Origin of the sequence: Streptomyces sp. T39 (assembly GCF_008042045.1) — a bacterium.
In the GTDB taxonomy this organism is placed as follows: Bacteria; Actinomycetota; Actinomycetes; order Streptomycetales; family Streptomycetaceae; genus Streptomyces.
Window position 1 is genome coordinate 1,679,959 of sequence record NZ_RDBP01000012.1, and the last position, 56,713, is coordinate 1,736,671.

Genomic DNA, 56,713 nt, shown 5'->3' on the forward strand with positions numbered 1-56,713 from the left:
CCTGATTCCCCCCTGATTCCCCTCGCCGCCCTCGCCGCGCTCGTCGCCGTCGTCGGTGTCCAGATGGTCAACATCACGCGTGTGCGCACCATCCGGCGGAACCGCGAGATGCTCGTCTACGCCGTGACCGTGACGGCCGTCGTCCTCACCGGAGTCCTCGAAGGGGTGCTCATCGGGATCGCGGTCGCGGAATGTGGGGGTCGCGGCCGTGGGGCACGGCGTGGCATGGCGGGATGCTCGAATCGCACGAGCGCTCAACGTTAAGTAAATGGATCGTAATGCAGAGTAAAGACTCAGGCATGATTTTCAGGGCAAATGGGGCAGGCAATCACTCGATGTAGTGATTAGTCATTTCATATCGGCCCGTCGCTCTCCCTCTTTCCCCGCCGCGGTGCGACCGTGTCGGCTCTCCATTCCGCAGTCGGAAAGTCGTATCGGCATATGAAAGAGGGTGGACGGATGCTCGCCGCCACACGAAGGACCGTTGCCGTGGGCGCGGTCGCCACGGCCCTGGTCGCGGGACTTGCCGGGTGCACCGCCTCGGGCGACGCGCGCTCCGGCGGCGCCGGAGCCGGCAAGGAAGGTGTCGCGGCCCCCAAGAGTGCCGTCCGCCTCATCGGCGACGGCTCCACCGCTTTCACCGGGGCACAGCCCAATCTGCTGAAGCCCCAGCGGCTGAAGCCCGGCGAGAAGCCTCCGCAGTTCGTCGTCTTCTCGTGGGACGGCGCGGGCGAGGACAGCCAGAAGCTCTTCTCGCACTTCCGTGACGTCGGCAGGAAATACGACGCGACGATGACCTACTTCCTCAGCGGCGTCTATCTGCTGCCCGAGGAGAAGCGCGATCTGTACCAGCCGCCCCAGCACGACGCCGGCCGCTCCGACATCGGTTTCAACGATGTCCAGGGAATCAAGGACACCGTGCGGGAACTGCGCGGCGCCTGGCTCGACGGCAACGAGGTCGGCACCCACTTCAACGGCCACTTCTGCGGCAAGGACCGCGGGGTGGGCAACTGGTCGGTCGAGGAGTGGAAGAGCGAGATCCGCCAGGCCAAGTCCTTCGTGAAGAACTGGAAGACGAACGCCGGGCTCTCCTCCGCGGAACCGCTGCCCTTCGACTACGACAAGGAACTCATCGGCGCCCGTACGCCGTGCCTGGAGGGCCAGGAGAACTTCATGCGCGCGGCGAGCACGCTCGGCTTCCGCTACGACACCAGCGGGGTCAACGAGCAGGTCTGGCCCAAGAAGAAGCACGGCCTGTGGGACCTGTCCCTCCAGATGGTGCCCGTCCCCGGCCGCGCCTTCGAGACGCTGTCCATGGACTACAACTTCATGGTCAACCAGTCGGTCACCTCGCAGGGCGATCCGTCCATGCACGCCTTCTGGGGCAACCAGATGCGTGACGGGCTGTTGAAGGCCTTCGACCGCGCCTACAAGGGCAATCGCGCCCCCCTCGTCATCGGCAACCACTTCGAGTCCTGGAACGGCGGGACGTACATGGAGGCCATCGAGGAGACCATTGCCACGGTCTGTGTGAAGAGCGACGTGAAGTGTGTGTCGTTCCGTCAGCTCGTGGACTGGCTGGACGCGCAGGACCCGCTGGTCCTCCAGAAGATGCGCGAACTCGGCGTGGGCCAGGCGCCCGCGGGTGGCTGGAGCGGCTTCCTCGGAACGCCGCCCGTCGCGCCCGCGGCGCCCCCCGCGCCGAAGAACGGGCGCTGAGCCGGTTCGGTCCGGCGGACGTCCCGGTGCGGGCGGTCCCGGTTCGCCGGGGCCGCCCGTCGTGGAGTCAGCTCGGCTGGGGCACGGGGGTGCGCTCGCCGAGCACGAAGGAGGGGTCGACCTGGGCGGCGAGGTCCGCACCCGTCCGTTCGTTGCCCCAGCTCTCGGCGTTCCTCAGATGGAAGTGGACCATCTGGCTGGTGTAACGCTCCCAGTCACGATCGGCGTACGAGTCCTCGGCCGCGTCCTGGAGGGCCTGGAGGGCCATGCGGTTGCCGGCCTCCAGTTGATCGAAGCGAGCGGGCCTGCCCTTCTCCATCGTGCGCACCCAGTCGGAGTGGCCCACGGTGACGAGAAGGTCGTCCCCCACCTCCTCCCGGAGGAAATCGACATCGTCCGGCCCCTGCACCTTGTTGCCGACCACCTTCAGCGCCACGCCGAAGTCACGGGCGTACTCCTTGTACTGGCGGTAGACGGAGACCCCCTTGAGCGTGGGTTCGGCGACCAGGAACGTCAGGTCGAACCGGGTGAACATCCCCGAGGCGAACGAGTCCGATCCCGCGGTCATGTCGACGACGACGTACTCCTCGGGGCCGTCGACCAGGTGGTTCAGGCAGAGTTCGACCGCGCCGACCTTGGAGTGGTAGCAGGCGACCCCGAGATCGGACTCGGTGAACGGGCCGGTCGCCATCAGGCGGATCTCGCCGTCGTCGAGGCGGACCGTCCGCGCGCACGCCTCGTACACCGGGTTGTCCTCCTGCACGCGCAGCAGACGGGACCCCTCGCCGGGCGGGGTGGTCTTGATCATGGTGGCGGCCGAGGTGATCCGCGGGTTCGTGCCGCGGAGGTACTCCTTGATCAGCGGCAGATGGGCCCCGAGCGCGGGCAGCCCGGCCGCCGCCGCTTCGTCGAGACCCAGAGCGGCCCCCAGATGCTGATTGATGTCGGCGTCCACCGCGACGACGGGGGCTTCGTTGGCGGCCAGGTGACGGATGAAGAGCGAGGACAGCGTCGTCTTCCCGCTGCCGCCCTTCCCTACGAAAGCGATCTTCATGTTCACCTAGGGTAGCCGCATGGGTGCGTACCGTTGTCAAGGTGAGTGAAGAAGACCACTCCAAGGTGGGGTGCGGGCGCGGTGCGCGTAGCCTCGCTGGTTATGAGTACGAACGCCTCGCCGGCCGATCCGCTCGCCACCCTCGGTGCGCTGCCCGGGGTCGCCGAATCCGTGGACTCCGTGCGCAAGGCCGTGGACCGTGTCTACGGACACCGGGTCATGCGCCGGCGCAGCGGCGAGATCACCTCCGAAGCCGCCCTGCGCGGCGCCCGCGGCTCCGCTGCTCTGTCCGGAGCGGACTGGGCCCTCGAAGAGGTGCGCCGTCGCACCGACTTCAGCGGTGAGCCCGAGGCGCGCACGGTGGGTTCGGCCCTGAGGCTCGCCGCGGAGGCCGGTCAGCTGCTCTCGATCTGGCGCCAGTCACCGCTGCGGGTGCTCGCGCGCCTGCACCTCGTCGCGGCCGGTGGCGCCGCGGACGACGCGTCGGTGGGCCGCCCGCGGCTGACCGGGGAGAAGGTCGACGAGCCGCTGATCGAGGCTCCGCTCCCGGACGCGGACGAGGTCGCGGGAAGACTGGACGGCCTGGCCGGGCTGATCATCGAGGGCAGTTCGGCGCCGGCTCTGGTGTCGGCCGCTGTGGTGCACGGCGAACTGCTGGCGCTGCGGCCCTTCGTGTCGTGCAACGGTCTCATCGCGAGGACGGCCGAGCGGATCGTGCTCATCGGCAGCGGTCTCGACCCGAAGGCCATCTGCCCCGCCGAGGTCGGCCATGCCGAGCAGGGTCGCGCCGCCTATGCGGCGGCGTTCGAGGGGTACCTCTCGGGAACGCCGGAGGGAATGACGGCCTGGATCGCGCATTGCGGCCGGTCCGTCGAGCTCGGTGTCAGGGAGTCGACCGCGGTGTGCGAGGCGCTCCAGCGGGGCGCCGCCTGACCGGTGCCTCAAGTCCGTGAAACGGGTTGCGGCGGTACCTTTCGGTACCGCCGCTGGCATGTCCGCCCAGTTACCAAGCGTCCTCGTTGGTTGCCCATCAGGTCGGGGTCTTTGCCCGTCACCTGGTGCGGCTGGCCCGTAATCGACGGGTCGACGTCGCGTGGGTGCTCGGCTTCCATGCATCGGTCCGTGGGGCCTTCATGCGTGTTAAAGGCGATCCTTTCGGATGTCCTCGGTCTCGCGGGCCGTTGAGTCCTTTGTACTCCTGCGGCAAGGGAAGGGAAACCCCTGCCCGGGGTTCTTTACTTTCAGGTTCAAACGCGGGCGAAGCGGACCGAAGGCGTGGCCGCTGGTGCGGCCGCCGCGAGGCGTGCGGCCCGCGTGGCGCCACGTCGGCGGCTCGCGTACCAGACGAGCCCTGCCGTCGCCGCCGCGGCGCCGAATGCCGCGGCGGCCACCAGGGCAGGCCGAGGCGGCATGGAGAACGCGGGGAGCCGCTGCTTGAGTCGCACCGGTCGGTTGAAGACGAGAACCGGCCAGTCCCGCAGTGCCGCCTCGCGGCGCAGAGCCCGGTCCGGATTGACCGCATGGGGGTGGCCCACCGACGAGAGCATCGGGATGTCCGTCGCCGAGTCGCTGTAGGCGTAGCAGCGGGCGAGGTCGTAGCCCTCGGACTCGGCCAGTTCCCTGACGGCCTCCGCCTTGGTCGGACCGTAGGCGTAGTAAGCGATCTCGCCGGTGAAGCAGCCGTCGTCGCCGACGACCATCCGGGTGGCCACCACGCGGTCCGCCCCGAGCATCTCTCCGATGGGCTCCACCACCTCGGCGCCCGACGTGGAGACGATGACCACGTCCCGGCCGGCCGTGTGGTGCTTCTCGATGAGGGAGGCCGCCTCGTCGTAGATGATCGGGTCGATCAGGTCGTGCAGGGTCTCGGCGACGATCTCCCGCACCTGCTGCACGTTCCAGCCCTTGCAGAGCGTCGACAGGTACTCGCGCATCCGCTCCATCTGGTCGTGATCGGCGCCGCCCGCCAGAAAGACGAACTGGGTATAGGCGGTGCGCAGCGCGGCACGTCGGCTGATCAGCCCGCCCTGGTAGAAGGACTTGCTGAAGGTCAGCGTCGAAGACTTCGCAATGACCGTCTTGTCCAGGTCAAAGAAGGCGGCCGTGCGCGGCAAGGAGTGGTTTTCCACGGGCAGAGCATATGCGCCGCCATTCGGCGTACGCTCGGGCGCGTGGGTTTGCCTGAGAAGGCTCTCGGGTACACCATGGAAGTCACGGATCGTTCGCGACCGTGCTAACCCGGCCCGGCTCCTCCCCCCCCGAGTCGGCCGGAAAGACGACCCCCGCTCTCCCCCCCGGCGGGGGTCGTCGCATGTCCGGAGGGGTTTTCCGCGCCCTGGCAGGCTTCAGACCGCCGGGAGCATCCACCGCGAGACGTTCCGTGCCGCGGAGGGCTCACCCTCAATTTCGTCACTCTCGGTAGTTGTCCTGCTGCTCTCCGGGAGTCGTTCAACGCTCACCGGTTTGGGCTACGGAGATATTCACAGCTGGCTGGTTATCCACAGTTTTTCAGCAAGATCCACACGATTTTCCAGTGCACTCCACCGTGATTCCAGCCGCGAAGTCCGCGGGACGGAGGAATCGCGCACACGCAGTCGTGCGGTGCGCACGGAGAGGGTGGGAGACCGTGGCCGGATCCATCACACCGCAGCGAGGGCAGTCGACCGGGGGGCGTCGTGACGGGCCCCTGATCGTGACCGAGGACGTGGCCCTCCTGGACGACCTGCTGCGCCTGTGCGCGGCGGCCGGCGCGGAGCCGGAGGTGCACCATGCGGTGCCCGAGAGGCGGGACGCCTGGGAGGGCGCGCCACTTATCCTGGTGGGCGACGACGCGGCCCACCGCTGCCGGGGCGTCAGCCGCCGCCGCGGCGTGCTGCTCGTGGGCCGGGACCAGGACGACCCCGATGTCTGGCGGCGCGCCGTGGAGATCGGGGCCGACAGCGTCCTGTGCCTGCCCGACGCCGAGACCTGGCTCGTCGACCGGATCGCCGACGTGGTCGAGGGCGTCGACCGTCCGGCGCTGACCGTCGGCGTGATCGGCGGCAGGGGCGGCGCCGGAGCCTCGACGCTCGCCTGCGCGCTCGCCGTGACCGCGGCCCGGAGCGGCCGGCGCACCATGCTCGTCGACGGGGACCCGTTGGGCGGGGGCCTGGACGTGCTGCTCGGCGGCGAGCACACCGAAGGGCGTCGATGGCCGGATTTCGCCGCCTCCAAGGGTCGGGTCGCCGGTGGAGCGCTGGAGGAGTCACTGCCGCAGCTGCACTCCCTGCGGGTGCTCAGCTGGGACAGGGGCGACGCGGTCGTCGTGCCGCCCGAGGCCATGCGCTCCGTGCTGGCCGCCGCCCGGCGCCGGGGCGGTGTGGTCGTCGTCGACCTGCCGCGCCGCGTCGACGACGGCGTCGCCGAGGCCCTCGCCCAGCTGGACCTGGGGCTGCTCGTGGTCCCCGGGGAACTGCGCGCGGTCGCGGCCGCCAACAGGGTCGCCTCGGCCGTGGGCATGATCCTCACCGATCTGCGCGCGGTGGTGCGCGGGCCGTACGCACCGGGCCTGGACGAGCGCTGGGTCGCCGGCGCGCTCGGACTGCCGCTCGCGGGTGAACTGCCCGTGGAGACAGGGCTGCTCGCGGCCCAGGGAGCGGGGTCGCCACCCGGTGCCGCGGGCCGCAGCCCGCTGGCCCGCTTCTGCGCCGCGTTCTGGGAGAAGGCCTTCGCGGGGGAGGCACGGGCATGAGTGCGGGTCTGCTGGAAGCCGTACGGCAGAAGCTGGCGGAGAGCGGCGCGGAACCGACGCCCGCCCGGGTGGCCGCCGCTCTGCGGGCCCAGGGAAGACTCCTGGGCGACGCCGAAGTGCTGGGCGGCACCGAGGAGTTGCGGGGCGAGCTGGTGGGGGCCGGGCCACTGGAGCCGTTGCTCGCCGACGCCTCCGTCACCGATGTGCTGGTGTCCGCGCCGGACCGGGTGTGGGTGGACCGGGGCGGAGGTCTCGAACTGACCGCCGTGACCTTCCCGGACGCCGCCTCCGTGCGCCGCCTGGCACAGCGGCTCGCGGCGGTCGCCGAGCGCAGGCTCGACGACGCCAGGCCATGGGTCGACGCCAGGCTTCCCGATGGCACGAGGATGCACGCCGTCATCCCGCCGGTGGCGGTCGGCTCCACCTGCCTCTCCCTGCGGGTCGTCAGGCCCCGCGCCTTCTCGCTCGGCGAGCTGGTCCGGGCCGGGACCGTTCCGCCCGGCGGCGACCGGGTCCTGCGTGCCCTGATGAGGGCGAGGCTGTCGTTCCTGATCAGCGGCGGCACGGGGTCGGGCAAGACCACCTTGCTGAGCTGCCTGCTGGGACTCGTGGGGGAACGGGAACGGATCGTCCTGGCCGAGGACTCCGCCGAACTGCGGCCCGACCACCCCCATGTGGTGAGGCTCGAGTCCCGCTCGCCCAACCAGGAGGGCTCGGGGCGGGTGACCCTGCGGGACCTGGTCAGGCAGGCGCTGCGGATGCGCCCCGACCGGCTGGTCGTCGGCGAGGTGCGCGGCGGCGAGGTGACGGACCTCCTCGCGGCGCTGAACACCGGACACGAGGGCGGCTGCGGAACCGTGCACGCCAACACCGCGGCCGACGTCCCCGCCCGGCTGGAAGCCCTGGGAACCGCCGCTGGTCTCGACCGGGCCGCCCTGCACAGCCAGCTCGCCGCCGCGCTGGACGTCGTCGTCCATGTCGCGCGCGACGCCGCCGGGCGGCGCCGGATCGCCGAGATGCACGTGCTGGAGCGGGACGGGAACGGGCTGGTGGTGACGGTGCCCGCCCTTCGGTGGGGCGCCGAGACGTTCATGCCCGGGCCGGGATGGCAGCACCTGCGGGCATTGATGGGGGACGCGCTGTGAAGCCCGGTGAGACGCTGTGCGCCGCCGCGATCTGCGCCGGTGCGGCGGCCTGGCTGCTGACGGCCGGTGGACCGTCGCGCCGTCGGGCCGGGCTCCTCCTCGCCGGCCCCTCGGCGCTGCCCCCGCCGAGACCACTGAGGGAGCGGGCACTCGGCCTGTCGATGCGTCACAAGGAGTGGCTCTGCCTGATTCCCGCCGTGCTCCTCGCCCTGCTGGCGGGCTCGGTGGTGCCCGCCGTCCTCGGAGTGCCGGCGGTACCGCTGGTGCGACGGCGACTGCGTACGCGCAGCCGGGAGCGGGAGCGCAGACGCAGGGCGGACGCGGTGGTGGCCCTGTGCGGTGCGGTCGCGGGAGAACTGCGGGCCGGACTGCAGCCCGGAGCGGCGCTGCGGCTCGGTGCCCGGGCCGCGGACGCCCTCGGCGACGGTGAGGCCGCCGTGCTGGCGGCGGCCAGGTTCGGAGGCGATGTGCCCGAGGCGCTGCGTGCGGCGTCCCGCCAGCCGGGTGCCGAGGGCCTGGCGGGAATGGCCGCCTGCTGGCAGGTGGCCGTCGGCAGCGGAGCCGGGCTCGCCGACGGGCTGGACAGACTGGAGGCGGCACTGCGGTCGCTCGTGGACCAGCAGGAGGAGCTGCGGGCCCAGCTGGCGGGCGCATGGTCGACGGTCGCCCTGCTCGCACTGCTGCCGCTCGCCGGCCTCGGCCTGGGGGCGGCGCTCGGGGCGGACCCGCTGCGGGTCCTGTTCCACACCCCCGCGGGGCTGGCCTGCCTGGCGGTGGGAGGACTGCTGGAGGCCGCGGGCCTGCTGTGGTCCGGACGAATCGTCCGAGCGGGGGAGACGGCATGACCACGGATCTCCTTCAGCGGCTGGCGGCCGTGCTCGCGGGCCTGACGGCGGTGGGCTGCCTCGGCTCGCTGACGGCGCACCGGCGCGCCCGTGCGGTGCGCAAGAGGGTCGGGACGCTTCTGTCCGTCGAACCTGAACAGCGGCGTCGCAGACCCGAGGTGAGCCGCCGGGTCAGGTCATGGGGAGCGCCGTTCGGTGCGGCGCTGATCTGCTGTGTCCTTTTCGGCGGAGTACCGGGGGCGGCCGCTGGCGTGGTGGCGGGTGCGGGAGTCCGGCAGTGGCTCCGCCGGAAGGAGCGGGCGGCCGGCGCCGGGCCCGGGGGCGCGGACGACAGCAACGGTGCCGAGGCGCTCCGCCAACTCCCTCTGGCAGCAGACCTCCTGGCCGCCTGCATCTCCGCGGGCGCGGGACCCCGGGAAGCCGCCGAAGCCGTCGGCGCGTCTCTGGGCGGCCCCGTCGGGGCGCGCCTGACGGGCATGGCCGCGCATCTGCGTCTCGGGCGCGAGCCGGCGGAGGCCTGGGAGTGGTTCGGCAGAACTCCTGGCGCGGCGCCGCTGGCCCGGTGCCTGGAGCGCGCCGACACGACCGGCGCTCCCGCGGCGGAGCCGATGGCACGGCTCGCCGAGAGATACCGGGCGGACCGCGCCCGGAGGGTCACCGCCCGGGGCCGCCGGGCGCAGGTGCTGATCACGGCCCCCGTGGGTCTCTGCTTCCTGCCCGCCTTCCTCGCCGTGGGGGTGGCACCGGTCGTGATCGGTCTCGCCGGAGGCCTGCTCACCGCCGAGTGATCCGCTCCGGCGGGTGCCTCTTCCCACCCTTGCGTGCACCGCTTCCGGTGCACGTGATCGACCACTTCACCCATCAGGAGAACACCATGTGGACAGCGATCCGTCACACCCTGCGCCGTGTGCCCTGCCCCCGCCTCGCGGACGGGCCGCGCGCACGCCTGCTGCCCGCCGCGCTGCGGCAGGACAGGGGCATGACCACGTCCGAGTACGCGATGGGCACCATCGCCGCCTGCGCGTTCGCCGCGGTGCTCTACAAGGTGATCACCAGCGGCGCGGTCTCCACAGCGCTCGAATCGGTGATCGGCAAGGCGCTCGATGCCCAGTTCTGAGGAAGCACCCGAAGGCCCGGCGCGCGGCGGTGACCGCGGCTCGGTCACCGCCGAGGCGGCCGTGGCCCTGCCCGCCCTGGTCGTGTTCGCCCTCGCCCTGGTGTGGGCGCTGATGGCGGCCGCGGCGCAGATCCAGTGCGTGGACGCGGCACGAGCGGGAGCGCGTGCCGCCGCCAGGTCGGAGCCGGAGCAGGCGGCCGTGGCCGCCGCGCGGTCGGCCGCGCCGGCCGGGGCCAGGGTCACCCTGGCCCGGGACGGCGACCTGTGGCGGGTGGACGTCGAGGCGGAGGCGCCCGGGCCGGGGGCGCTCACGCTGACGCTCGGCGCCCGGGCGGCTGCCCTCGCCGAGGACAGCGTCGGACAGGCGGTCGCAGGTGTCGCCGAGCGCGCGGCAGCCGGCCCGCACGAGGAAGGAAGGGCGCCGTGACACGGGACAGGGGCGCTGCCACCGTCTGGGTGGCGTGTGCGAGCAGCGTCCTGTGCGTGGTCTTCGCGGCCGTGCTCGCCATGGGCCAGGCGGTCGTCGCCCGGCACCGGGCGGGCGCCGCGGCCGACCTCGCCGCCCTGGCGGCGGCCGACCGCTCGCTGTGGGGCAGCACCGTCGCCTGCGACACCGCGGGCCGGGTGGCCCGAGCGCAGGGTGCCGAGGTGGTGCGGTGCGCGGTGACGGGCGAGGTCGCCGACGTCACGGCCCGGGTCCGCGTGGGCCCGTACGCGCCCCGGAGCAGGTCGAGAGCGGGCCCGCCCGCTGCCTCCGGTCTCCCCGGGGCCCCGCCCGGGGCGCCCGGCTCGGGGGTGCCGTCACCGGCAGCGTGGTCCGAGCCCGGCCCGTCGGCCTTTGCCGGTCTCCCCAGGTTCCCGCCTGCGCCGCCCGGCTCGAAGGTCCGCCACCGGGGGACGGCCCCCGCTCCCGGCCCGCCGGACGGGGCACGGTGTGCCGCGGGGGCGGACGCGCCCGCAGGGGTGCGAGGGCGTCGCCTGATGTGCCCGGAAGCGCACCCAGGAGGTCCCACAGCGCACCGGGCGGACGGCCCGACCGTCAGGCACGGCGCGCGCCCCCGCCACCGGGAGGCGAACCCCGTGCCATCCCGCCGGCGGGCCGCGCCGTTGCTGCCCTTGTGCGCGCACCGGCTGGCCGCAGGGGCCCGGCAGGCCCGCCGGAGCCGGTCAGGCGGAGGGGGCGCCGTCAGGTGCCCCCGGCGGGGCCGGGGGGCGGGGGGCCCCGCGCAGCAGCTCCGTGAGGAGCCGTACCGCGCCGCGCTTGTGCAGCGGGTCGTTGCCGTTGCCGCACTTGGGGGACTGGATGCAGGAAGGACAGCCCGCGTCGCACTCGCAGGACGCGATGGCCTGGCGGGTGGCGGTGAGCCACTCCTCGGCGGTGTGGAACGCGCGCTCGGCGAAGCCGGCGCCACCCGGATGGCCGTCGTACACGAACACCGTCGGAAGCAGCGTGTCCGGATGCAGGGGGACGGAGACCCCGCCGATGTCCCAGCGGTCGCACGTGGCGAACAGCGGCAGCATGCCGATGGACGCGTGCTCGGCCGCGTGCAGGGCCCCGCCGAGCTGCTCGGGACCCACCCGGGCGGCGTCGAGCTGGTCCTCGGTGACCGTCCACCACACCGCCCGGGTGCGCAGGGTGCGCGGCGGGAGGTCGAGCTTGGTCTCGCCGAGGACCTCGCCCGTGACGACCCTGCGGCGCAGGAAGGAGACGACCTGGTTGGTGACCTCGACGGAGCCGTAGCAGAGCCGCCCCTCCCCCCAGGGGATCTCGGTGTCGGTCTCCAGGACGGAGATGGCGGTGGTGTCCCGCGCCGTGGTCGAGTACGGCGGGGCGGCCTCCTCGACCAGGGCCACGGAGTCCTCCAGGTCGAGCTTCCTCACCAGGTACGTACGGCCCTGATGGAGATGGACCGCGCCGTCGTGCACGGCCGTGTGGGCCGCGCCCTCGTCCACCGTGCCGAGCAGCCGCCCGGTGGCCGCCTCGACGATCTGCACCGGGCGGCCGCCCCCGCCGCGGATGTCGGTCAGATCGGCGGCCCGCTCGCGCCGGGTCCAGTGCCAGCCGGCCGTACGCCGCCGCAGCAGTCCCGCCGTCTCCAGCTGGGGCATGAGCCCGGCGGCCGCGGGGCCGAAGAGTTCGAGGTCGGCCTCGGTGAGGGGCAGTTCGGCGGCCGCCGCGCACAGATGCGGCGCGAGGACGTACGGGTTGTCCGGGTCCAGCACGGTCGACTCCACCGGCCGCTCGAACAGCGCCTCCGGGTGGTGAACGAGGAAGGTGTCCAGCGGGTCGTCCCTGGCGACGAGCACGGCCAGCGCGCCCTGGCCCGAACGGCCCGCGCGTCCTGCCTGCTGCCACAGCGAGGCACGGGTGCCCGGATAACCGGCGATGAGCACGGCGTCCAGCCCGGCGACGTCGACGCCCAGTTCGAGTGCGGTCGTGGCGGCGAGGCCGAGGAGCTCGCCGGAGTGGAGGGCGCGTTCGAGCGCGCGGCGCTCCTCGGGCAGATAGCCGCCCCGGTAGGCCGCGACACGCCGGGGCAGTGAGCGGTCCACCTCGGCGAGGCGCTCCTTGGCGATGAGGGAGATGAGCTCGGCGCCCCTGCGGGAGCGGACGAAGGCGACGCTGCGCACCCCCTGCACGGTCAGATCGGTCAGCAGGTCGGCCGTCTCGGCGGTCGCGGTACGCCGGACGGGTGCGCCCTTCTCCCCGTGGAGCTCGGTCAGCGGCGGCTCCCACAGCGCGAAGACCAGCTCGCCGCGCGGTGAGGCGTCGTCGGACACCTCCTGGACGGGCAGGCCGGTGAGGCGGTGGGCGGAGACCGCGGGGTCGGCCGAGGTGGCGGACGCGAGCAGGAAGACGGGATCCGCCCCGTACCGGGCGCACAGGCGGCGGAGCCGGCGCAGGACCTGGGCGACGTGCGAGCCGAAGACGCCCCGGTAGGTGTGGCATTCGTCGATCACCACGTAGCGCAGCGAGCGGAGGAAGGAGGACCAGCGGGGGTGGGAGGGGAGTATCCCGCGATGGAGCATGTCGGGGTTGGTCAGCACGTAGTTGGCGTACTGCCGCACCCACTCGCGTTCCTCGACGGGGGTGTCCCCGTCGTAGACGGCGGGCCGGACGCGGTTGCCGAGCGGCGCGGCGAGCTCCCGGACGGCGCGCCGCTGGTCGGCGGCCAGGGCCTTGGTGGGGGCCAGGTAGAGGGCCGTGGTGCCGCGGCCGTTCGGGGCCTCGGCGCCGTCGAGGAGGGTGCTGAGGACGGGCACGAGGTAGGACAGGGACTTCCCCGACGCGGTGCCGGTCGCGATCACCACGGATTCGCCGTCCAGAGCGTGCTCCGCGGCGGCCGCCTGGTGGGCCCAGGGGTGGTCGATCCCCGCCGCCTGGACGGCGGCGATCACTTCGGCGCGGATGCGGTCGGGCCAGACGGCATGCCGGCCCGGTCGCGGGGGCAAGTGCTCCGTATGAGTGATGCGCGCAGCCCGGTTCGCCCCTGCGGTGAGCCGGTCGAGGACCGCACCGGGGGAGGGGCGGGTTTCCCTGTTCTGGGGAGGTCGACTGGGACGGAGATTCTTGGCCATCGGCACCGAGTGTGTCACTGGCGTGACGGACAATGGTCCCAAGGCGTCGTGCATGGCTGCTGGTAAGTGATTGAATGCCATCGCGGCTGGCGACCGTCCTCCGGCTCCGTCGGGGAGACCTCAGGGGGCGGCCGCTCGATAGCAAGGTGCTGGAGGATCCGTGGACCTGTCCCTGTCGACTCGCAATGTGTCCGGACCTGGTGGCGACCGTACGGTCGTCGAGGTCGGTGGCGAGATTGATGTCTATACCGCGCCCAAGCTGCGCGAGCAGTTGGTCGAGTTGGTGAACGACGGCAGCTACCACCTTGTCGTCGACATGGAGGGCGTGGACTTCCTCGACTCCACCGGTCTCGGCGTGCTCGTCGGCGGTCTCAAGAGGGTGCGCGCCCATGAGGGCTCGCTGCGCCTGGTCTGCAACCAGGAGCGCATTCTCAAGATCTTCCGGATCACGGGCCTGACCAAGGTGTTCCCCATCCACACCACGGTCGACGAGGCTGTCGCGGCGACCGACTGACGGTCGTCCGGGACAACCGGAAGCAGGAGGGGCACCGGGCATCCAGCCCGGGCCTCCACATAAGCACGCTCGCATGTTCGAGGGGGATCACGCATGGCCACCGTTGAGCTCCGCTTCAGCGCTCAGCCGGAGCACGTCAGGACGGCACGGCTCGTCGCCGCCGCCGTGGCGCGCCGGGCCGGGGTCGACGAGGCGGTGCTGGACGAGGTGCGCCTCGCCGTGGGCGAGGCGTGCAGCCGCGCGGTGGGCCTGCACCGCAGCCACGGCGTCACCGCGCCGGTGCGCGTCAAGCTCTCCGACGAGGAGAAGTCGTTCTCGATCGAGGTCGGCGACGAGGTGACGACGGTCGGTTCCGGGGACGTCGCGGGACGCTCCGCCGGCCCCGACGACGAGGGTGACGGCGAGGACGAGATGGGCCTCGCGGTCATCAGCGGACTCGTCGACGACATGGAGGTCTCCTCGAACGACGGCGGCGGGGTCATCCGGATGAGCTGGCCCCTCTCGGCACCCCCGGTCGCCGCCCCGTAGACCCCGCGGGCGCCCCCGGGCCACACCGTCACCTCTTCGGCCCAAGCGTCTCCGGACAATCCGCGCGACCGGCGTCCCGGTGCCCCTCCCCGGCACATGCGGTGTCCGCGTCGGGGTGGCGGACCGGACAGTTTCCGGAGCGGCCGCTCCGGCCCGACTCGCCCGGCTGACCGGTGACCGAACGGAATTCCACCGGCTGATCCACGGTCGGTCTCCGCTTGATCCCCTGGGAAAGGCCCTGCTGAGCAGGGCCTTTTTCGTGTCTCCGGAGATCGCCGATCAAGTCCGAATGCCCCAGTCTCATTACTGCTTTCGTGGGCATTTCCGTGTCCTGATCATTTCTCGCGCGACACATCAAGGTCAATGGAATTCGTCGCGCTCTGTTTTGATCGGGTTCTGCTCCCTACAATCCGTCCACATCTTGAGCTCTGACGTCAAGGAGGACGAATGGCGGGGCTCTTCACTCAAATGGCCGATCATCCCACTTCCCACGCTGCCGCAGTGCTCACCGACGACAACCGCGTGATCGTCGTCGTGATCGCGGTCGTCGCCCTGGCCGCCCTGGTCGTCGCCCAGCTGCTGGTACGCCAGGTGCTCGCCGCGGGTGAGGGCACCGAATCCATGAAGAAGATCGCGGCTGCTGTGCAGGAGGGCGCGAATGCCTATCTCGCGCGGCAGCTCCGCACACTCGGGATCTTCGCCGTCGTGGTGTTCTTCCTTCTGCTGCTCCTCCCGGCCGACGACTGGTCGCAGAGAGCGGGCCGGTCCGTGTTCTTCCTGGTGGGTGCGCTCTTCTCGGCGGCCACCGGATACATCGGAATGCGACTCGCCGTGCGGGCGAATGTGCGCGTCGCCGCTGCGGCCCGGGAAGCCACACCCCAGGAAGGCGAACCGGAAAAGGATCTGACGCTCGTCGCCCACAAGGCGATGAAGATCGCCTTTCGCACGGGCGGCGTGGTGGGCATGTTCACCGTCGGGCTCGGACTGCTCGGCGCGTCCTGCGTCGTGCTCGTCTACGCGGCCGACGCGCCCAAGGTGCTCGAAGGCTTCGGCCTGGGCGCCGCGTTGATCGCCATGTTCATGCGTGTCGGCGGCGGCATCTTCACCAAGGCCGCCGACGTGGGCGCGGACCTGGTCGGCAAGGTCGAGCAGGGCATCCCCGAGGACGACCCCCGCAACGCGGCGACCATCGCCGACAACGTGGGCGACAACGTCGGGGACTGCGCCGGGATGGCGGCCGACCTCTTCGAGTCGTACGCCGTGACCCTGGTCGCGGCACTCATCCTGGGCAAGGCCGCCTTCGGCGACGCCGGGCTCGCCTTCCCGCTGATCGTCCCGGCGATCGGCGTGGTCACCGCGATGATCGGCATCTTCGCTGTCGCCCCGCGGCGCTCCGACCGCAGCGGGATGACGGCCATCAACCGCGGCTTCTTCGTCTCCGCGGTGATCTCGCTCGTGCTCGTCGCCGTGGCGGTCTTCGCCTATCTGCCCGCCACCTACGCGGAACTGGACGGAGTGGGCGACGCGGCCGTCGCCGCGCACGACGGGGACCCGCGCATCCTCGCGCTCGTCGCCGTCGCCATCGGCATCGTGCTCGCGGCGCTCATCCAGCAGCTGACGGGCTACTTCACCGAGACCAGCCGCCGCCCCGTCCGGGACATCGGCAAGTCGTCGCTGACCGGCCCCGCCACGGTCGTGCTGGCCGGAATCGCGATCGGCCTCGAATCGGCGGTCTACACGGCGCTGCTGATCGGGCTCGGGGTGTACGGGGCGTTCCTGCTCGGCGGCACCTCGATCATGCTGGCCCTGTTCGCCGTGGCGCTGGCCGGCACCGGTCTGCTCACCACGGTCGGCGTCATCGTCGCCATGGACACCTTCGGTCCGGTCTCCGACAACGCCCAGGGCATCGCGGAGATGTCCGGTGACGTCACCGGGGCGGGCGCGCAGGTCCTCACCGACCTGGACGCCGTCGGCAACACCACCAAGGCCATCACCAAGGGCATCGCCATCGCCACGGCCGTCCTCGCGGCGGCCGCGCTCTTCGGCTCGTACCGCGACGCCATCGCCACAGCGGCCCGGGACGTCGGGGAGACACTCGGCGACGGGGCCCCGATGAACCTGGTGATGGACATCTCCCAGCCCAACAACCTGGTCGGTCTGGTGCTCGGCGCGGCGGTCGTCTTCCTCTTCTCCGGACTGGCGATCAACGCGGTGTCCCGCTCCGCCGGCGCGGTGGTCTACGAGGTGCGGCGGCAGTTCCGCGAGCACCCCGGGATCATGAACTACACGGAGACGCCGGAGTACGGCCGGGTGGTCGACATCTGCACCAAGGACGCGCTCCGCGAGCTCGCCACGCCGGGACTGCTGGCGGTGCTGACCCCGATCGCGGTCGGTTTCTCCCTGGGCGTCGGCGCCCTGGGCGCCTTCCTCGCCGGCGCCATCGGCACCGGGACCCTGATGGCGGTCTTCCTCGCCAATTCCGGAGGCGCCTGGGACAACGCCAAGAAGCTGGTGGAGGACGGTCACCACGGGGGCAAGGGAAGCGAGGCCCACGCGGCGACGGTGATCGGCGACACGGTCGGCGACCCGTTCAAGGACACCGCGGGCCCGGCCATCAACCCGCTGCTGAAGGTGATGAACCTGGTCGCCCTGCTCATCGCGCCGGCGATCGTCCAGTTCAGCTACGGGGACGACTCCAGCGCGGGCGTGCGGGCGGTGGTGGCGGTGCTCTCGATCCTGATCATCGTGGGCGCCGTGTACCTCTCCAAGCGGCGCGGCATCGCGGCGGACGACGACGACGGCAGCACCGCCGAGCGCAACGCGCAGTCGCCTGATCCGGCGGTGGTTTCCTGACGCGCAGCCAACGGGCGGGTGGGCGCCGCACATTGATGCGGCGTCCGCCCGTTCGTGCGTCCGGGTGAGCCTTCTCTCTCTGATGCAAATGGCTTCAATAGCGTACGAATCGGACTTTCGGCGTGCGGTTGTCGCCCACTTGGCGTGTATGTTCCGGGGCCGAGAGCCTTGGAAGGGACCGATCCGGTGAACAAGAAGTTTGCGGCCGCGCTGTCCGGCGGTGCGGTACTGGTACTGGTGCTGTCGGGATGCGGCGACGACGGCGAGGAAAAGGTCAACGACTGGGCCAAGAAGGTCTGTGACCAGGCGAAGCCGCAGATCCAGAAGCGGGCCGACGCCCAGCAGGCCATTATCTCGACGGCGGCGGACGGCAAGCCCGCCGACATCCAGGCCGCCGACTCCAAGGCGTTCGCCGACATCGCCGCCGCGGACAAGGCGCTTGCGAAGGCCGTACGGGACGCGGGCGTTCCGCCGGTCGACGACGGCGAGAAGCTCCAGAACGACGCGGTGAAGGAACTCGACGCCACGGCGGCCGAGTACCTGAAGCTGAAGAAGCAGATCGACGGCCTCAACCCGGAGGATCAGCAGAAATTCGCCGACGGCCTCCAGGAGGTCGCGGACGGGCTGAAGAAGATCGAGCGGATGGACCAGGCCGCGCTGGCCAAGCTCCAGTCCGGCGAGTTGGGCACGGCCATGGCGAAGCAGCCGGGCTGCCAGCGGGCCGACGCCTCGAACTCCGCCGAAGGGGCCTCCGCCTCCTGACCCCGCGCCACCTGGCACGGCCCGGACCGCTCGTGCGGCCGGGCCGTGCGCGTCGGCCGTCCCGCGCTGGGCCGTCATGGCGTGTTCCGGCCCGGCGCCCTCGCCCGGGCCGTGCGCGTCGGCTGTCCCGCGCGCGCCGGCCGTGACCGGTCGGCGCGCCCGGCGTCCTCGTGTCGCCGGCCGCCGGCCGGGGTGCGCCGCGGCACCGGCCGGGTGGTGTGCGGCGGCCGCCGTCGTCGGCGGCCACAATGGGTCCGTGAGTACGACCGGTCTTCCCTCGCCCGCACACGCCCCGCGGCTTCGTGACGCCTTCCTCGCCGCCGACTTCACCGCCGACGGTCTGCTCGACCTGCTCGGCGCTCCCGCCTACACGGCGCTGGCCCGCAGCGAGACCGTGCCCGCCCTGCGGGCGACCCGCGGGGACGGCGTGCTGCCGGCGCTGGTGCGGCTCTTCCTGCTCCAGCAGCCCGTGGCGTACGAGCGGGCCCGCGCGGCCCTGCCGCTCGAGGAGTGCCTCGCCGACGGCTGGGTGGTGCGGGACGGCGACCAGGTGCGGGCCGCCGTGGACGTCCGGCCGTACGGAGGGCCGGAGGGTCAGGACTGGTTCATCGTCTCGGACCTCGGCTGCGCTGTCGGCGGAGCCGGCGGGGCGAGCGGTCAGGGCAAGGGCGTCGTCCTCGGCGTCGGCGGCGCGTCGACCACGCTCGCCGGCATCACCGTGCGCACGCCCGTGGGCTCCGCCCTCGACGTCGGCACCGGGTCGGGCATCCAGGCCCTGCACGCCGCACAGCACGCCACCAGGGTCACGGCCACCGACCTCAATCCGCGGGCGCTCGGCTTCACCCGGCTCACCCTCGCCCTCTCCGGGGCCCGGGAGGCGGACCTGCGCGAGGGGTCGCTGTTCGAGCCGGTCGGATCCGACACCTACGACCTGATCGTGTCGAACCCGCCGTTCGTCATCTCCCCCGGCGCCCGGCTGACCTACCGGGACGGCGGGATGGGCGGCGACGACCTGTGCCGCTCGCTGGTCCAGCAGGCCGGGGAGCGGCTCAACGACGGGGGCTACGCCCAGTTCCTCGCCAACTGGCAGCACGTGGAGGGGGAGGACTGGCAGGAGCGGCTGCGTTCCTGGGTGCCGCGCGGCTGCGACGCGTGGATCGTCCAGCGCGAGGTGCAGGACGTGACCCAGTACGCCGAGCTGTGGCTGCGCGACAGCGGTGACCACCGGGCCGACCCCGCGGCCTACGCGGCTCGGTACGACGCGTGGCTGGACGAGTTCGAGGCGCGCGGGACCAGGGCGGTGGGCTTCGGCTGGATCACCCTGCGCAAGTCCGGTGCCGAGCGTCCGTCGATCCTGACGGAGGAGTGGCCGCACCCCGTGGAGCAGCCGCTCGGCGCGAGCGTGCGCGCCCATTTCGACCGGCAGGACTATCTGCGCGCCAGCGACGACGCGGCGCTGCTGGCCGACCGTTTCGTGCTCGCCCCCGACGTGGTGCAGGAGCAGGTCGGCCCGCCCGGCGCCGAGGACCCGGAGCACGTGGTGCTGCGGCGGCACCGCGGCATGCGGCGGGCGACCACGGTGGACACGGTGGGCGCCGGCTTCGCCGGGGCGTGCGACGGGACGCTGAGCGCCGGGCGGATCCTCGACGCCATCGCGCAGCTGATCGACGAGGACCCGGTGCTGCTGCGCGACCGCACCCCCCGCGCACTGCGTCTGCTGGTGGAGGAGGGCTTCCTCGTCCCGGCGGAGTCCGGCCCCACCGGGTGACCTGCCCGAGGGGCGGATTCACGTCATCGGGGGCCGTCGATCCGGCCAATGTTCCGATTGCGGGCATTTCCCGGCTTCCGGCCCTCGCCGCCCGGCCCTCCGTAGGAGGAGCGAAAGGGAAGGAATCCGTCCGGAACGGCCCCGGAGGCGACCGGCCGGGTGAACCCACGCGCCGTTCACCCGGAATTCGCGCCGGCGACGCTCCGGGGTGCCAGCCTCGGCCTCCGGACGACCGAGGCGTCAGGGAAGGGCCGGGTACGGGCATGGAGAGCGGACCAACGATCTTCGCCGGGGCGGCATTCGCGCTGTTCGGAGCGGCGCTGCTGCTGTGGACGGGAATGCGGCTCGCCCATCGCGCACCCGTGGCCGCCGGCGTGAGCCCGGCCACGGCCACCGCCTTCGGGATCGGGTTCGGTGCGGTCTTCCTCACGCTCGGGGTGTGGTGCTTCGCACGTCTGTGAGGTGCGCTCCGGGCCTCGGCGTGCCGGTCCGGGCGGCATGAAGGGCGGGAGTCGGGTTACCGTTCGAGTGGCCGTTGCGGGCTTTTGCCGTTTGACACGGGGGCGGGTTGTACCGTCACACTCCGCAGCGACAGCAGCGTCACAGCAGTGCCGCGACACCTGTACCCACGGGTAGGACGCCGCGCGGCGCCGCTGACAGCGCCACCGAATGTCGACCGGAGAGAAGAGCGAAGTTGTCCCCGACCAGCGAGACCGCACAGGGCGGCCGCCGACTCGTGATCGTCGAGTCGCCTGCCAAGGCGAAGACGATCAAGGGCTACCTCGGCCCCGGCTATGTCGTCGAGGCGAGCGTCGGGCACATCCGCGACCTCCCGAACGGCGCCGCCGAGGTGCCGGAGAAGTACACGGGTGAGGTGCGCCGCCTCGGCGTCGACGTCGAACACGACTTCCAGCCCATCTACGTCGTCAACGCCGACAAGAAGGCCCAGGTCAGGAAGCTCAAGGAACAGCTCGCGGAGTCCGACGAGCTCTTCCTCGCCACCGATGAGGACCGCGAGGGCGAAGCCATCGCGTGGCACCTGCTGGAGGTCCTCAAGCCCAAGGTCCCCGTCCACCGGATGGTCTTCCACGAGATCACCAAGGACGCGATCCGCGCCGCCGTCGCCAACCCGCGCGAGCTCAACAAGCGGATGGTCGACGCCCAGGAGACCCGCCGCATCCTCGACCGCCTCTACGGCTACGAGGTCTCGCCGGTCCTGTGGAAGAAGGTCATGCCCCGGCTGTCCGCAGGCCGTGTGCAGTCCGTGGCGACCCGGCTCGTGGTCGAGCGGGAGCGGGAGCGCATCGCGTTCCGCTCCGCCGAGTACTGGGACCTGACCGGCACGTTCTCCACCGGCCGCTCGGGCGACGCCTCGGACCCCTCGACCTTCTCCGCGCGGCTGAACACCGTCGACGGGCAGCGGGTCGCGCAGGGCCGTGACTTCGGCTCCGACGGCAGGCTCAAGTCCGCCCAGGTGCTCCACCTCGACGAGGCGAACGCCCGGTCGCTGGCCGCCGCGCTCGACGGCGCGTCCTTCGCGGTGCGGTCGGTCGAGTCCAAGCCGTACCGCCGCTCGCCCTACGCCCCGTTCCGTACGACGACCCTCCAGCAGGAGGCGTCCCGCAAGCTCGGTTTCGGCGCCAAGGCGACCATGCAGGTCGCGCAGAAGCTGTACGAGAACGGCTTCATCACCTACATGCGTACGGACTCCACGACGCTGTCCGACACCGCCGTCTCGGCGGCCCGCGCGCAGGTGACCCAGCTCTACGGCGCCGACTACCTGCCGGACAAGCCGCGCACCTACGCGGGCAAGGTCAAGAACGCACAGGAGGCGCACGAGGCGATCCGCCCCTCGGGTGATCGTTTCCGCACCCCCGCCGAGACCGGGCTGACCGGCGACCAGTTCAAGCTGTACGAGCTGATCTGGAAGCGGACCGTCGCCTCCCAGATGAAGGACGCGGTCGGCAACAGCGTCACCGTGCGCATCGGCGGACGGGCGCTTGACGGCCGGGACGCCGAGTTCACCGCGTCCGGCAAGACGATCACCTTCCACGGCTTCATGAAGGCCTACGTGGAGGGCGCCGACGACCCGAACGCCGAGCTCGACGACCGTGAGCGCCGGCTGCCGCAGGTCGCCGAGGGCGACGCGCTGTCGGCCGAGGAGATCACCGTCGACGGCCACGCCACCAAGCCGCCCGCCCGCTACACCGAGGCGTCGCTGGTCAAGGAGCTGGAGGAGCGCGAGATCGGCCGCCCGTCGACGTACGCGTCGATCATCGGCACGATCCTCGACCGGGGATACGTCTTCAAGAAGGGCACGGCGCTGGTCCCGTCGTTCCTCTCCTTCGCCGTGGTCAACCTGCTGGAGAAGCACTTCGGCCGGCTCGTCGACTACGACTTCACCGCGAGGATGGAGGACGACCTCGACCGCATCGCACGCGGCGAGGCGCAGGCCGTGCCGTGGCTGCGGCGCTTCTACTTCGGCGAGGGCGAGGCCACCGGTGCCGCCAGCGAGGCCGGCAACGGCGACGGCGACCACCTCGGCGGTCTGAAGGAACTGGTCACCGACCTCGGCGCCATCGACGCCCGGGAGATCTCCAGCTTCCCCGTCGGCAACGACATCACGCTGCGCGTCGGCCGTTACGGCCCGTACGTGGAGCGCGGGGAGAAGGACGCCGAGGGCCACCAGCGCGCCGACGTCCCGGACGACCTCGCCCCGGACGAGCTGACCGTCGAGTACGCGGAGGAACTGCTCGCCAAGCCGAGCGGCGACTTCGAGCTGGGCGCCGACCCGGTGAGCGGGCACCAGATCGTCGCCAAGGACGGGCGCTACGGCCCCTACGTCACGGAGATCCTCCCCGAGGGCACCCCGAAGACGGGCAAGAACGCGGTCAAGCCGCGCACGGCGTCGCTCTTCAAGAACATGTCGATCGACACGGTGACGCTCGCCGACGCCCTGAAGCTGATGTCGCTTCCGCGGGTGGTCGGCACCGACGCCGAGGGCGTCGAGATCACCGCGCAGAACGGCCGCTACGGCCCGTACCTGAAGAAGGGCACCGACTCGCGCTCCCTGGAGAACGAGGAGCAGCTCTTCTCCATCACGCTGGACGAGGCCCTCGCGATCTACGCGCAGCCGAAGCAGCGCGGCCGGGCCGCGGCCAAGCCGCCGCTGAAGGAACTGGGCACGGACCCGGTCAGCGAGCGTCCGGTGGTGGTCAAGGACGGCCGCTTCGGTCCCTATGTCACCGACGGGGAGACGAACGCCACCCTGCGCACCGGCGACAGCGTCGAGGACATCACGCCGGAGCGCGGCTACGAGCTCCTCGCCGAGAAGCGGGCCAAGGGTCCGGCCAAGAAGACGGCCAAGAAGGCGCCCGCGAAGAAGGCCACCGCCAAGAAGACGGCGGCGAAGAAGACCACGACGGCGAAGAAGACCGCCGCGAAGAAGACGACGACGGCCAAGAAGACCGCCACCGCCGCCAAGAAGACGGCCGCCTCGGCGAAGGCGTCCGCGGCGACGGAGGAGTAGGCCGAAGGACGAGCCGCCCGTGCTCCGGCGCACACGCCCCGGAGCACGGGCGGTTCGCCGTTTCCGGGGACCGCCGCGGTACGGCGTGCACGGGCGCGGAGGCGGGCGGCCGGGGGCGTGGGGGTTCACACTCCTGCGACGAAGAGGCGGACGGCCGGGGGCGTGGGAGTTCACACTCCTGCGACGAAAACGTCCGTCTGTTCGGACACCCCGTCGGGGAGCAACGCGCTCCGGATAGGCTGGGCGGATGATGCGAGCCGAGCAGCCAGCCGAGCAGCAGGCGGTCACGGGTACCGCTGCAGAGACTGCCTCCGACGCCTCCTCAGACACCACCGACACCGAAGCGCTCGCCGCGGACTCGCGGGAGCGGGCCGTGCGCGCCCTGTTGCGCGGTGCGCCGCTGAGGCGTTTGTGGAACGCCCAGGTGGCCGGCGGGATCGGGGACGCGCTGGGCGTCCTCGTCCTGCTGCTGCTGGCGCTCCAGGCGGCGGTCGTGTCCGAGACCTTCGGGACCGGCTACCGCGGCGCGGCCTTCGCCGTGGCCGCCGTGCTCGGTGCCCGGGTGCTGGCCACGCTGCTCTTCGGAGCCGTGCTGCTCGGGCCGATGACCTCTCTCACCGCGGCGAGCGGTCCCCTCGACCGGCGCTGGACCATGATCGGGGCGGACGGAGTCCGGCTCGCCCTGCTGGTCGTCGCCCCGCTGTGGCTCGACTGGACACCGGGCAACGCCCTCGCCCTCCTGCTGATCACCGTGTTCGTGAGCGGTGTCGCGGAACGCTTCTGGACCGTGGCGCGCGACGGCGCCGCCCCCGCCCTGCTGCCCGCGCCGCCCCCGGAGGGCGCCGCCGTGCGGCCGCTGCCCAACCACCTGGAGGCCCTGCGCAGGCTGTGGACGCGTACGGCGTTCGCGGTCGTGCCCGTCGCCGCTGCCGTGCTGCTGGCGGCCGCGCTCGTCGGCAACCTGCTCGGCACCGGCATCGAGTGGTTCACGCTGCACCAGGCCGCGCCGGGCTCCTACGTCGCCGCCGGACTGTTCGCCGCGTCCGTCTCCACGCTGTGGTTCGTCGAATTCCCCGACGCGCAGACCCCGCGCCCGCGTTCGCCGCTGGAGGGGCTGCGCCGACCGTCCGCCGGAAACGGCACGGACAAGGGCCGTACGGGCGGCATCCCGGTGTTCGTCCTCGCCTGCGCCGCGGTCGCCGCCGCCATCGCGTCCGCCGTGGCCGTCGCCGTGCTGCACGCGGTCGACCTCGGCGCCGGCCCGGCCGGCTTCGCGCTGCTCGTGCTGGCGCTGACCGGCGGCACCGGCGTGGGCATCCGCGCCGCCGGTTCCGTGCTGCCCGCGCTCTCCCGCCGCCGGCTGCTCGCGCTGGCGCTCGCCGTCACCGGTGTGGCGCTGCTGGCCATGGGCCTCGTGCCCGACACCGCGACCGTGCTGTTCCTCGGGGTGGTCGCCGGCCTGGCCGCGGGCGTCGCCGCCAACACCGGCCATGTGCTCATCGACCAGGAGACCGAGGACTTCCGCCGCGCCCGGCTCACCGAGCACCTCCAGGCGGTCGTCCGCGTCTGCCTCGGGGCCGCCGCCGTGGTGGCGCCCCTGATCGCCGCCGCGATCGGCCCGCACCGGCTCGCCAGCGGTGACTTCGTCTTCGCCCACGGCGGGGCGGCGTTCACGCTCATGCTGGTGGGCGCGCTCCTGCTGCCCGTGGCGGCGCTCGTCCTCGCCAGGACCGACGACCGCTCCGGCGTTCCGCTCCGCCGCGACCTGGGCGACGCCCTGCGCCGCGGAGCCGACCCGGTGCAGCGTCCCGCGGCCAACGGCTACTTCATCGCCGTCGAGGGCGGGGACGGCGCCGGCAAGTCCACCCAGGTCGAGGCGCTCGCCGAGTGGATCAGGGCCAAGGGCCACGAGGTCGTCGTCACCCGCGAGCCGGGCGCGACCCCCGTCGGCAAGCGCCTGCGGTCGATCCTGCTCGACGTCTCCAGCGCCGGCCTCTCCAACCGGGCCGAGGCCCTGCTCTACGCGGCCGACCGCGCCGAGCACGTCGACTCGCTGGTGCGCCCCGCCCTCGAACGCGGCGCGATCGTCATCTCGGACCGCTACATCGACTCGTCGGTCGCCTACCAGGGCGCCGGACGCGACCTGTCCCCGACCGAGATCGCCCGCATCTCGCGCTGGGCCACCGGCGGCCTGGTCCCGCATCTGACGGTGCTCCTCGACGTCTCCCCCCAGGCCGCGCGGGAACGCTTCACCGAGGCGCCCGACCGCCTGGAGTCCGAGCCGGCCGAGTTCCACCAGCGGGTGCGCACCGGCTTCCTGACGCTCGCCGCCGCAGACCCCGGCCGCTACCTCGTGGTCGACGCGGGCCAGGAGCCCGAGGCGGTCACCACCGTCGTGCGCCACCGCCTCGACCAGCTGCTGCCGCTCTCCGCCGCCGAGATCGAGGCGCGGGAGGAGGCCCGGAAGGCCGCCGAGGAAGAGGCCCGCCGCAGGGCCGAGGAGGAGGCCCGCCGCAAGGCGGAGGAGGAGCGCCTGGAGCGGGAGCGCCAGGAACAGCTCGCCAGGCTCCGTGCCGAGGAGGAGGAGCGCAAGCGGCGCGAGGAGGAGGAGGCCCGCCGCCGCGAGGCCGAACGCCAGGCGGAGGAGGCCCGGCAGCGCGCCGAGGAGGCACGGCTGCGCGCGGAGGAGGAGCGCAAGCGGCGCGAGGCGGAGGAGAAGGCCCGCCAGGAGGAGCAGGAGCGGCTGCGCCGGCAGGCCGAGGAGGAGGCCCGGCTGCGGGCAGAGGCCGAGGCCCGCCGGCTGGAGAAGCAGCGCAAGGCCGAGGAAGCGCTGCTGAAGGCGGAGGAAGCCCGCCGCGCCGCCGAGGAGGAGGCCCGCCGGGCCGCCGAGGAGGCGCGGAGCCGGGCGGAGGCCGAGGAGGCCCGCCGGGCCGCCGAGGAAGCGCGGCACCGGGCGGAGGCCGCGGAGGCCGCGGCGGCCGCCGCGGCCGCCGAGGAGGTCTCCGCGAGCGAGATCACCGTGCCGACACCGATCGTCCGGCCCGAGGACCTGCCGCCCACCGCCTCCGACGACATCACCCAGGAAGTCCCGCGGCCCGACGCCGCCCGGGACCGGGCCCGGCCCGACGAGACCGCGGTCCTGCCGCGCGTCCCCGAGCCGTCCGCCGACCCGGCCGACGCGGAGACCTCCGTGCTCCCCGCCGTCGACGAGACCGCCGTCCTGCGGCCCGTGCGCCGGGACGAGTCCCGGGGCGCCGACCCCGCGGACCGGGTGCCGGCCGACTTCTTCCGCGACGAGCGGGCCGCGGACGGCCGGGGCGCCGACGACGCGAACGAGCGCACCCGGGAGCTGCCGCAGGTCGACCCCGGCGCGGAGCCCGCGCGCCGGCGTTCGGACTGGGCGGAGGAGACCCCGCTGGACGATCTGCCGACGCTGGCCGACGAACTGCTGGGCCCGCACGAGGACGACGACGAGCGCGGCCGGCGCCGGGGCCGCTGACACCTGCCCCGTACGGGGACGACGGCCGGGCACGGGGTGCCCGGCCGTCGGTGTCGGTGCCCTGGCCCACAATGGGAGGCCGCAGCACGAAAGGCGGTGACGGCGCGTGGCCGTTTGGGACGACATGGTCGGCCAGGACCGGGTCGTGGCACAGCTGTCCACCGCCGCCCGGGACGCCGACGCACTGGTGACGGCGCATGCCGAGGGGGCCGCCGCCCCGGACGGCTCGACGATGACGCACGCGTGGCTGTTCACCGGGCCGCCCGGCTCGGGGCGGGTCACGGCCGCCCGCGCGTTCGCCGCCGCGCTCCAGTGCGTCAGCCCCGACCGCGCCCTCGGCGCCGCCCCGGGCTGCGGCTTCTGCGACGGCTGCCACACGGCCCTGATCGGCACCCACGCCGACGTCAGCTCCATCACCGCCGTCGGTTCGCAGATCCTCGTCGCCAGCATGCGCGACACGGTCCGCAAGTCCTTCACGGCCCCGGCGAACGGCCGCTGGCAGGTCATCCTCGTCGAGGACGCCGAGCGGCTGAACGAACGGTCCGCCAACGCGGTCCTCAAGGCGGTCGAGGAGCCCGCCACCCGGACCGTGTGGCTGCTGTGCGCGCCGTCCGTCGAGGACGTCCTGCCCACCATCCGCTCGCGGTGCCGGCTGCTGACGCTCGGCACACCGCCGGTGGACGCCGTCGCCGACCTCCTCGTGCGCCGCGACGGCATCGAGCCCGAGGCCGCCGCCGTCGCCGCCCGGGCCACGCAGGGCAACATCGACCGCGCCCGCAGGCTCGCGACCGACGAGCGGGCCAGGGCCCGGCGCAAGGCCGTGCTCGGGCTGCCGCTGCGCGTCGACGACATCGGCCAGTGCCTGCGTGCCGCCCAGGATCTGGTCGACGCCGCCAACGACGACGCCGCCCAGATGGCCGAGGAGATCGACGGCAAGGAGACCGAGGACCTCAAGGCGGCGCTCGGCGGGGTGGCCGGAGGCCGGATGCCCCGGGGCACGGCCGGGGCGATGAAGGAGCTGGAGGACACGCAGAAGCGACGCAGGACCCGCGTCCAGCGGGACAGCCTCGATCTCGCCCTCTCCGATCTGGCCGGCTTCTACCGGGACGTCCTCGCGCTCCAGTTCGGCTCCCGCGTGCAGCTCGCCAACGGCGACATACGGGACGCGCTCGACCGCGTCGCCCGCTCGTCCGCCCCCGAGGCCACCCTGCGCCGCATCGAGGCGATCACCGCCTGCCGTACGGCGCTGGACACCACCACCGTGGCGCCACTGCTGGCCGTCGAGGCGATGGCGGTCTCCCTGCGCGCGGGGTGACGCCGCCCCGGTGACGGGCGGCTCCGGCGGCCCTCTCCGCCGCGGCTGAGAGGGCCCGGCAGGGTGACCCGACCCGGCCCGTTTGACCGGATCACCCGTACGGGCAAGGACGGGCACCGCCGGCCGGCTGCGATTACGCTCCGATGGATGGACACCAGGCGCCTGTTCCGCATCTTCGCCCTTCCGCTGGCCACGGCCGGTCTGCTCGTCTCCGGTTGCAACGCCGGCGGCGTCTCGGCCGGCTCCGCCGCGTCCGGCTCGTCGGGGGACGGCCGGGCCGCCCCCGCCGCCGACCTGGAGCCGTATTACCACCAGAAGCTGACATGGCGGGAGTGCGGTGTCCCCGGCTTCGAGTGCGCCACGATGAAGGCCCCCCTGGACTACGCGGACGCCGACGGCGAGCGGATCGACCTCGCCGTCGCCCGCAAGAAGGCCACGGGCCCCGGCAAGCGTCTCGGCTCCCTGCTGGTGAACCCGGGCGGCCCCGGCGGCTCCGCCGTCGGCTACCTCCAGGCCTACGCCGGCATCGGATACCCGGCGCCGGTGCGCGCCCGGTACGACATGGTGGCCGTCGACCCGCGCGGCGTCGCCCGCAGCGAGCCCGTCGAATGCCTGACCGGCCCCGAGATGGACAGGTTCACCCAGGTCGACCAGACCCCGGACGACAGCGCGGAGAGCGCCGCGCTGACAACGGCGTTCAAGGGCTTCGCGGCCGGCTGCGAGAAGCGGTCCGGCCAGGTCCTGCCGCACGTCTCCACCGTCGAGGCGGCCCGCGACATGGACATCCTCCGCGCCGTGCTCGGCGACGAGAAGCTGAACTACGTCGGCGCCTCGTACGGCACCTTCCTCGGCGCGACCTACGCGGAGCTCTTCCCCGACCGCACCGGCCGGCTCGTCCTCGACGGCGCCATGGACCCCTCGCTGCCCGCCCGCACCATGAACAGGGACCAGACGGCGGGCTTCGAGACCGCGTTCCAGTCCTTCGCCGCGGACTGCATCGAGCAGGCGGACTGCCCGCTGGGCCGCACCTCCGTCGCGGACGCGGGCAAGCGCCTGAAGGCGTTCTTCGCCGAGCTCGACGCGAAGCCGGTGCCGACCGGCGAGAGCCGCGCCCTCGGCGAGTCGCTGGCCACCACCGGCGTGATCGCCGCGATGTACGACGAGGGCGCCTGGCCCCAGCTGCGCTCGGCCCTCGCCGCGGCGGACAAGGGCGACGGCGCACCGCTGCTGGCCATGGCGGACAGCTACTACGAGCGCGAGGCGGACGGCTCCTACGCCAATCTGATGTTCGCCAACGCCGCGGTGAACTGCCTCGACCTGCCCGCCGCGTTCGACTCGGCCGAGGAGGCCCGGGCGGCCGTCCCCGAGTTCGAGAAGGCGTCCCCCGTCTTCGGCGAGGGCTTCGCCTACGCCTCCCTGAACTGTGGCTTCTGGCCGGAGGAAGCCACCGGCAAGCCCCACCGCATCACGGCCGACGGCGCCGCCCCGATCGTCGTCGTCGGCACCACCCGCGACCCGGCGACGCCGTACAAGTGGGCCGAGGCGCTGGCCGGCCAGCTGGAGTCCGGGCGGCTGCTGACCTACGACGGCGACGGTCACACCGCGTACGGCCGGGGCAGCGACTGCATCGACACCGCGATCAACACCTACCTGCTCGAAGGCACCGCCCCGAAGGACGGCAAGCGCTGCTGAGCCGCTCCCGGCGGCCTCGGCGGAGGTGGTTCGGGGCACCCCGGAGAACCCTGTAGACTTGGCGCCGCTGCTGATGAGAGCGTGTCTCCCGCGGGGACGAGTCTCTTGGACGCCAGCGTGCCGCCTTAGCTCAGTTGGCCAGAGCAACGCACTCGTAATGCGTAGGTCTCGGGTTCGAATCCCGAAGGCGGCTCAGCGAAACCCCAGGTCACATTGCCCGTGGCCTGGGGTTTTCTGTTGCTCGGGGCTTGGCGGGTCACGCGGCCGGGTTGCCGTGACGTTGCTTGCGTGAGCGGAGCCGCTCGGGTACCTACTTCTCGGGATTGCGGCGTGTGGCCTTCTTGGCGGCCTTGGCCTTGGGCCTTCGGCCTGTCCCCCTTCGGCTTAGCGCTCTTGCCCTCGCCAGCCGCCTTGGGCGCAGCCTTCCTGGCCTTCTCCTCTTCGCGGTCTTGCGCGCGGCCTTCTCGGCCTCGGCCTTGCGCTGGAGGGGGACGAGCTTCGCGGTGGCCTCGGCGGCGCTCTTGCCGACGTGGGGGAGGACGCTCTGGTAGATGTCGCTCGTCATCCGGGTGTCGCTGTGCCCGAGGGTGTCCGACACGATCTTGATGTCGATGTCGGCGGCGAGCATGAGGTGGCCGCGCCGTGGCGGAGGTCGTGCAGGGGGATCGGCGGGAGGCCGGATGCGGCGACGAGGCGCTCGAAGAGGTCGGTCACCTTGCCGGGGTGGAGCCAGGAGCCGTCTTCCTGGGTGCAGACGTGGCCGGTCTCGACCCGAGCTGTGCCCCATTCTTCGCCCCGGCGGCAGCGCCTTCGCCGCCCTGCTCGCCGCCCTTGTCTGGGCCACGATCGTCGCCGCCCGCTGGCACGAGGCGAAGAACCACGCCCACCAAGCCGAAGCCGCCCATCAGGCCCTGCACCACCTACATACCGCCGCCGACCACGCACTCGTCCCGGTCATCGACAACCTCGCCGCTCGTCAGCCGAGCGACCAGGCCAGCCGAACCCTGGCCCATGACGTCCGGGCCGCCGTCCCCGACCACGCCGACCGCATCCTCACCGACCCGCCTGGCCGGCCCTCGCCACCGTTCTGGCCGATGCTGAAGCCGGCGGTCACAGGCCCCACCAGCTCCTCAAGGAAGCCGCCGCTCAGCGCGAACTCACGAGTGCCCGCCAGCCCGCCCGCGTCCTGATCACCCGCATACATCACACCAGCCGCAACCACGCACCCAACCTCCGTGCCGAGGCGGCCCGCAGGACGACGACCATGCGACTGTCCGCGACTGCACTATCGGCCGGTGTGGCTGAGCCCGGTCGAAGGCCCCGGCGCCCACGTCTGTGAGGGAGGAGGCGTTCCTTGGCTCGGAAGTCCTACAACCGGGCAGGTCGTGGAGCCTTGGCGTTCTCCCGCAGTTCCCCGCCGGAACTTGGAGCGGTCTACGCGGACGAGGTCCCGTCGAGGTAGTCCTGCAGCGGCTTGAACAGCCCGTACGGCACGTACTCCGGGATGTCGCCAGGGGATGCCCAGGCAAGCTCGGCCAGCTCCTCGGTATCGGCGACGTGAGCTTTGCCGCCCAGGATCTGGCAGGCGGTGTAGGGCATGAGGCGGCCCGCCTTAGGGTGAACGCGCTCGCCGAGCAGCTTGACCGCCTCGACGGTCAGCCCTGTCTCCTCCTGGCTTTCCCGTACGGCGGCGGCCTCACGTTCCCCGCCGGGCTCGACCTCCCCGGCGGGGAACTGCCAGGAGAGCTGCCCCCCGCTCACCCGGCGGCGGACCATGAGCACACGGCCCTCGTGAACGACGATGGCGGCGGCGATGCCCGGCCGCTCGTCCGTGGTCTGCTGCGTCACGACTGCTCCTCCAAGAGGCCCAGGATGGGTGGGAAGACCGTATCGGTGGACGTGAAACGGTCGCTGCGTCGTCAGATTGTTCGTCTCGGAGCTTCCGCCGAAGGCGCCCACGCCAAGGACCCGCCTCGGCCTCGGGCTCTCGCTGCGGGGGACAGCGGGCGCCAGCGTGACCGGGGTGGGGGCTCAACTACGGCGGAAGAGCCTGCTCTGGCCCCGATGCTTGCCGGTTCTCTTGCCGGAGGTCGACTGCCCCACCTCGGCGGATTCGCTTGGCCGGGTGGAGCCGGCAGGGCGGTTCTCGTTGAAGAAGGATTGCCAGACCCGTTCCTGCAGCTCGCCGATGCAGGCGCCGCACGCGTACATCGGGGCTTGGGCCCCAGCGACTCTGGCGGGGCCGATCCACAGGACGCGCGTCCACCGCTGTCCGCAGTAGAGCCAGCAGAGTCCGTCGACCCACTCGTTGCCGTCGTCGGTGGCCGCCGGTGGGGGCAGTCCTCCTCGGGCGAACTCGGCGATCCCGGCGATCACCCTGTGCTGGAGGGCGACTTCCGTCAGCATCGCTCGTCTCCCTCCGTGATCAACGGTCCTGAGTCGCAGGAGAAGCGTCTTTCTGCTTCTCGGCTTCGGAGAACAGGAGCGTGGGCTCGGCGAGGATGTCGCGGCTGGACTCGCTCTTGTAGATCTCGTCTACGCTGCCGAACCGGGCCTCGGAGTAGTCGAGGTCCAGCAGCGCGGCGGCCTGGCGCACCGATGCCTCGTCGGGTCCTTCGATCTCCAGGAAGGTGGGAAGGTCCGGCCAGGTGTCGAAGTCGAAGGCGACCTCGCCCAGGCGCCATTCCTCGCGGTAGTTCTCCTGGTACCGGACCTCGGTGAGGCCGACCCGGCGCAGGATGTCGGCCATGGCGTGCAGGTCGGTGACCTCGGTTTCGATCTCCTTGGTGCCGTCGATCGTCGTGGCGTCGATGACCTGCTTGAGCGTGAGCGTCGAGCGGGTGCCCTCGTCCCGCAGCCGAATCCAGGCCCCGCCGTCAAGGGAGTCGTTCTCGAAGATCTTGCGAGTGAGGAGAGTGCGGGGAAACGCCTGGACGGCACCGAGGGCGCTCAGCTTGGTCTGGAGCTCGGCGACGTCCACGGCCAGGAACTTCGCCTCGTACTCGTGCTTCATGGGCCTTCTCTCAGAAGTGGTCGGTGAGGGTGGACGTCCGGGCCGCGAGCAGCAGGCCCATGCGGTGGGTGTGGTCGTGCAGCTGGCCGACGTGGGGCCGCTCGGTGAACTCGGTGGTGCGCAGAGTGAGCAACACCTCCCAGTCGCCGATGAAGTGGGGGTGAAGGCGTTCCGGGGAGGTGTAGTGCTCAATCATGTGGTGGCGTCTCTCGACGGGCATCATGAACTCCGCACCGAACATGCCGCCTGGGCGGACCAGGCGCTGCATGCGGTCGACGAACTCGCCGAGCGGGCGATGGTGGTTGGCACTGTAGTGCCACGAGCAGCTCGTCCAGACCGCGTCGCACTGCAGGCCCAGGGGCTTGCCGTCCAGGAAGTCGTCCTCAACAACCTCTACGCGTTCGTGGAGTTCTTCGAGCTTCAGGCGATCGATCAGTCCCAACGCGTGGGCCTGGCTGTCACCCGGGAGGTGGACGTCGCCCCCATGGAGGGCGACCGCGTCGCGTTCGATGGCGACGACGTGGTAGCCGGCAGCGGCGAGAGGCAGGACGAACTTGCCGTCGCTCGCGCCGACCACCGCGACGGTGGCGTCAGGGGCGACACGTTCCCGCAGTGCGGCGAGGAACTGCGGGAAGAACGTGAGAGTGTGCTCCCACAGGCTCTGAGTCTGCACGGGGGTGCGCTCCTTGCGTATCGATATTCATGATCACTCGGAGGACCTCGTCGGGGCTGCGCCCTGTGGTGTCGACGCGATGCATCGGGAAGGAGGCATAGGCGTCCTTCACCTGGTCCGTAGCGGTCTCGATCAGTGAGTCCCACCGCGATACCGGCTTGTTCCGTCCAGCGAGTCGACGTTGTCTCTCGTCGTCGTCGCAGACGAGGTGGTAGGTAGCGGGTGTCGGCAGCCAGCTCGGCAGGGTGATACCGAGTTGTGCCCCCAGGGCCCGGTGAGTGGTGAGGCACCGGGCGAAGTAGCTCTCGACGACGACAGGGACGCCGGCGTCGAGGTGATGCTGGATCTCCTCGGCCGCGGTGAACAGGCCCGAGAGGTAGAAGGACATCCGTGCCTCTACGTTCGTCCGCTCGTCCAGCGCCTGTCTGAGGGGCTGGTAGGGCAGAGGGACGGTAGCGACGAGGACGGCCTGCCGGGCGGCGGCGAGCATGGGCGCCAGGGTGGATTTGCCGGTGCCGCGTAACCCCTCCAGGCTCTCGAACCGCGGGTGATCAGGCACGTCCGTACACCACGTCCGGTACCGCGAGGGTGAGCTCGTCGACGGACGAGGGCTTGTGGACGATGCGTCCTGCCGCCTTCTCGTACCAGAAGGCGTGCGCGTCCTTGCCCACGGCCTTGCAGGACATGGTCAGCGCACCGCGCGGGTCGACCTCGATGCGGTCGATTTCGCGACGACCGTCGGAGGGGGCGCACACCAGCGGGGCACCGTCCTCGGAGAGGTCCTCGTCGACGATCACCTCCAAGGGCAGATCGGCTGACGCCAGCTCGTCCCGGAGCCGGCCGTAGGCGGAAGGGGAAGTGACCAGCAGCTCGGGATGATCGGCGGCGTTGCCGACCGGCCGCAGGTGGTGGAGCTTGAGCTGCCGGACCCCGAGTCCCGCCAAGGCCCGTCCGAGGGGCATGACTTCGGCGATGTTCCGTGAGGTGACGGTCATGGTCGCACCGGTCGGAACGCCGAGATCCCGAGCCAGCCGGAGCGCCTCCAGGGCGCTCTGGTAGCTGCCCTGCTTTCGGATGCCGTCGTTGTTCGACCCGACGCCCTCCAGGGAAACCCTGAGCAGGTCCAGGGAGGGGGCGATCTCGGTCAGACGGCGCTCGATCCGGTACCCGTTGGTGCAGATCTCGACGCGCAGGCCCAGTTCCTCCTTGGCGTGGCGGACGACCTGCGCGAGGTCCCGGTGGACGAAGGGCTCTCCGCCGAGCAGGGTCACGGCCTCGGTGCCGTACTGGTCCCGCATCAGGGTGAGGAGATCCGCGGCTTCGTCGACGGTGAAGGCGTCGGCGTACTGAAGCCGCTTGCCATGGAAGCAGTGCAGGCACGTGAAATTGCAGCGGTAGAGCAGCTGCAGGTACAGCATGCGGATTTTCTTGATCCCGGTGACTTCCTCGATCACGTCGGCTCCTTCGGCTGGTTGCCTGGTGGGAGCCTGATAGTGGCCTTCTGCTCGGGGACCTCGACACCGCGTTCGGGGACGCTCCAAGGACGTCCTGGGACGTTTTCAGTGACCTGCGAAGGACTCCAGGATGCCGAGGACGCGCTTGGTATCCGAAAGGTCGGGCAGGACTTCGACGGCTCCGGCGGCGTTCAGTTCCTCCTGGGTGTGGATGCCGGAGGCGACGGCGAGGACGCCGGAGCCTGTAGTCAGGGCCGCTTCCACGTCACGAGGGGTGTCCCCAACGAGGACGGTGGGGATGTCGGCCGCAACACCATGAAGCCGATGAGCGCGCTCGCGGGCGACAGCGACCAGGTGGGGGCGGAGTTCGGCGTCCGCTCCGTAGGCGCCGACCGGTAGATCAAGCAGGGAGTCGAGGCCGAACGCGGCAAGCTTTACATGAGCGTTGGCGGAGATGTTGCCGGTGAGTACGGAGGAGACCCAACCGGTCTGAGCCGAGGCGGCTTTCAGGGCGTCGTGCACACCGGGCAGGGCGGTACCGCGCCTGCGCAGCTCCTCCAGGCGCGCTTCTCCTGCCTGGGCGAGCGCCGTCTCGACGAAGGGCCAGTCAGGCACGGGTAGCCCTTCGCGGACGAACATGTCGCGCATGATCAGTCGATCCGTACGCCCCTCAGTACGCGCGGGCTCCGTGGGTTCGCGACCTGAGAGGCCACGAAAGGCAGCGGCGTAGATCTCCTTGCTGACCCCCGCGTTCTCGATGAGGGTGTGGTCGATGTCCCACAGGACGAAGAGCTCCATGCCGCCAGAGTAGGCAGTCCGCGAGGTTCCGAACTGCGTCCCAAAACGTCCTTGCGCGATCACTCGCCGTGCCGATTCGATGGCTGCTGTGAACAACCGACTGCGCACCGTGCTCGGCCAACGCGGCGTCTCGCCCGATGCACTCGCCGAGATCTGCGAGGTAGATCCCAAGACGGTCAGCCGATGGCTGGGCGGACGGGTTCCCCATGCACGGCACCGCTTTCGCGTCGCGCGACACCTGCGCGTCGAAGAGACCTTTCTCTGGCCCGAGCCGTCCAAGCGTCCCGGCCGGCCGAGGTACGGGTTAGGCACCGAGTTGGTCGGCACCTACCAGAACCGGGCCAGCGTGCCCCGGGACGTATGGCTCGCACTGCTGCGAGAGGCTCGGCACGAGATCGGCGTCCTCGTCTTCTCCGGAACCTTCTTCGCCCAGTCCAACCCCCACGTCGCCAAGATGCTCTCCGAGCGCGCCGCCGACGGCGTGCGGGTTCGCCTGTGCTTCGGCGATCCCGACGGACAGGCAGTCGCCGTACGGGGGCGCGAGGAGGGAATCGGCGACACCCTCGCCGCCAAAATCCGCGCATCACTGACGTACTACCGTCCGCTGCTGGGCGAGGCCGGGTGCGGCGTACGACTCCACGACACCACCCTCTACACGTCCATGTTCCGCTACGACGACAACCTGCTCGTCAACCCACACATCTGGGGTCAGCCGGCCAGCGCCAACCCCCTGCTGCACCTCAAGAGGGCGGGTGATACGGGGTGGTTCGACAACTACGCTGAAAGCTTCGACGCCGTCTGGGCCGCCGCGAGGCAATGGGCACCCGACCAGGAGAGGACCGCCGACCATGGGCAGGACTGAGTACTACAACGACCCGTCTGCTCCGAAGGCGAACACCCTCATCCCGGCCAGCAACCTGCTCGTCGCCGACGAGACGGGCGCCATCCTCCTCCAGCGGCGCCGCGACACCGGCCAGTGGGCCCTCCCCGGCGGAGCCCAGGACATCGGCGAGACCGCGGCCGAGTGCGCGGTGCGCGAATGCTTGGAGGAGACCGGGATCATCGCGGAGCTCACCGGGTTTCTCGGCGTCTACACCAACCCGAACCACATCGTCGCGTACACCGACGGCGAGATCCGCCAGCAGTACGAGAACACCTACATCGGCCAGCCTGTCGGCGGAGTGCCTACGATCAACGAGGAGGCCGACGACGTCCGCTTCATCCAGCCGGCCGACCTCGACCAGTACGACATCCACCCGAGCATGCGCCAGCAGATCGGGGACTACCTGGCCGGCACCTACCCCTACCTCGGCTGAGCCGCCAGGGCGGCTTCCACCCGCTCCACGGAGGCAAAGATCTCCGGAGCCGCCCGGCGGATGAACCGCCCGACCACGCTGTCGCCCCCGTAGCGGCTGATGATCTCAGCGACCCGGTCCTGCGCGGTGGTCCGGTCGCCGTCGGGCGTCGTGGTCATGTCGCAGTACACGAGGGCGTCCACCAGCAGCGGCTCGTCAAGTAAGGGGAACTCCGTCGCGAGCTCCTCTCGCAGCCCGCGCTCCTCTGCCTCAAGGAGCGCAAACGAGTGGTTCGCGACCAACCGCACCAGCCGCTCGTCGGCCCTGTGCTCGTCCCGAAGGAACCGAGCTCCGTCCAGCGGATGGAAGCCAGTCGCCGCAAGGCGGGGCGCGTATCCGACGTCGTGCAGCGTGGCGGCAGCGCCGAGGAGGCCGGCATCCAAGCCGAAAACCTGGCTTGCTTCGACCGCTCGCTTGGCTACTCCCTGCGTATGTGCCCACCTCCGTGGCAGCACGCTGCAGAGCTCGGCCTCCGCGACCTGCGTCGCCCATTCCGTGATCAGATCGCTCATGTCTGGCTCTCTGCCCGTGGTGTAGTCGGCCCAAGCCACGGCATTCAATGACAGCTGCACAAGGTTCCGTCAGCGTCCCGACCGCCGAGACTGGACCCGAAACGGTGGGCAGGGTCAACCTGTCACCCAACGCTGCACCAGACCCGTCAGATCACCCCGCCCCATGCCAACAACAAGCCACCGACCAGACGTTCACATGATCCGCCGGACAGAACCTAGTAGTGCTTCGTTAGGTCTGCTGCCTGGGAGGCCGCGCATGGTGTCTAGGATGCCGAGCATGGTGACCGTCGATGTAGCTTCAGTCGCAAGCCGTACGGGCGCCGGCGGAGGCGGTCAGGGCGTGGGGCGCGCGGCCGTGCGGGCGGGGGTGGCGAGGTCGGTCAGGCGGACGCCGTCCACGATCGCGGGGGCCGTGCCGTCGGGGGAGGTGCAGGCGAGGGCGCGGGTGACGGCCGAGGCGAGGGCGGCGGCCGCGTCGGTGTCCAGGGCTTCGAGCAGGGCGTCCGGGGCGTGTTCCAGGAGGGCCGTGCCGAAGGACCAGTTCGCAGACGTGACCTCGTAGAACCTGCGCAGGGCGGCCGCGGGCGCACGGTCCAGGAGGACGGGGAACAGACGGGCCACGGCGTCGCCGGGGATCCAGTGCTCGCCGGGCCAGGCGGGCGTGCAGCGTTCGGCCTCGTGCAGCACGGCGACGGGGTCCAGCAGATCGCCGAGGTCGGGGGAGACGGCCAGGACGGTCAGCGCGTCCACGCCGACCGCCGAGCCGTCGCGGGCTCTCGTGATCACCTCGGCGGCCAGCTCACGGAGTTCGGGCCGGTTCTCGGGCCGGGCCTCCGCGCCGAAGGCGAGCAGCTCGGCCGCCGCCGGCAGCGGTCCCTTGTCCAGCAGCCCGCGCAGCCGCCGGATGAACGACGGGCTGAGGGCGGCCCCCGGGGGAGGGGTGACCAGGTCGGCGGCCGCCGCGTAGATCGGGTCGTCGATGCGTGCCGTCGGCGCCCGGAAGGTGTGTCCGGGCGTCCCGCGGGCGACCCGGTGCTCGTGGTGCACGGCGGCGGCCACCGCGCTCTTGCCTGCTTCGTCGTCCTGGTTCAGGGAGCGGGCCAGGTTCTCCCGGTGCATCTGCACGAAGGCGGGGTGGGGCGGCCGGCCCGTGAGGGCGTCGGCGGCGAACACCTCGGACGCCCACGCGAGCATGGACTGCAGATGGGCGTGGGACAGGAAGGCCAGTCCGTCCAGCGCGCTCATGTCGTCCTTGCGGCACCCCAGGGCGCGTACGGCCAGTTCGAAGCGGACCCGCAGGTCGGGGCGGGCGTAGGCCCAGGCCTTCCGGTCGTCGTCGGTGGACCGGAACGTCCACCGGCAGCGCGGCAGCTGGTCGAGCGCGCGGTCGATCTCACGGGAGAAGGCTTCCGCCTCGGGGCCGTGGTGCGACTGGCTGCCGACGGCGCCGTGGGCAGCCCGGTGCAGCTCGCCGAAGCCGATGGCCCGTTCGGCGGGGTCGGCGATCGTGCGCATGACGGCACCCGCCCGGGCGAGGTCCCGGTGCGCCAGCCGGGCCGCGAGGCGGCGTATCACCCTGGCCGCGTTGCTGGACGCGCCCATCTCCACGGCCCGCACCACGTCCGCCGGTTCGCGGTAGAAGTGGGCCCGGGCGCGGGCGGCCCAGTGGTGGCTCAGATTGAACACGCCCTGGACGGCACTGATGTTCACCCCCTCCAGATGGTTCCTGGGGGGCGGGACGCTCGACTCGGGCGCCGAGGTCGTGAAGGCCGCTCCGGCGCCGCCTCCTCCGACGAGCGGGGCCGGGTGCTCCACGTCCCGCAGCATCTCGTCCAGGAGCGCGGCGGCCGAGGCCGGCTCCCCCCGGTCGGCGTGGAGGTGGGCGATGTCGGTGAGCAGCGCGTACCGCTCGCGATGGCCGGAGGGGATGTCCCTGGCCATCTCCGCCGCTCTGGCGAGGTCGTGGTCGGCCATCCGGCGGGCCGCGGCGCTCTGGTCGGACACCCGCTCCCGCGCGCTCCACTGGTATCCCGCCGGGTCGGCGGGCGGTTCCTGGATCGAGGCGAACACGCCCTCGATCAGCCGTATCGCGTCCGTCCGGTCCGACGTTCCGCGGGCCTTCGCCGCGGAGAGCTCGGCCCAGGGACCGCTGCTCCAGGCGAGGTACCGGTCGGCGAGGACCCGCGCGCGCTCGGGGGACCCCCAGCGTGTCCAGAGCTGCGCGCCGTCGAGCAGGGCGCGTTCCCAGTGTCCGTCGACGACGACCGTGTCCAGGGGGGCCAGCAGGGAACGGGCGGCGGCCGGGTCCACGTCTTCCAGCACGGCGGCCGCCGGCACGAGATGGGACGCCAGTTCCCGCTCCTCGTCCGCGGCCAGGACGTGGGCGCGGACCTCGGCGAGGAACCTGCGGCTGGTGTCCGGGTCGTGCGCCGCCCACGCGGCGGCCAGTCGCGCCAGGATCCGCAGGCGGGCCGCCGGAGCGACGGCGTCCAGGGACCGCTCGGCCGCCCACAGCAGTTCGGGGGCGTGGGCGGCGCCGGCGCGTGCCGCGAGATCCAGGTAGTCCGCCGTGCGGTCGCCGCGGATCCTGCCGACGAGGACGCGCGCACGGTCCACGTCCGGCTCGGCGAGGGCGGCGGCGCGGTACACGGGGTCCGGATCCGTCCCGCTGCCGGATGTCCGGCCCCGGCTCGCCCGGCCGTGCTCCCACAGGCGCAGCGCGCGCGTGAGGTCGTGCGGGGCGAGCAGCGTCGCGGCGGTCCGTGCCGCTGCCTCGGCGGAGTGCCGCACCCGGTCGTAGTGGTCGGTTCCGTGCCCGGGGACGGCCAGCGCGGACTCGACCAGCAGGTCCATCAGGTCCTCGTGGGACGGTTCGCCGGGGCCGGGTCGTGCGTGCCCGACGATCTCCCGGAGCACGGAGAAGTGCTGCCAGGAGGGTTTCAGGCCGGCCGCGTGCTCCAGGGCCTCCCCGAGACGGCCGAGGCGCGCGAGCAGGCCGAGCGTCCGCGGCGGGAGTGCGTCGACGGACCGTGCGGCCTGGTGCCGCACGACGGCGAGGTAGGTCAGCGCGGGCAGGCCGGTGGCGGGGGGCGCGCCTGCGGCGACGTGGTGGGCGATGACGTCGACGAGCTCCAGGAACCGGCCGTCGGCCCCGAACTCGGCCCTGACGGCGGCGCGCAGTCCGGGGCAGACCAGGCCGGTGGCGTCGTCGTAGCTGCCGGGCCCGGCCTTCAGGAGGTGGGCGACGAGGTGGGCCAGGCCGTAGCGGTCCACCTGCGACCAGTCCACGTCCGCCCAGTCGGGCGCGGTCCCCCGGTAGTGCCGCACGATCCGCTGGTGCCAGTGGGTCTCGTCGACCCAGCACTCGGGGTGCCGTTCGCGGGATTCCCCGCCCGTGAGGAACTCGCCGATCGAGGTGTGGAAGAAGGCGACGCGGCCGTCCCTGCGGTCCAGCAGCCAGCGCAGGCCCTCCAGGACCCTGCGGGCGGGTTCCTCGTGTATCCGGGCGCCGGACAGCAGGGCGAGCTGGTCCTCCGTCAGGGGCTCCCGGGCCACCGTCAGCACACCGATGATCGGCAGGCCCGCGCCCGCCCAGCCGTCCGTCCCGGCCGCTGCGCCCCGCTGCCACGGGGTGAGCTGCTCGCGGGCGAGCTCCACGAAGAACCCGTACAGGCCGGTGAGGCTGCCCGGGACGCCCCCGAAGACCAGCAGTCGGTCGACCAGTTCGTCGTCCTGCCGGGCGACGGCGTCGGTCAGGGCCCGTGCATAGGTCGCGAGGTACAGGAAGTTCCCGGCGGCCTTGCGGACCGCGTACCGCTTAGCGCTGCCCGGCAGGTGGCCCCTGGCCCGCTCCATGCCGATGACGGCGTCCGTCTCCAGGACCCGGTCCGCGTAGGCGCGCAGGTCGGCCGTGACCCGGGGGGAGCCCGCGTCGATGACGACCTCGGTGAGCCGTTCCTCGCGGGCCGCCCGGAACAGCCGGAGACCGGAGTGCGGCCGGGACGTCATGACCACGCGGACGTTGGGGGGCAGTTCGGGGCCGCGGGCCAGCCAGTGCAGCAGGCCCTTGCGGGGGTCGGCCAACGCGTCGTCGGCCATCTCGTCCAGCGCGTCGAGCAGCAGGACGATCCTCGCTCCGGGGTCCTGCGCCGCCAGCACCTCCGCGGGCCCGATCAGGGCCAGGTGGGCCAGGTTGTCGGGGTCGAGCAGGCGGGGTTCCAGTTCGGCCGTGCCGATCTGGACACCGTGGACGGTGCCGGCGACGTCGCCGATGTCCTGTTCGACTTCCAGGGCGGCGGTGTGCCGGAACGGCGAGACGCGGAGGTCCTCGATCCGGATGCCGACCACGCGGCCCTCGGCCTCGACGGATGCGATGTGCTGCCTGATCACCACGGTGAGGCGTTCGGGCTCGAACAGGTCCGGTCGTACGCGGGCGAGCTGATGCCCGACGGAGAGCAGGAAGGACTGGACGTCGCCGCCGGTCAGGGCGGTGCGGCTGTCCCGCCGGGCGAAGTAGCGCAGCCGCTCAGGGCGGGCCCGCGCCATGCCGGCGAGCAGGCTGGTCTTGCCCGTGCCCGGCTCGCCCGTCACCAGGACGTACTGGCCGGCCTCCGGCTCCATCGCCCGCTCGATCCGGTCGTACAGCCACTCGCGCTCGACGAAGTCCGCCTCCGTCCGGGCCCGCACCACCTCGTCGAAGGCGCGGTCCGTGCGGTCCCGGGCGCTCACTCCGCACCCTTCGCGGAGCGGAGGTCCAGCCCGATCAGGGTGCCGCCGGGTGCCACGCGGCCGACCTCGGCGTCGCCCTCGACGGTGCCTTCGAGCCGGTCCGCGCGGATCACGGTGGCGTCCCCCGCCACTTCGTCCGCCGTCACACGGATCCGGGTCACGGGTGCGTCACCGGTCCGTGCGGGATCCGCGGGGGTCTTCGGCCGGCCGGGCCGTGCGCCCTCGGCCGCCGGTTCGCCGGGTGCGGGGTCCGGCTGCCCGGCCGGGGTGCCGGGGACCCAGATCCAGGCGTCTCCCCGGTACTCCTTCTCCTCGACCCGTACCCGCCGGAACGCGTCCGCCGGAACGGTGGTGTACGCGGCCCCCACGGTGTCGTGGAAGACGGACGCCGACACGGCGACGGCCAGACAGGCGTCCGGTGCCGCCGCGAGCGCCCGGCGCAGGGGTGCGGAGTCGAGGATGCGGCCGATCTCGACCGGGGCCCGGCCGACGAAGCCGTTGGGGCCGGGCGAGGCGGGGCCGAAGTGGACGGCCGCCCTGAGCCTGAGCCGGGCCCGTGGCACGCGGTTGAGGTTGAAGGCCCGCAGTCCGGCGTCGAGGGAACGCATGAAGGTGTCGACGAGAGCGGGCTCGTCGGTTCCCTCGGGCAGCACGGCGAACACGGAGTCGCCGGCCTCCTGCGTCTCCCAGCGGGCGCGGTCGAGCCCGGCCGTCCCCGCCGACGCGTCCAGCAGCCGTGCGAGGCCCGCCTGGAACTCCCGCTGGGTGACCGGGTCCGAGCGGCCGTACCCCTGCGCGTCGACCGCGAGCAGCAGCCGGCGCCGGAAGACCCCCGGGCCGCCGTGTCCCTCCGTGCCGTTCCCTGTCATGACACCTCTCGATGCACGTACATGAGGGGAGAGCGCGCCTCGGCGCTCAACTGCCCTGTTGGCGGACGTACTTGCTCCACCGTAGACCGGTGCCGTCTCCCCTCGTGCGGGCGCCGGTGGTGCAGTCGTACACCCGCGTCCGGGAGCGGACCTCGTACAAGTACGGAATTCCGGCGTCCGGGTGCGACGGACGGGAGGAGCCGGGGCCGCAGAACCCGTGGAAGTGACTGGTTCGGTCCGGGCGCCGGGTCCCTACTGGAGGGGACGCACCGTCGATGACCCGAGGAGATCGCCATGGCACCGGCCGGGCACGCAGTCGGCAACCGCCCCGCGCAGTACATGTTCGCCGCTCTGCACGCGACCCATCAGCAGGCGGACGCGAAGGCCGGCATCCTGGCGGCCGCGCAGGCGGCGCTGGCCGGGACCGCGGGGGCGTGGACCCGGCAGGCCGCGCTCGTCTGGGACCGCGGCGGTGCGTCCGGGGCGTTCGCCGGGGTGCTGCTGGCGCTGTTCGTCTGCGGGTTGGCCGGTGGGGTGGCCTGCCTGGCCGCCGCGCTGAGCCCGCGGCTGCTGCGGGACGGCGGGGTCAACCGGTACAGCTTCGTCCACCTGGCGTCGGGGCCCGACATCCTGCCCGCCGAGGACACGCCGGAGGACACGGCAGGGGGCACGGCAGAGGGCGGGGCCCCGGCGGGGGTGTCCGGGGACGAGGCCGCCGAGCGGCGCGAACTGTCGCTCACGGTGCGCTTCCTCGCCGGGGTCGCGGTGCGCAAGTACCGCTGTCTGACGGTGGCGGTGGCCTGCACGGCCGTCATGGGCGTGAGCGCGGGCCTGGGCGTGGTCCTGCTGCCCGCGGTGGCCTGACGCCGGTCACGGCAGCTCGTGGGCCAGCTCCGCGAGCTGCCGGAGCCGGGGGAGGTCGAGGATGACGGTGGAGCGGTAGCCGGTCTCCAGCAGGCCCTCCTCGCGGAGTTCGCGCAGGACCTTGTGGACGGTCGTCTCGGCGGCGCCGGCCAGCGCGGCCAGCTCCGGCTGCGTCAGTCGGCAGCCGATCACCGTGCCGCGAGGCCCGGACGACCCGTGGGAGGCGGCCAGTTCGACCAGCAGCCTGGCCAGCCGGACCTTCGCCGGGTACCCGCGGAAGTCCAGCCGTCGCCGGTTCGCCCAGCGCAGCCGGTCGGCGACGATGCCGGCCAGTGCCACGGAGACCTCGGGGACGTTCAGCAGCAGTTCGCGCAGCGCGGCGCTCGGCAGCACCCGGGCGAGCAGCGGACCGCAGGCGGTGACCGTCGCGGAGCGCGGGGCGCCGGTCATGGCGGCCATCTCGCCCACCGTGTCCCCGGCGGCCCTGACGGCGAGGAGTGAGCTCTCGCCGTTCTCCACCGTCGCGGTGACCTTGGCGAAACCGGACAGCAGCAGCAGGACGTGCTCGTCGTCCATGCCCTCCCTGAGCAGCACGGCGCCCGCCGCGAACCGCTTGCGGACCCCCAGGCCGAGCAGTTCCCGCCGGGCCGGGACCGACAGCAGGCCCAGCAGACTGCGCGCGGGCCACTCGCGGGTCTCGTCCGGCCCCTCCATGTGAACCCCCCTCCGTCGGCGCGACCGGCCGCCATCGTGCCGGTTGTCGGGGGAGAGGTGCCACTGCCGGCCTGAGAAGAGTGCGCTTCCGGGGTCGGCGCCGGGTGGTAGGCCGGATGGCGCCGCGTGGTGCATGGGTGGCGTCATGTGGTGTCACGCGTGATGCCAAGTGGCTTCGGCCGGCGTGGTGTGCGGTGCCGTGTCGGTGTGGGGGCAGCGGCGGGATGGCTCTTTGTGCAGGTCAGGGGCGCGAGAGCGAGGTGTGCGGCCGGGTCGGCGCCAAGGGGCTTGCATGTGGCGCCATAGTGGTGCCATGATGACGCCATGGACCTGACCCCGTATGTCGACACCCTCCGCCGTGAACTCGCGGTGGCCGCCGAGGCCGGCGGCGAGGAAGCACGCGAGCTGGCCGAGAGGCTCACCGCTCCCCTGGAGTCGGCGACGCGGCTGACCATGCTCCACGTGCTCTCCGCCGCGATGGACGAGATCACGCGTGACCTCGCCCCCGGCTCGGTCGACGTACGGCTGCGCGGGCTCGATCCCGACTTCGTGGTGACGCCGCCGCCCGCCGAGGGCGGTGCCGCTCCGGTGGAGTCCGCCCCGCCGGTGGAGCCCGCGGCGCCGGCCGACGGTGACGAGGGGGGCACCGCACGCGTCAACCTGCGGCTGCCGGCCCACCTGAAGGCCCGGGCCGAGGAGGCCGCCGGCCGCGAGGGCCTGTCGGTCAACGCCTGGCTGGTGCGTGCCGTGTCGGCCGCGGTCGACGGCGGCGCCCGGCCGCGCGCCACGGAAAGGGCCCGGACCATCGGGCAGGGCTACACGGGCTGGGTGCGCTAGCCGCACCCGCGCCCGCCGCGCACCAGCACGCACCAGCACCTCCCCTGCATGCGCCCCGCCGGCGGGGGCGATCCGAAGACCCACGAGGACGGGACAGCCATGCCTTCTTTCGACACTCCCGCACCGATCTCGGCCACGGCACACGTGGAGGCCGGCTCCATCCGCTTCACCGCGGGCGAGCGTCTCGACACGGTCGTCGAGGTGCTCCCCCGCGACCCGAAGCGGGACCTGGACGTGCGGGCGGCCGAGCAGACCGAGGTCACCTGCGCGGGCGGCGTCCTGACCGTCAGGACGCCCAAGCAGCGCTACCTCGTCGGACGCACCGGCACCGTCGACGTGTCGGTCGAACTGCCCACCGGCTCGAACGTCGCGCTGACCGGCTCCTGGGCGCAGGTGCTCGGCGAGGGGCGGCTCGGCGAGGTCCGGGTGAAGACCTCGTCCGGTGACGTCCGTCTCGACACGACCGGGCCGCTCCATCTGACCGCCTCCCACGGCTCGATCACCGTCGACCGGGTGGAGGGCACGTCCGAGATCACCACCAGTTCCGGCAGTCTGCGCGTCGGGACGCTCGACGGTCCCGCCGTCCTGAAGAACTCCCACGGCAGCACGAGCGTCGGCGCCGTCACCGGCGATCTGCGGGTGCGCGGCAGCAACGGGGACATCGACATCGCGCGCGCCGAGGCGTCGGTCCACGCCACCACCGCCCACGGCACCCTGCGGATCGCCGAAGTGGCGAGCGGAACGGTGCAGTTGGAGACGTCCTTCGGCGCCATCGAGGTCGGCGTCCGCGAGGGCGTCGCCGCCTGGCTCGACGTCAGCTCCGGCCGTGGGCAGGTGCGCAACACGCTGACCGCATCCGAGGCCCCGGAGAAGGACGAGGGCACCGTCGAGGTCCGTGCCAGGACCCGCTTCGGCAACATCGACGTGCGCCGCGCGCGGGCCTGACCCCCGCGCCGGGACCCGTTTCGGCATCCTCGACGTGCGCCGCGCGCGGGCCCGGCCGCCGGCCCGGCCGCGCGTCCGCGCCGCTCACATCCGTCACATCAGCGCTTCCAGCCGCGAACCGCTTCCAGCCCCGAAAGGGAGGCTCCTATGCCCAAATCTGTCATGTCCACGTCTGAAAAAACCGGTCCTCGGTCACCCGCCGCCGTCCATGCCGTCGGCCTGCGCAAGTCCTACGGTGACAAGGTCGTGCTCGACGGGATCGACCTGCGGATCCCGGCGGGGTCGGTGTTCGCGCTGCTCGGCCCGAACGGGGCGGGGAAGACGACGGCGGTGAAGATCCTCTCGACGCTGGTGAGGGCCGATGCGGGGGAGATCCGCGTCGGGGGCCACGACCTGGCGGCGGATCCGCAGGGTGTGCGGGGGGTGATCGGGGTGACGGGGCAGTTCTCCGCGGTCGACGGCCTGATCACGGGGGAGGAGAACATGCTCCTGATGGCGGACCTGCACCATCTGCCGAAGGCGGAGGGACGGCGGGTGGCGGCGGAGTTGCTGGAGCGGTTCGATCTGACCGACGCGGCGGGGAAGCCGGCCTCGACCTACTCGGGCGGGATGAAGCGCCGCCTGGACATCGCGATGACCCTGGTCGGCGGGCCGCGGATCATCTTCCTCGACGAGCCGACCACCGGTCTCGACCCGCGGTCGCGGCACGCGATGTGGCGGGTCATCCGGGAGCTGGTGTCCGGTGGGGTGACCGTCCTGCTGACCACGCAGTACCTGGAGGAGGCGGACGAACTCGCGGACCGCATCGCGGTCCTGCACGACGGCCGGATCGCGGCCGAGGGCAGCGCGGAGGAACTCAAGCGCCTCGTCCCGGGCGGCCATGTCCGGCTGCGGTTCTCCGACCCCGGGGGCTACCGGGCGGCCGCCTCGGCGCTGCGCGAGGTCACCCGCGACGACGAGGCGCTGACGCTGCGGATCCCCAGCGACGGCACCCAGCGCGAACTGCGCTCCATCCTCGACTGGCTGGACTCCACCGGTATCGAGGCCGACGAACTGACCGTGCACACCCCCGACCTCGACGACGTGTTCTTCGCCCTGACGGGCACCGACAAGACCGAGGAGAAGGCCCGATGAGCTCCCTGTCCCTGACCGTGCGCGACTCGTCCACGATGCTGCGCCGCAATCTGCTGCACGCCCGCCGCTATCCGTCGCTGACGCTGAATCTGCTGCTGACGCCGGTCATGCTGCTGCTGTTGTTCGTGTTCGTCTTCGGGGACGCGATGAGCGCGGGTCTGGAGGGCGGTGGCGGGCGGGCGGCCTACGTCGCCTACATCGTGCCGGGCATCCTGATGATGACGATCGGCTCGACCGTGGTCGGGACGGCGGTGTCGGTCGCCAACGACATGAACGAGGGCATCATCGCCCGGTTCCGCACGATGGCCATCCACCGCGGGTCGGTGCTGTTCGGGCACGTCGCGGGCAGTGTGATGCAGTCGGTCGCCAGTGTCGTGCTGGTCGGCGCGGTCGGCGTGGCCATCGGCTTCCGGTCCGCGGACGCCACGCTGCTGGAATGGCTGGCGGCCTTCGGGCTGATGGCGCTGGTGGCCCTGGCGTTCACCTGGATCGCGGTCGGCATGGGTCTGGTCAGCCCGAACGTGGAGGCGGCGAGCAACAACGCGCTGCCGCTGGTCGTGCTGCCGCTCATCTCCAGCGCCTTCGTCCCGCTGAGCTCCATGCCGGGCTGGTTCCAGCCGATCGCCGAGTACCAGCCCTTCACCCCGGCCATCGAGACGCTGCGCGGCCTGCTCCTCGGCACGGAGATCGGCAACGACGGCTGGATCGCCGTCGCCTGGTGCCTGGGCCTGACCGTCCTCGGCTACCGCTGGTCCCGCGCCCGCTTCGACCGCGACCCGCAGTAGCGGCACCCGTCGCAGCAGCGGCGGCGGCCCCGCCCGACGTGCTCCCCTCCCCGTCACCGCCGGGGCCGGGGAGCACGTCGTGCTGGCGCGCGGAAACCTGCGCCGGGGCCGGGGAGCACGTCGTGCTGCCGCACGGAAACCTGCGCCGGTACCGGGTGGAGGCCGAGGTGCGCGGGGCGCGCCAGACCCCGTCCGGGGTTCACGGGCGCAGCGTCGCTCCGAGGGACCGCCCGTAGGCGTGACGGGTCGTCACCTCGACCCGGGTGCCGCCCGGCACGGGGACGGTCCGGACGCCCGGGTCGGCGTGGACCGGCCGCAGCCGGCGGCCGTGCAGCGTGACCGACACGGTGTCCCGTCCCGTCGTGGGGTCGCTCACGGCGAGCGAGGTCGCGCCGTCCGGGGTCCTGCGGACCAGGACGGACGCCGGTCCGTCGACCGCCAGCCCGGCCGTGCGGTGGAGCCCGGGGGTGAAGGTGTTCACGGCGACCAGCGACAGGCGGGCGTGGCGGACGGCCTGGAGCCGGACGGTGTTGGCCAGGACCGTCAGCGGTCCGCCCGCGTACGACCGCAGCCGGCGGGCCGTGGCGTGCGGCACCAGCGCGTACGCGAAGGAGGCGGGCGGCGCGCCCGCCGGCTGGTCGAGGCCGAGCGTGAAGACCTGCTTGGTGACCGGCGTGTCCGGGTTGGTCAGCCGGACGGCCCGGCGGCTGCGGGTGACGGTGGCGAGGCCGGCGGTGGCGGGCGGCCCGGAGAGCAGGACGTAGCCGACGGCGGTGCCCTCGACGGGATCGGCGTAGCGCAGCCACGACAGCGGGGCGGTGCCGGTGCCCTGCCAGGGCGCGCCGCCGCGGAGTTCGCCGGTGAGGCCGACCGCCGTGCCCGGATCCGCGATCCGGGTGTCGAAGGTGGTGGTCACCGGGCGGCCCGCCGGGTCGCCCACGCCCGCGGCGAGCACGACGATCTCGTCGTCGAGCATGAACCACGACTTGGTGCCGCGCGCCCCGCGATGGGTGACGAAGTCCTCGGGGAGGAGGCCGGCCGTGTCGGCGGCGTACGCCGCGTCGTCGCCGAGGACCATCGAGGCCGTGCCGTAGGGGCCGAGCCGGGCCCCGCCCGAGTGGGCGCCGGTGCCGCGAGGGAAGTAGACGTAGGTGTTCTGCGCCTCCGAGGAGGCCGTGAAGCCGCGCTCCGGATTGTCGTACCAGAGGGTGCCGTACAGCTCGGGGACCGTGCGGCGCCGCTCCACCGGAGCGGTGACGCCCGCGAGCCGCAGCGGGTCGACGACGGTGACGTGGTCGATGCCGTAGGCGTGCGTCTGGTCCTGGCCCGAGAGGTAGAGGTGGTGGGCGCCGTCCCCCTGGAACCAGGGCGCCAGGTTCTCGCCGCTCATGTACTCGTACTTGCTGATCCGCTCCGAGCTGCGTGCCAGCGCGAACGACCAGCCGGGGCGCCGGTGGACGGTCCGGTCCATGGCGTTGAAGGCCGCGTGGTGGGCGGGCGGGGTGAGATCCCGCGCCGGGACGGACGAGGCGAGGACGTCGGCGTGGCGGGCGACGCTCACGGGGGAGACGAAGGCCGCGGGGTTCGGCGGGGCCGGCGAGATCGTGTGCACCTGCTTGACCCAGCCCGCCAGCGCGTCGGCGTCGCCGGGCGGCACGTATGCGGAGAGGTCGACGACGGCCTCCACGACGGCGGCGGTGTCGGCGTAACCGGTGCCGGTCCGTGACACCCCGCGGCCCTTGACCGCCTCCATCATCCAGCCCTCGTGGATCAGCGGGGCGAATCCGTCGGTGACCCAGCGGCGTACCGTGCCGGCGAGTTCGCCGCCCCCGGACCAGCCCGTCCCGTCGAGGATCTTCACCGTCTGCACGACGCGCGTCAGCAGCCCCTTGCCGTACGAGCCGGTGTAGGCCACGGAGGCGTGCTGGACGAAGGAGCCGTCCTCGTAGAAGCCGTCGGTGACACCGTGCCGCAGGTCGTACGGGTCGATCGTGGCGAACACCGTCAGCTGGTCGGCGACGGCCTTGGTGATGCGCGCGTCGTCGCCGAGCACGGCGCCCTGGAGGATCCGGTTCGTCGTGATGTCGGCGAGGTTGGCGCCGGTGTGGAAGCGCGAGTCGAGATCGACGTCGCCGTCCTTGCCGTTGCGCAGGTAGGCGTCCATCGAGGCGGTGTAGGCGGCGGTCAGGGACGGGCGGTGGGCGGCGATCTCGTCCCGCAGCAGGACCAGGCTCTTGCTGACGTGCGTGGAGATGCCGATCTCCCAGGTGAACCAGTTGCCGTAGTAGCCCGTGGACTGGTCGCCGTAGTACGTGTCGTGGAGCCGGGCCAGTGCGTCGATCACCCGCTCGGCGACCGCCCGGTCGCCGCGCACCCGGGAGGGGGCGGGGCCGGGGGCGCGGACGGCGAGCGCGATCTCGTACAGGTACTGGAAGGTCCTCGCGAGGTCCGGGTCGCTGGTGCCGAGCGGCACGCCCCGGAAGATCTCGCCCTCCCCGGCGCCGTCCATCGCGCCGAGCCGGGTCAGCGCGGTCGCCTCCACGGCGGCGAGCTTGGCGGCGACCTCGGGGCGGGCGTTGGACTCGGCGGTCCCGGCGAACACGGCGAGGGTGTTGGCCAGCAGCAGGGCCCGGTCGGCGGCCCCGCCGGCGGCCGGGGCGGCCGGAAGGGGCGCGGCCGCCGCACCGGGGCCGGTCACGGCGAGCACGGTGGCCGTGGGGAGGAGGGACAGCAGGGCGCGACGCGAGAAGTGCACCGGACGCTCCAGAGGGTCGGCGGGTTCGGCCGGAAAGCGCTTGCGCATCCAAGCAACGGCCGGGGGCGGTGTCAACGGTGACCGACCGGTCCGCGGCTGCAGCGGACTTGGCAGCGGCGCGGCGGCGGAGCACGCTGGAGACATGGCCGGTACCCCGCCGATCGTCGTGCACCGGATCTCCCCCACGGGCGGCCGGCGCGTCACCGTGCGCGGGCGCATCATGGGGCTCGCCCACTCCGACGAGGAGGTGCTGGTGCTGGTCAGGCGCGCGGGGGAGCCGGGCCCTGTGGCGCTGGAGGACCCGACCGCCGTGGAGTGGACCGGCGGGCGGCCGCACCAGTACGAACCGCTGGAACTGCTGCCCTGAAGCGGGTGCGGCGGCGGGGCTGACGCGTGTGACGCGCTCATGAGGGGACGAGGGCCCCGGCACCAGAGGGTGACCGGGGCGCTCTCGTCCGCGGAACCGGCTGCGGTGGCGACACTCCCCCGAGTGTGGCGTGCCACGCCGAGCACCAGCGGGCCGGATCCGACGACGTCATACAAACAGCGTCCTCCAACAGATCGCTAACATGTGGCCAACGCTCATCACGGGGGGAGGCTGCGAGGCTGCGAGTCAGGAGGGAGACGTCATGCGATTCGGTCTCCTCGGCGTGCCCGCCCTGCTCGACCCCGCAGGCCACCCGCACCACCTCGGCAGCGCCAAGGTGCGCGTCCTGCTGGTCACCCTGCTGCTGCGCGCCAACAAGGTCGTGCCCGTCCACGAGCTGAAGGCCGCCCTGTGGGGCGACGAGCCGCCCGCCTCCGCCCACGCCTCGCTGCACAACCATGTGACCCGGCTGCGCAGACTGCTCGACGGGGAGGACCGGCTGCGGGCCGTGTCCCCCGGCTATGTGCTCCGCGTGGCCCCCGGGGAACTCGACAGCGACGTCTTCGAGGAGTGCGTGGCCCACGCCCGCTTCGCTTACGGCCGCGGCGAGTGGGCCGAGGTCGTCACGACGGCGCGGACGGGCCTCGGCCTGTGGCGCGGCACCCCGCTGGACGGGGTGTTCGGGCCCCACGAAGGGCGTCCCGCGCTCGTGCAGAAGCTGGGCGAGGGCCGGCTGCAACTGCTCCAGTGGCGCTACGACGCCGAGCTGGAACTCGGACGCCATGACGGCCTGGCACCCGAACTGGCCGCCCTGGTGGCGGAGTTCCCGCTGCGCGAGGCGTTCCACCGCCAGCTGATGCTGGCACTGCACCGTACGGGCAGGCAGGCCGAGGCGCTCGACGTGTACCGGGCGCTGCGCCGCACCCTCGTCGAGGAGTTGGGGGTCGACCCGGGCCCCTCGGTGCGGGAGGCCCACGCCGAGGTGCTGCGCGGCCCGTTCGCGGCGCCGGGGGCCGCCCGCCCGCCCGTGCCCCGGGCCGACCACAGATTCGCCGACGGAGCCTGAAACATTTCCCCCCGCCACCGCGTCAAGTCAGTGGAGGCGGTGGACGGGTGGGCCCGGCGCACCGCCGAAGGCGGCGCCGACGGGTGCCGCACCGGTCACGGGGGAGGAGCGGCGGCGGGCATGAAAGCGTCCAGGGCCGAGCAGTACAGGGAGTTCGCAACCGGCCGCGCCACGCACCTCTACCGTTCGGCGTGCCTGCTGACCGGCGGCGACACGCACCTCGCCGAGGACCTGGTGCAGGAGACCCTGGGGCGGATGTACCTGGTGTGGGGGAAGATCTCCCGCATCGACAACCCGGCGGGCTACGCCCAGACCGTGCTCGTCCGCGCCTTCCTCACCCACCGGCGCCGTCGCTCCGCAACCGAGCGCCCCGTCGGCGACCTTCCGGACTCCGCTCCGCCCGCCGGTGACGACCCCGACCTCCGCCTGGCCCTGCTCGGTGCCCTCGGGACGCTCGCGCCGAAGGACCGCGCGGTGGTGGTGCTGCGGTACTGGGAGGACCGCAGCGTCGAGGAGACCGCCGACGCCATGCACGTCAGCCCCGCCGCCGTACGCACCAGGACGGTGCGGGCGCTGGCCAGACTCCGCGAACAACTGGGCGGCAGCCTGGTGGAGTTCGCCTCCCGATGAGCACCGGCGCCGCCCCGGTGGGCGCGCCGCACAGACACCTTCCTCCGTACGGCCGAGCAGAGAGTGGGGTTCCCCATGCCCTTCGAGGACGAGATCGGCGATGCCCTGCGTCGCACCGGCGAGACGATGACCCCGGCCGACCGGCTCCGGCTGGTCGAGCGCGGCACGGTCCGGGGCCGGCGGAAGCTGGCCCTGCGCCGGGCCACCGTCGCGGGCAGCGTGCTGGCCCTGGCGGCGGTGGGACTGGGCGGGGGCCACGCCGCCGGCGTCCTCGGCGGCGCCGACCGCACCGACGACCGGACGTCCGTCGCTGCGGAGGGCGGGGCCGGGGAGACCGGCCGGGCCGTGGCGGGGACCGCACCCGCGGGAGCGGTCTCGGCACAGCAGATGCTGAAGACGCTGACCGGGCTGCTGCCCGCCGGGGACCTCGCGCGGAAGGACGGCAGGGGCAGCAGCAAGAGCCGGGCCTCCGCGCCGTACGCCTCCGTCGTGTTCGACGACGGCGACGGCGCCGCGCAGATCTCGCTGAGCATCAACCGGATCGATCCGCGGGGCGAGACGGCCGACTCGATGGTCACCTGTCCGTCGAAGGCGCTCGTCGACTTCGACGAATGCCGGCACGAGACCCTCACCGACGGCTCCCGCTACCTGTTCGTGCAGGGCTACGTCTACGACCGTCACAAGGGCGCGAAGCAGTGGCGGTCCACGCTGCTCACGCCCGCGGGCGTCCTGATCGACGCGAGCGAGTACAACGCTCCCGCGGAGAAGGACGCGACCGCCACCCGGGAGGACCCGCCCCTCACCCCGGCCCGGATGAAGACCCTGGTCACGGACGACGGCTGGGACCCGCTCGCCGCCGCCTACCTGGCGGAGGCGGGGGCCGCGCCCGAGGAGAAGCCGGGCCGCCCGGGCGAGCCGTCCGGGGAGACCGTCGTCGCCACGCTCACCGCCCTGCTGCCCGAGGGCCTGACGGTGAAGGACCCGGGCGGCGACCCCGGCTACGGTCACCTCGTGGTCGACGACGGCCGGGGAGCCTCGTTCGTCCAGATCAACGTCCAGCCGGGCATGTCCGAGCTGGCCGACCTGTTCGCCGGGGGGACGACGCTGCCCGACGGCACGCTGGTGCGCGAGACCCAGGAGGCCGACCCCGACCAGAAGGGCGGCGCGGGCACGGTCGGCTGGACCGTGGACACCCTGCGCCCGGACGGGGCCCGTGTGGTGATCATGGCGTTCAACGCGCCCGGGCAGGGACAGGACGCCGTCCGGGAGGAGCCCGCGCTGACGATGGCCCAGCTGAAGGCCATCGCCCTCGACCCGGTGTGGATCGGCCTGGACTGACCCCGGCCTGCCGCACCCCGTTCCCGGAGGAGCCCGGCCCGCGCACCGGCGGCCGGGCTCCGTCGCGTCCGCCCGCACGGGTCGCGCCGGCGCACGTGCGACGCCGGCGCACGCGTGACGTCCGTACGCCTCGCGTCCGCCCAGCTGTTCGTGCCCACCCAACTGTTCGCGTCCGCCCAGCTGTTCGTGCCCGCACAACGGGGCGCGCCAGCCCACGGTTTCCGGCCTCCCCGGTCCGGGCGGGGGGCGATGGACGGGCGGTGGGCGCGCGATGGCCGCCCGGTCCCGCGCGGGCGGCAGGATGGCGCCGGACCTGCCGGAGACCGCCGCAGGGACTCCCCACCCCTGCCGTCACCCGTCCCGAACAAGGAGCGCGTCACCGTGACGAACGTCGCCGTCATCTACTACTCGGCCACCGGCAGCGTCCACAGCCTGGCCGCAGCCGCCGCCGAGGCCGCCGAGAAGGCGGGCGCCGAGGTCCGGCTGCGCCGGGTCGCCGAGCTTGCTTCCGAGGAGGCCGTCGCCTCCAACCCCACCTGGGCGGCCCACCGCGACGCCACCCGGGACGTGGCCGTCGCGAGCCTGGAGGACCTGGAGTGGGCCGATGTGCTCCTCTTCGGCACGCCCACCCGCTACGGCCTGCCCGCCGCCCAGCTCAAGCAGTTCATCGACGGCACGGGCACCCTGTGGTTCCAGGGCAAGCTCGTGAACAAGGTCGTCTCCTCGTTCACCTCGACGACGCAGACCCACGGCGGCCAGGAGAGCACCCTTCTCGCCCTGAACAACACCTTCTACCACTGGGGCGCGATCATCGTGGCTCCCGGCTACGCGGACGCCGTCCAGTTCGACATCAAGAACGGCAACCCGTACGGCACGAGCCATGTCGCCTACCACCAGGACCTGCCCGGCGCCGAGAACCTGGCCGCCGTCGGCTTCCAGGCCCGCCGCGCCGTCGAGATCGGCACCGCGCTCAAGCGCGGTCTGCAGGCGGCGGCCTGACGGCCCGCCGGCCGTACGGATGACCGCCCGCCGGCCGACCCGTCGCGCTTCGCCGCCCCCGGGGCGGGCGCGGGCGGGTCAGCCGGCGTCGTCCTTCGCGTCGGCGTAGCAGTCCACCACCGCGACGGTGAACGGGAAGCGCACCGGTGTCTCGCCGAAGGCCAGCCGCCCCGCCAGCTCCCCCGCCTCCCGGATCGCCCGGGCGACCTCCTGCGCCTCCTCGGCGGGGCAGTGCACCACCACCTCGTCGTGCTGGAAGAAGACCAGCTCGGCGCGGAGGGGCGCGAGGGCCCGGCGCAGCGCGGCCAGCATCAGCAGGGCCCAGTCGGCCGCGCTGCCCTGCACCACGAAGTTCCTGGTGAAGCGGCCCCACGCGCGGGAGTCGCCTGAGCCCCTGCGGGCCGGCCCGTCCTCGTCATCCTGCGGGATGCCCGCCTCGCCGTCCTCCTCCGCGCCCGGCGCACGGGGGCTGGTGCGGCCCAGCCACGTCCGCACCACGCGGCCCTCCTCGCCGGCCCGCGCGGCGTCGTCGACATAGGCGACGGCCCGGGGGAACCGGCGCCGCAGCGCGGCCAGGTTCTTCAGACCGTCCCCGGAGGTCTGCCCGTAGACCGCGCCCAGCAGCGCCAGCTTGGCGTGCGCCCGGTCGCCGGAGAACGCCCGGTCCGACAGGGCGGTGTAGAGGTCGCCGTCGTGGCCCGCCACCTCCATCAGGCCCCGGTCGCGGGAGATCGCGGCCAGCACCCGCGGTTCCATCTGGTCGGCGTCGGCCACCACGAGGCGCCAGCCCTCGTCCGCGACCACGGCACGCCGGATCACCTTCGGTATCTGGAGCGCCCCGCCCCCGTTGGTCGTCCACCGCCCGGAGACGGTGCCGCCGGGCACGTACTCGGGGCGGAAGCGTCCGTCGCGCACCCAGTCCTGGAGCCAGCTCCAGCCGTGGGCCGTCCAGATGCGGTACAGCTTCTTGTAGCGGATCAGCGGCTCGACGGCCGGGTGCGCGATCTCCTCCAGCTCCCAGCGCCGAGTCGACCCGACCTTGATCCCCGCCCGGGCGAAGGCCCGGACGACGTCCGCCGGCAGATCCGGCCGCACCCGGTGCCCGAAGGCCGCGGACACCTCGTCGGCCAGCTCCGCCAGCCGCCGCGGCTCGCCGCCGCCCGCGTACCGCTCGCCGAGCAGTTCGCCCAGCACCGCGCGGTGGACGTCGGCCCGCCAGGGCAGCCCC

47 protein-coding genes, 1 tRNA gene and 4 pseudogenes (1 of these 52 cut by a window edge) are annotated in these 56,713 nt (G+C 72.6%); 35 read left to right on the forward strand and 17 right to left on the reverse strand.

Features of this window, described 5'->3' with window-relative positions; translation table 11 throughout:
* Positions 1–189: pseudogene (locus EAO77_RS39440) on the forward strand (hypothetical protein); the annotation flags it as partial.
* Positions 190–459: 270 nt separating this feature from the next.
* Positions 460–1,719, forward strand: coding sequence for a hypothetical protein (locus tag EAO77_RS08540; RefSeq protein WP_147987430.1), 1,260 nt, complete (start codon positions 460–462; stop codon positions 1,717–1,719).
* A 67-nt stretch (positions 1,720–1,786) separates the two neighbouring features.
* On the opposite strand, the gene EAO77_RS08545 is transcribed toward EAO77_RS08540, so the two are convergent.
* Positions 1,787–2,773: an ATP-binding protein gene (locus EAO77_RS08545; protein WP_147987431.1), complete on the reverse strand. Its 987-nt coding sequence runs from the start codon at positions 2,771–2,773 to the stop codon at positions 1,787–1,789.
* A gap of 102 nt (positions 2,774–2,875) precedes the next feature.
* Between EAO77_RS08545 and EAO77_RS08550 the strand changes: the two genes are divergently transcribed.
* On the forward strand, positions 2,876–3,706 hold the full coding sequence (locus tag EAO77_RS08550) for an oxidoreductase (protein WP_147987432.1): 831 nt from the start codon (positions 2,876–2,878) through the stop codon (positions 3,704–3,706).
* A gap of 314 nt (positions 3,707–4,020) precedes the next feature.
* Here the strand turns inward: EAO77_RS08550 and EAO77_RS08555 are convergent, their stop codons facing one another.
* Entirely contained in the window at positions 4,021–4,902 is an 882-nt protein-coding gene (locus EAO77_RS08555; protein WP_187283157.1) for an HAD family hydrolase, read from the reverse strand.
* A 497-nt stretch (positions 4,903–5,399) separates the two neighbouring features.
* Here EAO77_RS08555 and ssd point away from each other — a divergent pair, with 497 nt between their 5' ends.
* The 7 genes and pseudogenes from ssd to EAO77_RS08590 all read left to right on the forward strand — a co-directional run.
* Complete coding sequence (gene ssd, locus EAO77_RS08560; protein ID WP_147987434.1) at positions 5,400–6,503, forward strand: septum site-determining protein Ssd; 1,104 nt, start codon at positions 5,400–5,402, stop codon at positions 6,501–6,503.
* Complete coding sequence (locus EAO77_RS08565; RefSeq protein WP_147987435.1) at positions 6,500–7,648, forward strand: TadA family conjugal transfer-associated ATPase; 1,149 nt, start codon at positions 6,500–6,502, stop codon at positions 7,646–7,648. The genes ssd and EAO77_RS08565 overlap by 4 nt, the downstream gene beginning before the upstream one ends.
* Positions 7,609–8,493, forward strand: coding sequence for a type II secretion system F family protein (locus EAO77_RS08570; protein ID WP_187283158.1), 885 nt, complete (start codon positions 7,609–7,611; stop codon positions 8,491–8,493). Before EAO77_RS08565 ends, EAO77_RS08570 begins: the two co-directional genes overlap by 40 nt.
* Positions 8,490–9,281, forward strand: coding sequence for a type II secretion system F family protein (locus EAO77_RS08575; RefSeq protein WP_147987437.1), 792 nt, complete (start codon positions 8,490–8,492; stop codon positions 9,279–9,281). Before EAO77_RS08570 ends, EAO77_RS08575 begins: the two co-directional genes overlap by 4 nt.
* A gap of 86 nt (positions 9,282–9,367) precedes the next feature.
* Positions 9,368–9,610: a DUF4244 domain-containing protein gene (locus tag EAO77_RS08580; RefSeq protein ID WP_147987438.1), complete on the forward strand. Its 243-nt coding sequence runs from the start codon at positions 9,368–9,370 to the stop codon at positions 9,608–9,610.
* Positions 9,597–10,037, forward strand: coding sequence for a TadE family type IV pilus minor pilin (locus EAO77_RS08585; protein WP_147987439.1), 441 nt, complete (start codon positions 9,597–9,599; stop codon positions 10,035–10,037). Before EAO77_RS08580 ends, EAO77_RS08585 begins: the two co-directional genes overlap by 14 nt.
* Positions 10,034–10,366 (forward strand): annotated as a pseudogene (locus EAO77_RS08590) (Rv3654c family TadE-like protein); the annotation flags it as partial. The gene EAO77_RS08585 and the pseudogene EAO77_RS08590, both read left to right, overlap by 4 nt.
* A gap of 411 nt (positions 10,367–10,777) precedes the next feature.
* Here EAO77_RS08590 and EAO77_RS08595 read toward each other — a convergent pair.
* Entirely contained in the window at positions 10,778–13,270 is a 2,493-nt protein-coding gene (locus EAO77_RS08595) for a DEAD/DEAH box helicase (RefSeq protein ID WP_147987440.1), read from the reverse strand.
* A gap of 79 nt (positions 13,271–13,349) precedes the next feature.
* Between EAO77_RS08595 and EAO77_RS08600 the strand changes: the two genes are divergently transcribed.
* The 11 genes from EAO77_RS08600 (at position 13,350) to EAO77_RS08650 (ending at position 29,842) form a co-directional block, all read left to right on the forward strand.
* A complete protein-coding gene (locus EAO77_RS08600) occupies positions 13,350–13,703 on the forward strand; it encodes an STAS domain-containing protein (protein ID WP_003967428.1) in 354 nt (117 codons plus the stop codon).
* 93 nt (positions 13,704–13,796) lie between these two features.
* Positions 13,797–14,231 (forward strand): ATP-binding protein, encoded by a 435-nt coding sequence (locus EAO77_RS08605; protein WP_147987441.1) that lies wholly within the window; start codon positions 13,797–13,799, stop codon positions 14,229–14,231.
* A gap of 447 nt (positions 14,232–14,678) precedes the next feature.
* Positions 14,679–17,084, forward strand: coding sequence for a sodium-translocating pyrophosphatase (locus EAO77_RS08610; protein WP_147987442.1), 2,406 nt, complete (start codon positions 14,679–14,681; stop codon positions 17,082–17,084).
* A 186-nt stretch (positions 17,085–17,270) separates the two neighbouring features.
* Entirely contained in the window at positions 17,271–17,846 is a 576-nt protein-coding gene (locus EAO77_RS08615; protein ID WP_147987443.1) for a small secreted protein, read from the forward strand.
* A gap of 256 nt (positions 17,847–18,102) precedes the next feature.
* Positions 18,103–19,614 carry a methyltransferase gene (locus tag EAO77_RS08620; protein WP_261993847.1) on the forward strand — a complete coding sequence of 504 codons (1,512 nt, stop codon included), beginning with the start codon at positions 18,103–18,105 and terminating at the stop codon, positions 19,612–19,614.
* A 263-nt stretch (positions 19,615–19,877) separates the two neighbouring features.
* Complete coding sequence (locus tag EAO77_RS08625; RefSeq protein ID WP_147987445.1) at positions 19,878–20,075, forward strand: hypothetical protein; 198 nt, start codon at positions 19,878–19,880, stop codon at positions 20,073–20,075.
* A gap of 233 nt (positions 20,076–20,308) precedes the next feature.
* The gene (topA, locus tag EAO77_RS08630; protein WP_147987446.1) at positions 20,309–23,143 is read left to right on the forward strand and encodes a type I DNA topoisomerase; all 2,835 of its coding nucleotides are present in this window, start codon (positions 20,309–20,311) and stop codon (positions 23,141–23,143) included.
* Between the two features lie 247 nt (positions 23,144–23,390).
* Positions 23,391–26,642 carry a dTMP kinase gene (tmk, locus tag EAO77_RS08635; protein ID WP_147987447.1) on the forward strand — a complete coding sequence of 1,084 codons (3,252 nt, stop codon included), beginning with the start codon at positions 23,391–23,393 and terminating at the stop codon, positions 26,640–26,642.
* Between the two features lie 106 nt (positions 26,643–26,748).
* Entirely contained in the window at positions 26,749–27,957 is a 1,209-nt protein-coding gene (locus EAO77_RS08640; RefSeq protein ID WP_147987448.1) for a DNA polymerase III subunit delta', read from the forward strand.
* A 147-nt stretch (positions 27,958–28,104) separates the two neighbouring features.
* A complete protein-coding gene (locus EAO77_RS08645) occupies positions 28,105–29,649 on the forward strand; it encodes an alpha/beta hydrolase (protein ID WP_147987449.1) in 1,545 nt (514 codons plus the stop codon).
* Positions 29,650–29,768: 119 nt separating this feature from the next.
* Positions 29,769–29,842 (forward strand) — tRNA-Thr (locus tag EAO77_RS08650).
* Positions 29,843–29,959: 117 nt separating this feature from the next.
* On the opposite strand, the pseudogene EAO77_RS08655 reads toward EAO77_RS08650, so the two are convergent.
* Positions 29,960–30,441: pseudogene (locus EAO77_RS08655) on the reverse strand (tyrosine-type recombinase/integrase); the annotation flags it as partial.
* Between the two features lie 2 nt (positions 30,442–30,443).
* Between EAO77_RS08655 and EAO77_RS39855 the strand changes: the two are divergent.
* Positions 30,444–30,988: pseudogene (locus tag EAO77_RS39855) on the forward strand (mobilization protein); the annotation flags it as partial.
* 95 nt (positions 30,989–31,083) lie between these two features.
* On the opposite strand, the gene EAO77_RS08665 reads toward EAO77_RS39855, so the two are convergent.
* From EAO77_RS08665 to EAO77_RS08695, 7 genes are all read right to left on the reverse strand, one after another.
* Positions 31,084–31,497, reverse strand: a complete 414-nt coding sequence (locus EAO77_RS08665; protein WP_147987450.1) for an NUDIX hydrolase — start codon at positions 31,495–31,497, stop codon at positions 31,084–31,086.
* 183 nt (positions 31,498–31,680) lie between these two features.
* Entirely contained in the window at positions 31,681–32,055 is a 375-nt protein-coding gene (locus tag EAO77_RS08670) for a hypothetical protein (RefSeq protein ID WP_147987451.1), read from the reverse strand.
* Positions 32,056–32,074: 19 nt separating this feature from the next.
* On the reverse strand, positions 32,075–32,662 hold the full coding sequence (locus EAO77_RS08675) for a class IV adenylate cyclase (protein WP_147987452.1): 588 nt from the start codon (positions 32,660–32,662) through the stop codon (positions 32,075–32,077).
* Positions 32,663–32,672: 10 nt separating this feature from the next.
* Positions 32,673–33,335 carry a class I SAM-dependent methyltransferase gene (locus tag EAO77_RS08680; RefSeq protein ID WP_147987453.1) on the reverse strand — a complete coding sequence of 221 codons (663 nt, stop codon included), beginning with the start codon at positions 33,333–33,335 and terminating at the stop codon, positions 32,673–32,675.
* On the reverse strand, positions 33,253–33,825 hold the full coding sequence (locus EAO77_RS08685) for a hypothetical protein (protein WP_147987454.1): 573 nt from the start codon (positions 33,823–33,825) through the stop codon (positions 33,253–33,255). Before EAO77_RS08685 ends, EAO77_RS08680 begins: the two co-directional genes overlap by 83 nt.
* 61 nt (positions 33,826–33,886) lie before the next feature.
* A complete protein-coding gene (locus EAO77_RS08690; RefSeq protein ID WP_147987455.1) occupies positions 33,887–34,789 on the reverse strand; it encodes a radical SAM protein in 903 nt (300 codons plus the stop codon).
* Positions 34,790–34,894: 105 nt separating this feature from the next.
* Positions 34,895–35,587 (reverse strand): HAD family hydrolase, encoded by a 693-nt coding sequence (locus EAO77_RS08695; RefSeq protein ID WP_147987456.1) that lies wholly within the window; start codon positions 35,585–35,587, stop codon positions 34,895–34,897.
* Between the two features lie 88 nt (positions 35,588–35,675).
* Between EAO77_RS08695 and EAO77_RS08700 the strand changes: the two genes are divergently transcribed.
* Together EAO77_RS08700 and EAO77_RS08705 are read left to right on the forward strand one after the other, a co-directional pair.
* On the forward strand, positions 35,676–36,449 hold the full coding sequence (locus tag EAO77_RS08700) for a helix-turn-helix domain-containing protein (protein ID WP_222723648.1): 774 nt from the start codon (positions 35,676–35,678) through the stop codon (positions 36,447–36,449).
* Positions 36,436–36,903 (forward strand): NUDIX hydrolase, encoded by a 468-nt coding sequence (locus tag EAO77_RS08705; RefSeq protein ID WP_147987457.1) that lies wholly within the window; start codon positions 36,436–36,438, stop codon positions 36,901–36,903. The genes EAO77_RS08700 and EAO77_RS08705 overlap by 14 nt, the downstream gene beginning before the upstream one ends.
* Here the strand turns inward: EAO77_RS08705 and EAO77_RS08710 are convergent.
* From EAO77_RS08710 to EAO77_RS08720, 3 genes are all read right to left on the reverse strand, one after another.
* The gene (locus tag EAO77_RS08710; protein WP_147987458.1) at positions 36,891–37,454 is read right to left on the reverse strand and encodes an HD domain-containing protein; all 564 of its coding nucleotides are present in this window, start codon (positions 37,452–37,454) and stop codon (positions 36,891–36,893) included. The genes EAO77_RS08705 and EAO77_RS08710 overlap by 13 nt on opposite strands.
* A 333-nt stretch (positions 37,455–37,787) precedes the next feature.
* Positions 37,788–42,182, reverse strand: coding sequence for an ATP-binding protein (locus tag EAO77_RS38515; RefSeq protein ID WP_187283160.1), 4,395 nt, complete (start codon positions 42,180–42,182; stop codon positions 37,788–37,790).
* Positions 42,179–43,051 carry a hypothetical protein gene (locus EAO77_RS08720; protein WP_187283161.1) on the reverse strand — a complete coding sequence of 291 codons (873 nt, stop codon included), beginning with the start codon at positions 43,049–43,051 and terminating at the stop codon, positions 42,179–42,181. Before EAO77_RS08720 ends, EAO77_RS38515 begins: the two co-directional genes overlap by 4 nt.
* A gap of 89 nt (positions 43,052–43,140) precedes the next feature.
* Here EAO77_RS08720 and EAO77_RS38520 point away from each other — a divergent pair, with 89 nt between their 5' ends.
* Together EAO77_RS38520 and EAO77_RS08725 are read left to right on the forward strand one after the other, a co-directional pair.
* Positions 43,141–43,278, forward strand: coding sequence for a hypothetical protein (locus tag EAO77_RS38520; protein WP_187283162.1), 138 nt, complete (start codon positions 43,141–43,143; stop codon positions 43,276–43,278).
* 67 nt (positions 43,279–43,345) lie between these two features.
* On the forward strand, positions 43,346–43,915 hold the full coding sequence (locus EAO77_RS08725) for a hypothetical protein (protein ID WP_147987459.1): 570 nt from the start codon (positions 43,346–43,348) through the stop codon (positions 43,913–43,915).
* 6 nt (positions 43,916–43,921) lie between these two features.
* On the opposite strand, the gene EAO77_RS08730 is transcribed toward EAO77_RS08725, so the two are convergent.
* Complete coding sequence (locus EAO77_RS08730; protein ID WP_147987460.1) at positions 43,922–44,629, reverse strand: Crp/Fnr family transcriptional regulator; 708 nt, start codon at positions 44,627–44,629, stop codon at positions 43,922–43,924.
* Positions 44,630–44,953: 324 nt separating this feature from the next.
* Between EAO77_RS08730 and EAO77_RS08735 the strand changes: the two genes are divergently transcribed.
* The 4 genes from EAO77_RS08735 (at position 44,954) to EAO77_RS08750 (ending at position 48,330) form a co-directional block, all read left to right on the forward strand.
* Complete coding sequence (locus EAO77_RS08735) at positions 44,954–45,466, forward strand: toxin-antitoxin system HicB family antitoxin (protein ID WP_147987461.1); 513 nt, start codon at positions 44,954–44,956, stop codon at positions 45,464–45,466.
* 99 nt (positions 45,467–45,565) lie between these two features.
* A complete protein-coding gene (locus EAO77_RS08740) occupies positions 45,566–46,411 on the forward strand; it encodes a DUF4097 family beta strand repeat-containing protein (protein ID WP_147987462.1) in 846 nt (281 codons plus the stop codon).
* 147 nt (positions 46,412–46,558) lie between these two features.
* Positions 46,559–47,545, forward strand: a complete 987-nt coding sequence (locus tag EAO77_RS08745) for an ATP-binding cassette domain-containing protein (RefSeq protein WP_410088344.1) — start codon at positions 46,559–46,561, stop codon at positions 47,543–47,545.
* Complete coding sequence (locus EAO77_RS08750) at positions 47,542–48,330, forward strand: ABC transporter permease (RefSeq protein WP_147987463.1); 789 nt, start codon at positions 47,542–47,544, stop codon at positions 48,328–48,330. The genes EAO77_RS08745 and EAO77_RS08750 overlap by 4 nt, the downstream gene beginning before the upstream one ends.
* A gap of 199 nt (positions 48,331–48,529) precedes the next feature.
* On the opposite strand, the gene EAO77_RS08755 is transcribed toward EAO77_RS08750, so the two are convergent.
* Positions 48,530–51,085 carry a polysaccharide lyase family 8 super-sandwich domain-containing protein gene (locus tag EAO77_RS08755; protein ID WP_147989035.1) on the reverse strand — a complete coding sequence of 852 codons (2,556 nt, stop codon included), beginning with the start codon at positions 51,083–51,085 and terminating at the stop codon, positions 48,530–48,532.
* Between the two features lie 142 nt (positions 51,086–51,227).
* Here EAO77_RS08755 and EAO77_RS08760 point away from each other — a divergent pair, with 142 nt between their 5' ends.
* From EAO77_RS08760 to wrbA, 5 genes are all read left to right on the forward strand, one after another.
* Entirely contained in the window at positions 51,228–51,452 is a 225-nt protein-coding gene (locus EAO77_RS08760; RefSeq protein WP_147987464.1) for a hypothetical protein, read from the forward strand.
* Positions 51,453–51,714: 262 nt separating this feature from the next.
* Positions 51,715–52,518, forward strand: coding sequence for an AfsR/SARP family transcriptional regulator (locus EAO77_RS08765; protein WP_315986086.1), 804 nt, complete (start codon positions 51,715–51,717; stop codon positions 52,516–52,518).
* A 120-nt stretch (positions 52,519–52,638) separates the two neighbouring features.
* Positions 52,639–53,148 carry a SigE family RNA polymerase sigma factor gene (locus EAO77_RS08770; RefSeq protein WP_147987466.1) on the forward strand — a complete coding sequence of 170 codons (510 nt, stop codon included), beginning with the start codon at positions 52,639–52,641 and terminating at the stop codon, positions 53,146–53,148.
* 75 nt (positions 53,149–53,223) lie between these two features.
* Positions 53,224–54,486: a hypothetical protein gene (locus EAO77_RS08775; RefSeq protein ID WP_261993848.1), complete on the forward strand. Its 1,263-nt coding sequence runs from the start codon at positions 53,224–53,226 to the stop codon at positions 54,484–54,486.
* A gap of 381 nt (positions 54,487–54,867) precedes the next feature.
* Positions 54,868–55,485 (forward strand): NAD(P)H:quinone oxidoreductase, encoded by a 618-nt coding sequence (gene wrbA / locus EAO77_RS08780; protein ID WP_147987467.1) that lies wholly within the window; start codon positions 54,868–54,870, stop codon positions 55,483–55,485.
* A gap of 78 nt (positions 55,486–55,563) precedes the next feature.
* Here wrbA and EAO77_RS08785 read toward each other — a convergent pair whose 3' ends face one another.
* Positions 55,564–56,713, reverse strand: partial view of a bifunctional 3'-5' exonuclease/DNA polymerase gene (locus EAO77_RS08785; protein WP_147987468.1) — the 3' portion only. It continues 527 nt past the right edge of the window; the window shows 1,150 of its 1,677 coding nt (coding positions 528–1,677); the start codon falls outside the window, past its right edge; the stop codon is at positions 55,564–55,566.

What these genes read in the sequence shown, in the direction of transcription:
- EAO77_RS08540 (WP_147987430.1), top strand. Translation starts at nt 460, where the DNA reads ATGCTCGCCGCCACACGAAGGACCGTTGCCGTGGGCGCGGTCGCCACG.
- EAO77_RS08545 (WP_147987431.1), bottom strand. Translation starts at nt 2,773, where the DNA reads ATGAAGATCGCTTTCGTAGGGAAGGGCGGCAGCGGGAAGACGACGCTG.
- EAO77_RS08550 (WP_147987432.1), top strand. Translation starts at nt 2,876, where the DNA reads ATGAGTACGAACGCCTCGCCGGCCGATCCGCTCGCCACCCTCGGTGCG.
- EAO77_RS08565 (WP_147987435.1), top strand. Translation starts at nt 6,500, where the DNA reads ATGAGTGCGGGTCTGCTGGAAGCCGTACGGCAGAAGCTGGCGGAGAGC.
- EAO77_RS08570 (WP_187283158.1), top strand. Translation starts at nt 7,609, where the DNA reads ATGGCAGCACCTGCGGGCATTGATGGGGGACGCGCTGTGAAGCCCGGT.
- EAO77_RS08575 (WP_147987437.1), top strand. Translation starts at nt 8,490, where the DNA reads ATGACCACGGATCTCCTTCAGCGGCTGGCGGCCGTGCTCGCGGGCCTG.
- EAO77_RS08580 (WP_147987438.1), top strand. Translation starts at nt 9,368, where the DNA reads ATGTGGACAGCGATCCGTCACACCCTGCGCCGTGTGCCCTGCCCCCGC.
- EAO77_RS08585 (WP_147987439.1), top strand. Translation starts at nt 9,597, where the DNA reads ATGCCCAGTTCTGAGGAAGCACCCGAAGGCCCGGCGCGCGGCGGTGAC.
- EAO77_RS08595 (WP_147987440.1), bottom strand. Translation starts at nt 13,270, where the DNA reads ATGGCATTCAATCACTTACCAGCAGCCATGCACGACGCCTTGGGACCA.
- EAO77_RS08605 (WP_147987441.1), top strand. Translation starts at nt 13,797, where the DNA reads ATGGCCACCGTTGAGCTCCGCTTCAGCGCTCAGCCGGAGCACGTCAGG.
- EAO77_RS08610 (WP_147987442.1), top strand. Translation starts at nt 14,679, where the DNA reads ATGGCGGGGCTCTTCACTCAAATGGCCGATCATCCCACTTCCCACGCT.
- EAO77_RS08625 (WP_147987445.1), top strand. Translation starts at nt 19,878, where the DNA reads ATGGAGAGCGGACCAACGATCTTCGCCGGGGCGGCATTCGCGCTGTTC.
- tmk (WP_147987447.1), top strand. Translation starts at nt 23,391, where the DNA reads ATGATGCGAGCCGAGCAGCCAGCCGAGCAGCAGGCGGTCACGGGTACC.
- EAO77_RS08645 (WP_147987449.1), top strand. Translation starts at nt 28,105, where the DNA reads ATGGACACCAGGCGCCTGTTCCGCATCTTCGCCCTTCCGCTGGCCACG.
- EAO77_RS08670 (WP_147987451.1), bottom strand. Translation starts at nt 32,055, where the DNA reads ATGCTGACGGAAGTCGCCCTCCAGCACAGGGTGATCGCCGGGATCGCC.
- EAO77_RS08675 (WP_147987452.1), bottom strand. Translation starts at nt 32,662, where the DNA reads ATGAAGCACGAGTACGAGGCGAAGTTCCTGGCCGTGGACGTCGCCGAG.
- EAO77_RS08685 (WP_147987454.1), bottom strand. Translation starts at nt 33,825, where the DNA reads ATGCTCGCCGCCGCCCGGCAGGCCGTCCTCGTCGCTACCGTCCCTCTG.
- EAO77_RS08695 (WP_147987456.1), bottom strand. Translation starts at nt 35,587, where the DNA reads ATGGAGCTCTTCGTCCTGTGGGACATCGACCACACCCTCATCGAGAAC.
- EAO77_RS08705 (WP_147987457.1), top strand. Translation starts at nt 36,436, where the DNA reads ATGGGCAGGACTGAGTACTACAACGACCCGTCTGCTCCGAAGGCGAAC.
- EAO77_RS08710 (WP_147987458.1), bottom strand. Translation starts at nt 37,454, where the DNA reads ATGAGCGATCTGATCACGGAATGGGCGACGCAGGTCGCGGAGGCCGAG.
- EAO77_RS08720 (WP_187283161.1), bottom strand. Translation starts at nt 43,051, where the DNA reads ATGACAGGGAACGGCACGGAGGGACACGGCGGCCCGGGGGTCTTCCGG.
- EAO77_RS08725 (WP_147987459.1), top strand. Translation starts at nt 43,346, where the DNA reads ATGGCACCGGCCGGGCACGCAGTCGGCAACCGCCCCGCGCAGTACATG.
- EAO77_RS08730 (WP_147987460.1), bottom strand. Translation starts at nt 44,629, where the DNA reads ATGGAGGGGCCGGACGAGACCCGCGAGTGGCCCGCGCGCAGTCTGCTG.
- EAO77_RS08735 (WP_147987461.1), top strand. Translation starts at nt 44,954, where the DNA reads ATGGACCTGACCCCGTATGTCGACACCCTCCGCCGTGAACTCGCGGTG.
- EAO77_RS08740 (WP_147987462.1), top strand. Translation starts at nt 45,566, where the DNA reads ATGCCTTCTTTCGACACTCCCGCACCGATCTCGGCCACGGCACACGTG.
- EAO77_RS08745 (WP_410088344.1), top strand. Translation starts at nt 46,559, where the DNA reads ATGCCCAAATCTGTCATGTCCACGTCTGAAAAAACCGGTCCTCGGTCA.
- EAO77_RS08750 (WP_147987463.1), top strand. Translation starts at nt 47,542, where the DNA reads ATGAGCTCCCTGTCCCTGACCGTGCGCGACTCGTCCACGATGCTGCGC.
- EAO77_RS08760 (WP_147987464.1), top strand. Translation starts at nt 51,228, where the DNA reads ATGGCCGGTACCCCGCCGATCGTCGTGCACCGGATCTCCCCCACGGGC.
- EAO77_RS08765 (WP_315986086.1), top strand. Translation starts at nt 51,715, where the DNA reads ATGCGATTCGGTCTCCTCGGCGTGCCCGCCCTGCTCGACCCCGCAGGC.
- EAO77_RS08770 (WP_147987466.1), top strand. Translation starts at nt 52,639, where the DNA reads ATGAAAGCGTCCAGGGCCGAGCAGTACAGGGAGTTCGCAACCGGCCGC.
- EAO77_RS08775 (WP_261993848.1), top strand. Translation starts at nt 53,224, where the DNA reads ATGCCCTTCGAGGACGAGATCGGCGATGCCCTGCGTCGCACCGGCGAG.